Raw genomic sequence first — 57,671 nt, 5'->3', positions numbered from 1 at the left:
CGATATTATCATCATCGTCCATTACCGCACTTTCGTCTGGCATACTGTCTATTGAGTCATCTGATTCGTCGGCAGCATTCAGCATCTCAGTATCATCTTCAGCCACTATATCATCGGCATTCAAACTGATAAGCTGTAGGCTTGATGTCGGACTAGCATCACCGACTGAGGTCACTGCTGCTTGCGCGTCTATACTGACAACACACAATCCAAGCAAACCTATTGCTAGACTGGGCTTAAAGCCTATAAACTTGAAGTATACGGGTTTGGACATAATGGTCGCTAGCGACGACTTCATCATTCGTTGGTCTAATTGTTTAGACAAAGATGCGCACACAAAAGAGATAGGATGCATAAAAAACTCATTTAAATAATAGAATGTATAAAGTTATTGTTATGTATTACCGTATAAGTTAACACCAAAGGCCTCTCTCAAACTAGGGCAGTTTTGCAAATCGTCAAGCAAAATCCATCATAAAAAAAGGGAAAGGTAATAGCTACCCTTCCCTTTTCTGGTTTATATCATTCAGCTAACGAGCCATGTCTTTACAGATTATCCGATGTACGGATAATCTGAGACAACTGGCTTAAGATGCTGAAACCAATAAACTCTCACCAGTCATTTCGGTGGGTGCATCAACATTCATTAGTGCCAAAATAGTCGGTGCCACATCACTGAGCTTACCGCCACGACGTACCTGTAGTTTTTGTGTGCCTACGTAAATCAGCGGTACATGCTCTGTCGTATGCTGAGTATGTACTTGACCACTTTCGTAGTCTTGCATTTGCTCACAGTTACCGTGATCAGCTGTGATCAGCATATCGCCGCCAGCCGCTTTTACTGCCGACTCGATACGGCCCACACAGACATCCAACGCTTCGACCGCCTTTACCGCAGCATCAAAAACCCCTGTATGACCTACCATATCTCCATTGGCATAATTGACAACGAGCACATCATATTGGCCAGATTCAATCGCTTCTACTAATTTATCCGTCACTTCAGGCGCGCTCATCTCAGGCTTCAAGTCATAAGTGGCAACATCTGGAGAAGGTACTAGGATACGCGTTTCGCCATCATACTCTTCTTCACGGCCACCACTAAAGAAAAACGTCACATGCGCATACTTCTCAGTTTCTGCGATACGTAGTTGGGTTTTACCTTGATCCTGCAGATACTCTCCCAAGGTATTGGCCAAAGACGTTGGATAGTAAGCGATGCTGGTTTTTGGATTATCCGCCAATACATCAGAATACTTGGTCAACATCACAAAGGCGGCAAGTTTTGGCTGCTTTTGACGGGCAAAACCTGAAAACTCATGATCAGGTAAAACAAAGGCTTGGGCAAGCTCGCGAGCACGGTCGGCACGGAAGTTCATAAAGATCAGCGCATCATTGTCTTCGACGGTATAAGGCACCTCATCACGTCCGATGACAGTCGTCGGGCTGATAAATTCGTCAGTCTCACGTGCCTTATAAGCCGCTTGGACAGCACCGTCCGCACGTGTCGAAAAGCGATCTGCCTTACCTTCAGTGATCAGCTCATAAGCTTTTTGTACGCGATCCCAGCGGTTGTCTCGGTCCATTGCATAGTAGCGACCGATGATGCTGGCAATCTGTACGCGCCCGCCTTCATAATGAGCATTAAGCTTATCAATGTAATCGCGCAAACGATTGATATATTTATCCGCAGATTTGGGCGGGGTATCGCGGCCATCTAAGAAACAATGGATAAAGACGTTTTTGGCACCATGAACCAATGCTGAATGGCACATACCCTCGATATGGTCTTGATGTGAGTGAACACCGCCGTCTGAGAGCAGACCCATAATATGTACGTTACCGCCAAGCTCATTGGCCGCTTTTACTGCGTCAACCAATGCTTCGTTTTTGTAGAATTCGCGATTGGCAAGCTCATTTGAGATGCGAGTCGAGTCTTGATAAAGAACACGGCCAGCACCCAAATTCATGTGGCCAACTTCTGAGTTACCAAACTGACCATCTGGCAGACCTACATCTTCTCCTGAAGCAGAAATCAGTCCATGAGGGTATTTTTGGTAAATCCTATCTAGATTTGGCATATTTGCCGCAGCAATGGCGTTATCTTTATCTTCTTCACGATGACCGAAGCCGTCTAATATCATTAAGACATGCGGCGTTTTTTTATTCTGTGCGCCGTCTTCTTGCTTACTGCTGAGCTGCTGCGCCTGATTGTCGCCAATAGATTCTGATGCTTGCTGGGTACTGGTCATATATTACCGCTCCTCGAGTGAATGAACGCCTTCAATGCTATGTTAGGGTATGGAAAGCCCTATATATTAACACATATCTTAAAATAGCTGAAAAACTGACAATTTTTCACTAAAAAATGATGGGGTTTGTATCGTTATCAAAAGCTCAAAACCTACCACAGATACTAGGTAACAATACTGCGTATCAATCTGTAAATCCTACTTGCAATCATTCATCTCATTGGTTAAGATGAGTCTATTCTGAAGTGTTGGCTAGTAGATGTTTATTCCCTGAGCCGATAATGCTTTACCAGGATGTGGTACCTATCGTCTCATTGTGTATGCCTGCACCGCTTGCGGTGTATCAGGAAACCTGCAGAGAGGATGACGCATCCGCCCTGAACTTCACGGTTCATGGGTCACCATCTTACAGCGGCACTTCGGTTGTTTTATTCGGTTTGTAAATATGTTCTTTATAATTAATGTATTTACTGCCACCAAAAAGCCCCTTTCGTTATTAGCGAAAGGGGCTTTTTCTATGCCTAATGAATGACTAAATCATCGTTACTCGTCATTAGCAGATTTGGTAATTTTTTTCACATCTTTAGGGATGTTTTTGGCCGTACCATCAACAGTCGTATGCTGTTTAAATACGTCACCAAACGGGTTTTGCTGTTGCTGACCAAATGGATTTTGGTTATTCATACCGCCTACGCCACCGAATGGATTCTGACCACCCATTCCACCAAATGGATTTTGGCCGCCCATTTGACCACCCATCTGTTTTGCCATCATTTCCATCATTTTTTGCTGATTGTTCATGACATAGTTATTGGCAAAGTCCTTGAGTTTCTTTTGTACTGGTGGCAAGATCACGAGTAGCGCGAGCACATCACTCAGCACACCTGGAATAAGTAGCAAGATACCAGCGACTGCCATGGCAATGCTCTTAATCATGGTGGACTCTGGTGGACGCATTGCAGGATTCATCATACCACCTGCTTTCATCTGCTGAGCCATTGGATTCAAAGAAGCCATACCTTTGCGTATAAGAGAAATACCGATCACTGCTGCGACAATAAACCACATGAATACCCACCAGCCGCTCATAAACTGAGCAAGCAAATACCACAGTAGCATCTCGATAATAAACCAAACGATGGCTATACCAACTATCTGACCCATAAAGTGTCGTCCTATAAAATAAAAACCAATAAATTGAGCGCCATGCAAATTAAAATGGCTAACATATGATGTATATGGGGATTGGTTGCTATACTATCAAACTTACGGCTGATTTTTAAGCCATAAAACAAAATGTAAGCAAGACGGAATACTATGGCAATTATTATCGGGATCGACCCAGGGTCACGCATGACGGGTTATGGAATAGTCCAGCAGACGGGTGATAAGCTCACTTATATCGATGCAGGCACGATTCGCACAGATACCAAAGAGATGCCTGAACGCCTCAAGCGTATTTTTAATGGATTGACCCGCATTACGCAGCATCACTTAAAATACACTGACGAGCCTATCTATACGGCGATTGAACAAGTCTTTATGGCAGAAAACCCTGATTCTGCACTCAAGCTTGGGCAAGCACGAGGCGCGGCTATTGCAGCGATGGTCGCCTTGGATTTAGAAGTATCAGAGTATACTGCTCGGCAGATCAAACAAGCGGTGTGCGGCTATGGTGCTGCTGCTAAAGAGCAAGTGCAGGAGATGGTTTGCCGCATACTACAGTTAGAAGTCGTACCACAGCAGGATGCAGCCGATGGTCTTGCTTGTGCTATTTGTCATGCGCACTCAAGCCATTCTATGAATAAAATACTACTTAATAGCTCTATGCGAGGACGCGGTGGCTCTAAGAAAAAGGGTCGTTGGCGTTTGACCGAAGAAGATTTGGGTAACTTGCGTTAAAGATAGGCGTTAAAGCAGACAAGCTTTAAAACCAATAGGCATTAAAATAGTGAGACAATAAAAAACACGCGCCATTGGATGCGTGTTTTTTATGAGTACCAGCACTGTCACTTTATCATTTGCAAGACGAAATTATAGCGGACTACTCTACGACTGCACTTTCAATGACAGCATCGAGTACATATGCATACTTTTCATCATCATTATCATTTTCTGTTGTCTCATCTGACTCTATTAATTCGTTAGTCTCTAATCGGTAGCGCTGCAATCGTAATACTTCTTCGTGCATACCGTCATGCTGGTATCCATCTATTTCTCCCGCAAATACTCTCCACTTCCCTTCACTAACTTTGACACCTTGGTCGTTGTAAGTGACAGGCCTAACTTGGAGACACTGCTTTTCACCATTCATATCACAATTGACTTCTTTGGCATTCACTGCCCAAAATACCGTCTCGCCCTTACTATTGTATTTCGCTTGTGGTGTGAGTCTGCCATTCCATACCAAAGTGACATTATCGTTGGTAAACTGAGTCAATACTGGGCTGTCACCTTGCTCTATTTTTAACTCACTATTTCCTAGCATTAATGTATTTAATGTGTTTTCTGCCATATCAAGATCGCTACAAGACATTTTGGTGCTCATTCCTTCCTCGATACCCAATGTATGTCCTTGCAGCTGATAAGCAGCGCTTATTGTATTACAACCGACACTATAGATAAGTGTTTCTGGATTAAATACCAGAGTCCCCTGACCATCGATATCTGTAAGCTCACTTATAGGCTGCTCATTGGCATCCGTTGCCCTAACCAAGCTCCAACGATGACGAGACAAAGTATTCATCAGCTTTTCTTCGGGAGTAAATGTCGTCGAGCCAGATTCAGTAGTTGCTGAGTTGGTATCCGAGGCCCTATCCTCGATCGCTAGTGAGTCTATTTTTTCACCAGTATTGGAGATACCTGATCCTTCATTGTCGTGAGCCGTGTTTTCTTTTTGACAAGCGCTCAGCACCAAGCTCACCGCCACAATACTTGGCAATAAAAACGTTGTCAGTGCTGATTTTTTGGCTCTACCTACCATATTACGAACCTCTTAGTAAGCGTATATCAATTTTCTCGATTACTTATTTCTATATACTTGCTGGTCTTGCATGTTTTGAAAAAACATTTAATTAACTGTTCTGGAATATCGTTATTATAATCACGTTAAATTAACCACTATAGACCGAGCATTATTAGCTTATGTAATAAAATGTTGATTTTTATTATGTTTGAAATTCTTTTATTACTCTGCTATCTATAGTCAGATGACCACAAAAATGTTATACAATAAATCAACTAAACGATTACCAGTATAAATGACCATGACTTACTCCCTAGATTATCGCAAACAAGTTTTAAAAAGCTTAGATGAGGGCATGACCTTTGCCGAAGCTGCTGTTTTCTATGATATCAGTCCAACGACTATCCAGAAGTGGAAAAAGCGTCTTCATAGTAAAACCACCCGATATATTAAGCCCTACAAAATAGAGGATGAAGCCTTAGCTCAAGATGTCAAAGACCACCCTGACGATTATCACTATGAGCGAGCACAGCGTTTTAATTGTAGCCCAACAGGCATCAGCAAAGCCTTAAAGCGTATTGGTGTTAGCAAAAAAAAACACTTGAGCATCCCAAAGCTTGTCCACTAAAGAGGGCTCACTACCTAAAAAAACTTAACCACTACATCGCTCAAGGCTTTGCTATTGTCTACATGGATGAGAGTAGCTTTGAGAGTGAAACGATGCGCCCTTGTGGCTATGCACCCATTGGTAGCCCCTGCATTGGCAGTTACAACTGGCAAGCCAAAGAGCGAACCAACGTCATTGGTGCGCTCTTTGGCAAAATGCTGTTTGCACTCGACTATTTAAAGACCAACATCAATAAAGAGGTTTTCTATCACTGGTGCAAGTTCACGCTGATACCAAAGCTTAAGAAGAAATGTGTGATCGTTATTGATAATGCGACCTTTCATAAGCGCGTTCAAAAGCTGCTTAACAGGCATGGTCATAGGCTTCTATTCTTACCACCTTATAGTCCTGACTTAAATCCCATCGAGAAAAAATGGGCTCAAGTGAAGTTTTTACGCCAAGGTTGGATGGAAAATGACTTATCTAAATTGTTTTATGATATTCATCCAAATCATAACTCTTTTGTAGTGCAGTGACTATAATGTCGTTAATTTCATGGACAAAAAAAGGATAGCTAATACATATTAGCTACCCCCGATATTATCTTTAATGAGCAAGCATCTAAAAACAATAGAACTTGCGATGTATCTCTTTATCTAATCATTGATTTCCGCAGGCTTAGCTTTAGCCATGTTTTTGATGCTGAAGCGCTCATTCATTTTTTGATAAAAGCGCGCTAGGTTTTCACCTTGCTCGCTTGGGTCAACTTTAAGTATTTTGCCAAAATCCAACCCCAAATACAGCACAATATCGGCAAAGCTTAACTGCTCACCCACGAGATAGTCGCGACCTACTAAAGCGTTCTCAAAATAGCCCATGGCTTTGGTAGCACGGGCGATAGATGGCTGGACAAACTCAGGAACCTGCTCGACGCGCTGAGCCTTGGAAGGATGACTGTGCTGAAACGCCAGCATTAGGTTGTACAACACCTCAAACTCAGCGATCCGGCGCATGGCGCAAACTTGCGCGCGCTGTACCACATCATTTCCCATCACAGAGCGCTCGCCATAGACGCGGTCTAGATACTCACAGACCGCTTGTGAGTCGTTGAGCACCGTCCCATCGTCTAAGGTCAAGACCGGTACCGTCTGCATCGGATTGATCTTGGTAAATTCCGCCGATATCTGCTCGTTGGCTGCAAAGTCGATATCTATCACATCGACGTCATCCATGTCATCGACATCAATCCCTTTTGATGCCAAAAGTATCAAAGCTTTACGCGGGTTTGGGGCAGTACGAGTGACGTATAGTTTTTTCATGATAAACTCCTTGTAAAATAGATAGATAACGATTTAGCGCTGCCAGCCATTATTGTAATGAGTAACGAGCCTTGCTGAGCATTCGTATTGAGTGGCTACGACCCACTCAAATCTGGCTCACATCCTGACGCTCTATCATAGTTATAGCTTACTCAGCGCACCATAGCAAAGCTTTCTTGTCTTTTGCCACGGCAGAGGCCTAAAGCTAGATAAATACGACAGTTGAGATATAAAAAAAGCCTCACAACTTTACGTCGTGAGACTTTGTATCATGCGACTTGCCATTCACTGCCACTTATTTATTAGGGGCAGGTGTGGTACGTAGATAGGGCTTAATTTCTGTATGGCCTTTTGGATAGTTGGCAGGGATGTCTTCGTTTTTGACACTTGGCGGGATGATCACATCGTCGCCATCTTTCCAGTCGACTGGTGTGGCAACATTATATTCATCAGACAACTGTAGCGCATCGATGACCCGAACGATCTCATCAAAGTTACGACCACAACTGGCTGGATAGGTCAGGGTCAGACGTACTTTTTTATTTGGATCAATGATAAACACGCTGCGAACTGTCGCGGTGTTATCAGCATTTGGGTGAATCATGTCATACAAATCCGCAACCGTGCGATCAGAGTCTGCAATGATAGGGAATTTCACCGCAGCGCCTTGTGTCTCTTCGATGTCGCTGACCCAGCCTTTGTGATCTTCTAAGCCGTCCACTGACAAAGCAATCGGCTTGACATTGCGTTTTTGGAACTCACCGCCCAATGCAGCGGTGCGGCCAAGCTCAGTGGTACAAACTGGCGTATAGTCGGCAGGATGCGAAAACAATACCACCCAGCTATCACCCGCCCAATCATAAAAATTAATATCACCCTCTGTGGTGGTTGCATCAAAGTTTGGTGCGGTGTCGCCTAAACGTAAATGTGCCATACTAAATTCCTTATTTATATGAATGATGAGCGCCGATCTTACTGTCTTATGCGCTCTATTATTATAAACCGATTATTGCAATGTGCGAGACGGTTTGATCATTTGCTTATCCCGTCTAGCGCATCAATAAAAACTCACTTTATAGTACCAAACTGGTTATGAATGTCTTGTGAAGGATTGTAATGCGTTTATTCCATTTATCACTAAATAAACCAGTATATAGGTAGCATAGCGCATTAAACTACCATGCCTGTATCCCACAAGCAAAGTTCATAAAAAACCCACCCCTAGCGCACTAGAGATGGGTCAGTATAAAAGGACAATGATTTGACATAATAATTTGACGTTAAGCCCTAAGGGCAAGCTCAAAGGCTATGCATTAAGCTGGCTTATAACTGTCGCGTAAGCTGACGATTTGGTTAAATACCGGCTTGTCACTGGTGTGCTCTTCGCTATCGGCGATGAAGTAGCCTTCACGCTCAAACTGAAAGCGCGTGCCAGCATCTGCGTTGGCCAATGACGGCTCAACCACTGCTGCAAGCTCAGTCAATGAATTGGGATTGAGTACTTGATGCACATCACTGGCACTACCTGGGTCCTCGACACTAAATAACTGCTCATACATACGCACGGTCGCAGGCACGCCAAGGCTGGCTGATACCCAATGAATCACGCCTTTGACTTTGCGGCCTTCAGGGTTGTTGCCCAATGTCGCAGGATCAATCGTCGCTTTTAGCTCGGTCACATTACCAGCATCGTCAGTAATATGCTCAGTCACGGCCAGCACATAGGTGTTACGCAGGCGGATTTCTGGCTTTACTGGTGACAGGCGCTTATAACCGGCTGGCGGCTCAATCTCATAGTCGCCTTGGTCGATATAAAGGGTTTCGGTGAATGGAATCTCACGCTCACCCATATCGACGTTAGGATGTTTTGGCTGCTTGAGCCATAGAGTCTGAGCGTCTTCATCCCAGCGCGCATTGACGCTATCGGCCTTTTGTGACTCCCAGCTGCTAACCGCATCATAGAAGTTAGTAATCGTCACTTTTAACGGCTTAAGCACTGCCATGCCGCGCGCGGTCGTCGTCTCGAGTGATTGACGAATGCTAAATTCTAATAGACGAAAATCAACAACGCTGTCGACTTTGGTCACGCCAACGCGCTCACAGAAATCGCGCAGACCCTCTGGCGTATAACCACGGCGGCGCATGCCTGCGATGGTCGGCATACGCGGGTCATCCCAGCCGCTTACCACCCCTTCATCGACCAACTGTTTGAGTTTACGCTTACTGGTCATGGTGTGGTCGACATTTAAGCGGCTAAACTCATACTGATGCGGCGGCACCTCAAAGCCGATTTTTTCTACCGTCCAATCATAAAACGGACGATGGTCTTCAAACTCCAGTGTACACAACGAATGAGTAATACCTTCGAGCGCATCAGAGAGCGGATGGGCAAAGTCATACATCGGATAGATGCACCATTTATCGCCGGTTTGATGATGCGCTTGGTGCATGACGCGGTAGATGACAGGGTCACGCATGTTCATGTTTGGGCTGGCCATATCAATCTTGGCACGTAGCACCGCTTCGCCTTCGGCAAACTTGCCGTCTTTCATCTCATTAAAGCGCGCTAAGTTTTCTGCGACACTGGCATCACGTTGCGGTGATGGCGTACCTGCCTCATTAAATGAGCCGCGGTTGTCGCGGATTTGTTCAGGCGACTGCAAATCCACATAAGCGTCGCCCTGCTCGATAAGCTGCACCGCCCACGCATAGAGCTGATCAAAATAACCTGAGGCATGATGCGCCTCGCCTGCCCACTCAAACCCAAGCCATTTGACATCGTTTTCGATATTGTCGATGAAGTCTTGTTTTTCTGCCGTTGGGTTGGTGTCATCAAAACGCAGGTTACAGACCCCGCCAAACTCCTCAGCAATACCAAAGTTTAGACAGATTGATTTGACATGACCCAAGTGCAAATAGCCGTTTGGTTCAGGGGGAAATCGCGTTACGATTTGGGGGTATTTTTGCGCTTTAATATCATCACGAATGATATTACGAATAAAGTCGTTTTTTTGTGCATTATTGCTTGAGTGCTCACTCATTACTCATTGCTCCTAGCGCAAGTATTCAGCGCGTGTTACCACGCTCAAAAATGATAAATTAAAAAAGACTGATAAAAGATAACGTTGCGTTATTCTATCAGCTTTTGCAAAGCCATTAACAGCCTGATACATGACAGACGACAAAAAAGCCGTTAGACTAGCCATAACTTTTTTTAACCACCACTTGACAGCGTCATTTAAGGCGCTGCAATCAAAAAAGGAATATCACATGGTAGACATGCCGCCAGTAGTAGAACTAGACACCAATATGGGTGCGATCGTCATTGAACTCAACGAAGAAAAAGCACCAAAAACCGTAGAAAACTTCTTAAACTACGTAAAATCTGGCCATTATGACGGCACAATTTTTCATCGCATCATCGATGGCTTTATGATTCAAGGCGGCGGTATGGACGCTGAGATGAATGAAAAAGCAACCAATGCTCCTATCGAAAACGAAGCGGACAATGGCCTAAAGAATGACAAAGGCACTATCGCTATGGCGCGTACGCAAGATCCGCACTCAGCGACCAGCCAATTCTTTATCAATGTCAAAGACAATGACTTCCTCAACCACTCTGGCAAAAACATGCAAGGCTGGGGTTATACAGTATTTGGTAAAGTCACCAGCGGCATGGATGTCATCGACAAAATGCGCGGCGTACCAACCGGTCGCTTCGGCATGCATGCTGATGTGCCAAAAGAGCCTGTCGTTATCAACTCTGCGACCATCGTTTCTCAGTAGGTCGTGATAAGTAAGTGTTACTGATAGTCTGACAATAGACGACAAGGATTATGATAAATGCAAACGTTTAATCATCTGATAACGACCCGCCCACATGAGGTGCGGCAAGTATTCATCAGCGATTTGCATTTATCGCCAGAGGAGCCTGCCTTAGTGCAGGCTTTTTTGGCGCTACTTGATGACTGTCTGGCCCTGCCCGTCCTCAAACGCTTATTTATCTTAGGCGATTGGTTTGAAGTCTGGATCGGTGATGACGCTTATTTGACGCTGTCAGATGATGCGCGCCAAACCCACTGGCTCACCCCGCTTATCGCTAAATTAAAACAACTGCGCATCAAGGGCTGTGAGATATTGGTGATGCATGGCAATCGTGATTTTCTGCTGGGTCAGCCGTTTTGCAACCTGTTTGGCGGGGAGCTGATTGATGAGCCGTATAACTTAGCTGTGGGACAGCAACACTACCGTCTCGAGCATGGCGACGCGCTCTGTATTGATGATAAAAAATATCAGTTTTTTCGTAAAATCATGCGCAACCGTCTAACCCAGTGGTATCTGCTCAATAAATCCCTAGAAAAACGCTTGGCCATCGCGGAAAAAATGCGCCAAAAAAGCCAACAAAACAATGCCAATAAAGCCGCTCACATTATGGATGTCAACGATGAGGCGGTGATACAAGCCGTGGCTAGTAGCAATGCGCTGCTACATGGTCATACCCATCGTCCAGATATCCATCAAGCAACGACAGATAAAAAACGCTACGTGCTGGGTGATTGGCGGCTGCTAAATAAAGATACCCGTAAACCAACCGTCAGCGCAGTGATTGGTGTGATGATCACTAATGCACACTCAGATAGCAATAAAGCTAACTTTGAACTGGTTGAATTTAGCTCACTGGTCTAGCTTATTTTTTACAAACCAAACGATGTAATAAAATGATGTAATAAGATAAAGGGTCCGCTAACTATTTAGCAGACCCTTTATAATTGGCTATTCACTTATTAAGTGCAGGCTCATTACTTATCGAGTTTAACTTATCAATCTTATTAAGGCATCAGTTTAAAAAAGTGCTGACGATAATGCTTTAGCTCACGAATAGAGTCACGGATATCATCTAGCGCGAGATGGCTGCCGCCCTTTTCAAAGTTTTTTAAGATATCAGGGCGCCAGCGAAAGCACAGCTCTTTAATCGATGACACGTCAAGGTTGCGATAATGAAAGAAGCGCTCCAGCTCTGGCATTTGCCGCGCCAAAAAGCGACGATCTTGACAGATCGAGTTACCGCACATCGGCGACTTACCGCTATCGACCCATTTATTCAAAAACTTAATGGTTTCCGCTTCAGCCTCTGCCAGCGTCACCTTACTACGGCGCACCCGATCGATCAGACCTGACTGACCATGTTGCTTGGTGTTCCAGTCATCCATTTTGTTTAATACCTGATCGGATACTTTAATCGCAAACACCGGCCCTTCTGCAAGGACGTTTAAATCTTCGTCAGTGACGACAGTGGCAATCTCGATAATCTCATCGTTTAAGGTGTCAAGTCCGGTCATCTCTAAGTCAATCCATACCAGCCCTTTTTTGCCTTGATTTTTGATCTTAATTTTATTGGGATGGTCGCCGGTAGTCATAAAATATCCTATGGTCAATAATGTTTGGAGCAAGTTGTTATATAAAAAGTGCCGTTTTATCTACGGTGACAAGATGAGGGCTTGGGATTTAACACTGCCAAATCAGCCCTGATATTACAAAACCACTATCTGCCACGGACGGTTTAGGCTGTATGTTAAGGGCTTGGGATTTAACACTGCCAAATCAGCCCTGATATTACAAAACCACTATCTGCCACGGACGGTTTAGGCTGTATGTTAGCAAATTTTCACGCTACACTTAGCAATATTTTTATAATAGGTCAAAACCATGGCATTAATCCGGCAACGCAAACTGACTAAACAACAGATTCGTCGCATTGACAAACAGCAGCTCGACAGTCAAGACAGCCTCGATGACAGTTTGATGGATGGCGTGGTCATGGCGCATTATGGCAAGCAGCTAGAGGTACAAATCACCAGCTTGCCTGCGGTGCTACCGGTGCAGCCAGAGATTGCGCCTGATGATCCTGAGCCATTTTGGCAAGCGCTGGAGTTGGGCGATATATGGCGCTGTCATGTGCGTACCAACCTGCCTATGCTGGCGGCAGGCGACCACGTACGCTGGACAGCTGACCCCAATACCGGCTTTGGCCGTATCGAGTCGGTCAAACCGCGTACCTCTCTTGTCTCACGCCCAGATCGGTATCATAAGCTCAAACCTGTCGCTGCCAATATCGATATCTTGGCGATCGTGTTTGCGCCACTACCAGCGGCGGCGGCGTCCCTGATCGATCGCTATTTGGTGGTCTGTCATCACGCGGGCGTCAAGCCGCTATTGGTATTGAACAAAGCCGACCTACTCGCGCAAGAAGACGGCGTCGATACCAGAGAGCTTTTGACTCAATACGCGGCTCTTGGTTACGAGAGCGTACTGACGTCGGTTGACTGTCCTGAAAACATCGCCGCTAGCGACGCCCAAACAGGTCTTGATGAGCTCAAGCGTCATATAGATAAAAAGCTGGTGATTTTTGCTGGACAATCTGGCGTCGGTAAAAGCAGTCTTATCAATGCACTGTTGCCTGAGTCAGGGCAAATGGTTAACGTCATCTCCGAAAACTCGAAACTTGGCCAGCATACCACCACCACCAGTCGCTTATTGCCGTTTAATCCAGACGATCTTACCCAAGGCGGCATCGTCGATACGCCTGGTATTCGTGAGTACGGGATTTGGCATTTAGATCCTGACGATATCATTTCAGGTTTTATTGAGCTTGCGCCACTTGCCGGTGACTGTCAGTTTCGTGACTGTCGTCACACTCATAACAGCAAAGGCTGTGCGTTATGGCAAGCGGTAGCTGATGGTGATGTGCTACAGCGCCGAGTCGAAAACCTGGTGACCTTGAGCGAAGAGGCTGATACCAAGCCCTATTAACAACGCTATGTATCAAATCAGCATTATTAAAACGTAGGTTGCTCATCATACATTTACTATAGATGACCTAATCGGTATAATAGCGCCTTGTTCAAAATCATTGAGCTATCTTCTCGGCTTAATAGAACACTTATTTTTTGGAGGTATGGTTTGGATCGTGCGCTAGAATTTGTGGGCAACCACCCGTTTTTGTTTGGTATATTAGCCGTACTTGCTGTACTGTTTTTTACCATCGAAAACAAACGTAGTGGTAGAAAAATATCGCCCAACACGCTTGGTATGATGGTGAACTCGCAAAACGCGCAGCTGATCGATATTCGCGCCAAAAAGAAATTTTTGACCGGCTATATTCAAGGCAGCCGCAACATACCTTTTACTGAGCTAAAAGATCGCCTAGAAGAAATCCGCGCCATCCAGCAGCCAGTGGTCATCATCTGCGACATGGGCGTACAGGCAGGCGCAGCCATTCAAATGATTGGCAAAGATGACGTTTATCGCTTAGAAGGTGGCATTGGCGGCTGGCAGGCAGCTGGTATGCCACTCGTTGGCCTAAAAGATGCTAAGTCAAAAACCAAAGGCAAGGCCAAGCCGTCATTGCACAAGTAGCTAGTGCTGCATTATTTAGTATCAGTAACCATCAAAAAGACACCGCATTTAGGTGTCTTTTTTTATGTGGTATATAGTCGATGCACTCTAAAAAGAATATAGCGCTACTGGGATGCTATTTTTAGACGTAGGTTACGCAGCCTCTGGGAACGCAGCACGCAAGTAAAATTTTAGCGGCCTTGCTGGTCAATAAACACATGACTTTTTTATTTAGAATCGATTATAGTTATATCGCTGCAGCGCCTTTTTGACCCATTCCGCTTGAATTTGCCTGACACATCCCCACTGTACTAATAAGCCCGACCCAATACCTCGCACATTTACTTGTGAGTAACTGATAATCATCATTTTTATCACATAATTTTTTATCGTATTTTTTATAATCACTAGGGTCTGTTAAGCATTCCACTTTTTATTCATATTTTTTATGCGTCGTTTTTTATAATAAAGTCATTACTAACGACCATACTGACCAATAAGGATTTATCATGACTGTATCTGTCAAAGTTTATACCACGCCTATCTGCCCGTACTGCTCTAACGCCAAACAACTACTAAAAACTAAAGGCGTCGATTATGAAGAAATCGGTATGCACGATATGACGAGCGAAGAGCGCCGCGCATTGATGCAAAAGACCAATAACTATCGCACCGTGCCACAGATTTTTGTGGGTGATACCTTTGTCGGCGGTTTTGATGAGCTCAATCAACTGAACCAACAAGGCAAGCTTGACGAGCTATTGGCTGGTTAATTTACAAGTTTTTTGCAACCTTGTTTTGCGGTTTGTCATCAGCTGTGTAATGATAAGCAGCGGCAAAATAAAACACGGTGTTATGCAATGCGTGTGATAAAACGGCGAGATTGGTCTTTTTGATTCAATCTTGGCTACTATTACCATAAGGCTTTTATGACGAAGTTTTTGTTGTAGTATTTTTAATCATAGTATTTTTAATCATAACTTGCCCAATCATTTGATCTAATTTTAGAGGAATTATCATGGCTGAAGAACAAGCACAACCACAATTGGCACTAGAGCGCATTTATGTAAAAGACATGTCACTTGAGGTGCCAGGCGCGAGCGTATTTACCAAAGAGTGGAACCCAGAGCTTGACATCAATCTCTCTAGCAATGCAGAAAAGCTAGACGACGATCATTATCAAATCGTCTTGACCGTCAGCGTGACTGCAAAAAATGCAGGCGAAGCTGCATTTATCGCTGAGGTGCATCAAGCGGGTATTTTCTTATTAAAAGACATTCCAGAAGACCAAATCGGTCAAATTCTAGGCGCTTATTGCCCAAATGTGCTATTCCCCTATGCACGCGAAGTCATCAGCGACATCGTCACACGTGGTAGCTTCCCGCAGTTACTGCTCGCTCCTGTGAACTTTGACCAAGCCTACGCACAAAGCCAGCAGCAAGCACAAGTTGATGCGCAAGGTAATGCATAAGCAGTAAGCTGCTAAAGCAGAAAGCTGTTGTGCAAAATGCGTATTAAAAGCCGCTTACTTGTCATAGGTAAGCGGTTTTTTTATGAGTATGGTTGTGTGTGGGCAGGGTTGTGCGGGCATGGCTATATGAATGCGTATCAGCCATAAAAAAACCCTGCTAAGAAACAGGGCTTTCAATCACGGCGTCGGTTATCTTATAACAAGATTAACCCTTTAGCGCCGTTAAGATTTGTTGTTTGACATTATCAATCGCTTGCGTGCCGTCAAACTTATCGTATTTCGGCGCATCACCACCTTCAGCCGCTTTGTTTTGATAAAAATCTACCAGCGCTGAGGTTTGCTGATGATACGTCGCTAGGCGATCACGAATGGTTGATTCTTGATCGTCCTCACGCTGGATCAGCGCTTCACCCGTTACATCATCGATACCTTCGACCTTTGGCGGATTGTGATCGACGTGGTAAACACGGCCTGAGCCTGGGTGCTGGCGACGGCCAGACAAACGCTTGACGATTTCGTCATCAGGTACGCTGATTTCGATGACATGGTCGATTGCAACATCCGCATCAGCCAGCGCTTGCGCTTGTGGAATCGTACGTGGAAAACCATCTAAGATACAACCATTGGCACAGTCAGGCTTAGCGATACGTTCTTTCACTAGGTTAATGATCAGGTCGTCAGATACCAAACCACCAGCATTCATGATGTCTTTGGCTTGTTTGCCAAGCTCACTGCCTTCTTTGATTGCTGCTCGCAACATATCGCCAGTTGAGATCTGCGGAATATCATACTCTTTAGAAATAAACTGGGCTTGGGTACCTTTACCGGCGCCTGGTGGACCTAGCAAAATAATACGCATCATTACACGACTCTCCTGAATTCAATGGGATTTTGGGATTACTACAACTTAGGGATTAATTGATTGCCAAGACACCTTACCTTGTGACCTGACAAACCTCAAGTTTTTTTCTAATTAGGGTCATAAGTTGCCATGACTTATCTTTCCATATAACACTGCTAAGCCTTTTGTGGTCAACAGCATTTATATGAAAAATACTCACAATAACTAACCCTAATACTAGGGGATTTGTTGATTGATTTCTACATTGACCTGATTTTGGTCGGCACGAATCACAACAGGATTACCTGATAAATCTCCTGACTCTGCGATAGCTGTACCGCTGTGACTAATGTGCGCAATGACAGCCAACTCAACCTTATCAGAACGGGCTGATCTTAGGGTACGCTCTGGCATCATCGCATCAATATCGCTTAGGCTAATAGTAGCCTCGCCCTGCTTAATCGCACTAATTGGCAAACGCTTGGCAGCAAATGGCGGGCCACCATTCACATCACGAATCGCCACAAACAGCACGTCATCCGCTTTGACCAATGGCAGTAGGCTTGAGTTGATCTTAACGGTCACCTCAATGCCCTCAGACGCTTGTTGCTGCTGCATAGTCACATTGGCACTGAGCTCATCTAGACTGGATAGCGCCTGCGTATGGTCGCCTGGTTTGGCAGAAATACTGTCACGCAAGCGTTTGATCCAGCCTTGTGCTTGATCAAAGTTATTTGCTCGCGCCTCACCCATTGCCATGAGCATTTGCGCGCCTTCATGCTGTGGGTTTTTGGCCAATACAGTTTCTAGCACTCGGCGACTATTTTCGTCTAGCTGACCCTTATTAGCAAAGAAATTAATCTGCGCGTAAGTAATCGCAATCTCTTCATTATCAGGTGACAAACGATAAGCACGTGATAAGGCCTCTAGTGCTGAATCGGTCGCCTCTAATGATAAGAACAACTCTGATAGGCGCATCCAACGATTGTAATCGTACGCATGGCGATAGACGTTGGTCTGCATGGCACTAATCAGCTGATTGCCATCTTCAATCGCCCAAGCAGGTGGCTGGTCAATCTTGCCAGTTAATAAGTCATCCGCCACTTGACCTACTTTGTCTTCGCTTGCCCAAAGCTCAAAAACAGGCGTGCGATCTCCGACCATCAAGTACGCCATGGCAGACAGCACAGGTACCCAAAAGACAATGATCAATCGGCTTTTGATACCAGGCGTGACCATAGGTGCGACTTCACGCTGAGCATCCAAAAGCTGGCGTTCAAGCTCAAGTTTTTGGTTTTGATAGTGATGCTCATCAATGATGCCACTGTCTTTATCTGTTTTCAGCTCTGCTAAGCGCTCACGAAATACAGCAACGTTGATACCTAATAGCTGATTGTCCAAAGGCTTACTATGCGTACGCGGTGCTCTCAACCATGGTTTGATAGCTATAACAGCAAGCAATAAGGCGGTCAGTAAGCTCAGCGCAATAAATAAGCCAACCGTAGAAAATATGGTCATTTTTTGCCCCCAAGGCTTGTAATATCGTGAACGTCTTTATTATCAGCACGTGACAATAAGCGCTCAAGCTCCGCTTTTTCGGCAACAGATAGCGCCTCAGCGGTATTATCTGCTGTCATGCCGCTTGCACCACTGGCAACAAGCTGACGTCGTTTACTTTGCCAAAACCAACCTACTAACAAGATGATGAGCAATAATGGTGGGAAAAACCATAAGATCCATGTTGAAGGACGCACTGGTGGCTTATAGCTGATAAAGTCGCCATAACGTTCCTGCATATAGGCACGAATCTCACCATCGCTACGACCATCTTTGACCAAATCGTAGGTTTTTTGCTTTAAGTCTTGGGCAATTGGGGCATCAGAGCCTGCTAGGTTTTGGTTCTGGCATTTTGGACAGCGCAGCTCTTCGATAAGACCACGATACTGTGCCTCTTGCTGTACAGAGTCAAAATCATAGACATCAATAGCAGCAAAACTGGCCATACTGAATAGACAAGCGATAAGCAAGCTTGCTAACTTTATCGTAACGGATTTTATTTGATATGCTATCATTGACACGCCTCCTCAACCTGACTTGGCTCTAAACTGACGCCATTATTATTGGCATCATTAAGCACCATCAAGCAAGGCGCAATACGGCTTTGCCAGTTGCTCTCATTGACCTCACCGATAATATGCTGACGAATAATCCCTTCACCATCGACGACAAAAGTCTCAGGCGCGCCAGTCAGTCCCAAATCTAAAGCAAACTGCCCCGATAGATCCTGAATAGACATCGAAAACGGGTCGCCGCCTTTATTCAAATATCCTAAGGCATCCCCAATATCATCTTTATAGTTGACACCGACCAAATTGACACCGCGCTCCTCCAATTTCATTAAGAAAGGATGCTCGATGATGCAAGTAGGACACCATGATCCCCAGATATTCATCAAGAACGGCTCATCAGGCAGGTTATCATTGGTCATGATACGACTGGTATCTGACAATAGCGGCAACTCAAAAGCCGGTACTGGGCGCTCAAGTGCTGTGTTCGTCACGATATCCGTCGGTTTGCCCAAGCGCATATACAGCATGGCAACCAGACCAATAAAAATCACCAGCGGAATCAAAAAACCTAATTTAAGCGACTTTTTGCGTTTGGTATTCTTATTGCTTTGCTGAGCCTGTTTATCAGGTGCATTGTTTGAGGTCGTCATATTACTGATCCCCTGTCTTGATAGCTTGCGATTCCAAATCTGCCACCGTAGCAAAGCCTGATTTTTTGGCAGCGATTTGCGCAGGTGTTCTGGTTTTCTTAATACGGTAACGATTGTCTAGCATACTGAGCAATGCACCAAACGCCATAATAAGCGCACCTAGCCATATCCAGCGAATGAGCGGTTTGACATAGATACGAAATGCCCATTCGTTGCTGTTTTCGGCGATCGGCTCACCAAGAGCGACATACACATCACGCATAAGACTGGCATCGATTGCCGCCTCAGTCATCGGCATCATACTGATAATATAGTTACGTTTTTCAGGATGTAGCGTCGTCACCGTTTGACCGTCTTTACTGACCGTAACCTCAGCTTGTGTGGCGTCAAAGTTACTGCCTTTTACTTCACTGAAACCTTTTACAGTAAAGTCATACCCTTGGACATTGACACTATCATTTGGTCCCAGCGCCACATCACGCTCAATACTGAGCGTACTGGTAAATGCCACCCCAATAACTGCAACGATGACCCCAATATGGGCGATTTGTTGACCCCAATAGCTCAAACGCAGCTGACGTAATCCGTTTAATCGACTCGGTGCATTTTTGATTTTATCTTTAAAATCGATCACCATCCATAAAAGCACCCAAAAGCTCACTGCCAACGTGACGCCAATATTTAGCATCTCTGATGGACTCGTAAAATAGGCAATAATCGCCGCCAACACCAGACTGCTCACAGCGATAACCATGCCAGCACCTAATAATGGGCGGCTGTCTTGTTTCCAGCGAATATTAGAGCCCATACCCATTGCCACGAGCAAAAGCCACGTTAAGGGTACAAATAGCGCGTTGAAATAGGGAGGGCCAACTGATACCTGACCTAAATTGAAAGAATCGGCAATAATAGGATATAGCGTGCCAAGCAACACCACCAAAGTCGAAATCAAAATAATAACGTTATTAATCACCAAGAATGACTCGCGTGAGATCAGTCGATATTGACTCTCAACCGTCAAGCGCCAACCACGTACCGCAAACATCAGCAGACCACCGCCGATAATGACGCCTAGAATGGCTAGAATTACTAGACCACGCGTCGGGTCAGCAGCAAATGAATGGACGGAAGTGATCACCCCTGAACGTACAAGGAATGTGCCTAGCAAACTAAGTGCAAAGGCAAAGATTGCCAGCATGATGGTCCACGCTTTGAACACACCGCGCTTTTCAGTGACCGCAAGTGAGTGTAGCAATGCCGTACCTGCCAGCCATGGCATCAGTGAGGCGTTCTCTACTGGATCCCAAAACCACCAGCCGCCCCAGCCAAGCTCATAATATGCCCACCATGAGCCAAGTGCGATACCAACCGTCAAGAAACCCCAAGCAGCTAGCGCCCACGGACGCGACCAGCGTGTCCACACCGCATCCAAGCGCCCTTCCCACAACGCTGCCATGCAAAAAGCAAATGGCACGACCATGCCTACGTAGCCCATGTAGAGCATCGGCGGATGAATAATCAAACCAAAATCTTGCAAGACAGGGTTTAGATCCGCGCCATCAACTGGCAAATTGGGCAAGGTACGATCAAATGGCGATGAGGTAAAGATCAACATCGCTAGCATCATCATCTGCACGCCTGCCAATATCACAAGAACACGCGCACGCATGGACAGCGGTAATCCACGGCTAAAATAAGACACCAGCGCACACCAAGTGGCCATAATGGTCATCCAAAGCAGCAATGACCCTTCATGACCGCCCCACGTTGCAGATAGCTTATAATACCAAGGCAGTAACGTATTGGAGTGCTGAGTGACATAGACGAGGCTAAAGTCATTATAATAAAAGCCTGCCATCAGCGCAGCAAATGATGTGACCATGGCCGCAAATTGCGCCCATGCAAGACTTGGTGCTAGACGCTGCCAAGCGACGTGGTCGCGCATGACACCAATGGTTGGTAGTACCACCTGCAAAATCGCCAGTATAAAAGCGGCCAGCAAGGCAAAATAACCCAATTCTGTGATTAACATACGGTCTAACCTTGTTTACCTTGGATACCATTAAGGGTTCACCGATGGCATCGCTAGCCACTGGCAAACGCTAAATAGTCCCTTTATGCGGTCATAGTTTACGGTTAAAAACTGAGGTTTCGATAGCTGTAGAAGCACCTAAAACCCGCTACTATCATTGTGACGTATCAATCTGAATGATTGATACAAAATGCTGACCTATCATTGGCCTTGCATTGTTTTATTGACTCAAACTGTATGAGATATTGCTATTTTTGACTATTTGAAAATACTGTTTATCGTGTTATTGCTTATGGCATCGAGGGGAAAAATACCAATACCAGATGTAACCACCCTGCCAAAAACCCAGTCAGACCACCCAAGATAATCAGCGTCATCTCATCCTCACGAAAAGCAGGACGCAGCAAATTCTGAAACTCGCTGGGCGTCAGCGCCCTTATTCTATCGCGAAACAGACCAAAAATCTTACTGGCGCGACTTTCATTGAGCTCAGGATCTCGCAGTGGCACCATAGTCGCCACAATCGACTTATCAATAATAGTGTTTTTGAGCTGTCCATAATCACGGCGGCCCAATCCCACACGTAATGTCGTACTAATAACTGGTGACTCAAGCACCGTATATAGATGCGACTTCATCAGCTCACGAGTTTGCGCTGAGCGATCACCATACATCATCTCGTTCATGATGTTCTCAAGGGTAACCAAATCTTTTACCACAATCTCAGCAAAAACTTCAGACACTTCCTCTTGGCGCTTCATAAAGCCGCCCTGCAGACGATACCTTGCGATATGAGGCATGACTGGCTTGATAAAGGGGAAGCGGCTCTGCACCGAAAAAAGCTTTAAATACGGGATAAAATGCGGCTCTATTGGATTAAATACCATCCAAATCGCAATCCAATTGGTCAAAAATCCCCAAATCGCAGCAAAAAATGGCACCGTCCAATGCTGCGGCACCACTAAAAATATAAACATTTGGATAATACCAAACACCAAGCCAATCAAAGCACTGATGTGCCAGATAAAATTGATCTCTTTTTGCCCAACCTTCAAGAACATATTGACCATCAGACGACGATCGTTCTCCATCGTATTGACGATCATCTTGCGCATATCGACCAGATCTTCGACATGATACGTCAAATCTGTCACCAGCGACTGCATGATACTAGGCAGTTCTTTGTGGGCTTGAGCATAGACGCGGCGTTTTACCGCATAAGGCAAGTTGCCCCACAGTGCGGGCGAATGATCCAGCATAATCTCATCAATCAATGGCTCAAGGTTTTTGTCCACCGTATCAGTGACAAATAGCGCCATTTGCTCAGGTTCCATCGCTTGGAAAAATTCATCTAATGAGCCGAGCTTTGACAATGTCTGATCAACGATAACCCCTGATATTTTGCCTGCCTTGCGTGGGACGATACCTTGCCAGCCGATACCTGGTAACCCAAAAAATGGAAAATTTGGAATACGAATACCCCAAAACTTAATGGGATAAAACAGCATCTTGAGCGCCATCCATACATGCACCCACGTAACAAATGCCGTCACTGGTGGAATAGTTAGCATGGCAAAAAACTCTGGGTGCTCAGCGATCGTCTGCCACAATGAATTTATGTCCATGACTTTTCTAGTTCCTGACAGGTTGATTGTCGTTGCTAATATGGTCGCGACTGATAACAAGCCGCTAGCAAAATTGAAACGTCTCAAAAAGACGCTCTGTCTCTAACCACTACTATAAAATAAATCGCCTGATTTTAGCATACTTGCCATTTTTTAGCACATGGACACCCTTGGCAAGTTGTGACTAAAGATAACATCTTTTAAATCCTATATTGAGCCATAAATATACTGAGATAGCGCATCGCTTATGCAATATATGACCACAACAAAATAAGCATCTGAGTACTGCGCCTACTCATTTGTTCTGTTATAATTTGTAGTCAAACGATAGACACCATCTACGTACAAATCAATGCGCGTTGATTTTAGATCATATAGCGCTATGTGATTGAAATCCTTTGTATTATCCTTTAGACTCACCGCGTTTTGGTTAACCAACCTGCCCTTTTACCTCTTTATTATTGACTCACTGACCGATTGGGCTCTGATTTTCTATGAATAAACCACTAACTCCCAATACCGAACAGGTCAACAGTACCTTTACCAACCGTATTATTATCTTTGGAATTTTAATATTGCTGGGTTTGGGCGGCCTGATAACGCGTTATGGTTATTTGCAAGTCTATGCCCATGATAAGTACACCACCCAGTCAGACAATAACCGCATTAAACTGATATCTGCACCGCCTAGCCGCGGTTATATTTATGATCGTAACGGGATAATTTTGGCGGATAACCAGCCAGTTTTTACCGCCATGCTAAGCCCTGATGAGGTTGACAACCCTGAGCGCACGCTCAGCTTGCTGGCGCCTATTTTTGATTTGACAGCAGAAGACATCACAGATATTTTGGCGCGCTTGAACAAAAACAAAAACGACCCTGTGACCATCAAAATCGACTTAACAGAGGCACAGCTGGCTCAGTTCAGTGAGCGTAAGCCATTCTTTCGTGGTGTTTCTATCCAAAGTAAGCTGACGCGTGATTATCCTTATGATGAGCTATTTGCTCATGTGATCGGTTACGTTGGTCGTATTAACGATAAAGAGTCTAAGCGTATTGATAAGGACCGCTATGCAGGTACTGATCTGATCGGTAAGATTGGTATTGAAGACTATTACGAAGATATTTTGCTTGGGCAACCAGGCTATCAGTCGGTAGAAACAGATGCTCACGGCAATATCCTACGTCAATTGGACACGAAACCGCCTACCTCTGGTAACGATATCACGTTGAGCTTGGATTATGGGCTGCAAAAGGTCGCCCAGCAGCAGCTAGATGGCCGCCGCGGTGCAATCGTCGCAATAGATCCCAAAAATGGCGATGTGCTGGCCTTTGTCAGTAACCCAAGCTATGATCCCAATCCTTTTATCTCAGGGATTTCGTTCAAAGACTATGATGCCCTGCGAGAAGATCTCGATCAGCCCTTGTACAATCGCGCCCTCCAAGGGACATACCCACCTGGCTCGACCATCAAACCATTCGAGGGTCTAGGTGGCATTCACTATGGCTTGCGAGATTGGAACAGCACTATTTATGATCCTGGCTATTTTAGTTTACCAGGAGACAGCCATCGTTTCCGTGACTGGAAGCGCGGGGGTCATGGTACGGTTGATTTAAAGAAATCTATCCAAATGTCGGTTGATACTTACTATTATAAACTGGCCTATGAGATGGGTATTCAGCGTCTACACGACTGGATGGTGCGCTTTGGTTTTGGGGACAAGACTGGTATTGATCTTCCTAACGAAAAATCAGGCATCATGCCATCACCGAAATGGAAAAAAGACACGTATGATAAAGACTGGCTACCGGGTGAAACCATCTCTGTCAGTATTGGACAAGGCTATTTCTTAGCCACGCCACTACAGATTGCTAATGCCACTGCCATGACCGCCAGTAAAGGTAAACATATTACCCCGCATTTGCTCAAGAGCAGTGACGGTGCAGCAGAAGTCAAAATCATCGACAAACCTGATGGTAAAATCGACTATAACGGTCAGCCTTCTGACTGGTTACGTATGCATGATGCAATGGAAAGCGTGGTAGAAAACGGTACTGGACGCGGTATCTATACCCCGCGCTATCGTATCGCTGGCAAGACAGGAACAGCACAGGTAAAGTCTATCGCTCAAGGCAAACGCTATGATAAATCAGCGATTGACAAACGTCACTGGGATCATGCGTGGTTCAATGGTTTTGCCCCTGTCGAAGACCCTCAAATCGCGCTGGCGGTCTTGGTCGAAAACGGTGGCGGTGGTAGTACGACTGCCGCGCCTATCGGCCGTGCCCTATTTGACTACTGGATGCTACAACGCAAAACTGATCCGGTACTGCCGCCGTCCGCTGATGAGCTCAAAGTCATCAAGCGCCAAAAGGCCTTTGAGAAAGCCTTGAAGGATGCCTTGCGTGAAAAAGAAGCAAAAGCGTTAGCAGAACAAGAAGCGGCAGAGGCACAAGCAGCAGCAGCCACCTCTGAATAACGACATTTTGATAGACATCTCTAACCATTACCCGTCATGTCTAATAAGTAGAGATGCCTCAAAAAAAAGATAATAAAAGAGACACGAGCATGAAAAAACCCTCACGCGGACGCACAGCGAAAAAGAACCCTAAAGCAAAAAGTGCCGCAGCCGGTGATGTTCGTATCATCGGTGGGCAGTTCAAGCGCCGTATTGTCAGCTTCATCGAGGCAGATGGCCTGCGCCCAACACCCGACCGCCTGCGAGAGACATTATTTAACTGGTTATTGGCCGATATTCACGGTGCACGCGTACTCGATAGCTGTGCAGGCAGTGGCGTATTAGGGTTTGAGGCGTTGTCCCGCGGCGCAGCTCACACCACTTTTATTGAAGTTAATACGGCACAAAGCAACATGCTACGTCAAAGTGCTGAGCAATTACGCCTTGATACCGCAGCTTACACGGTTATCACTGGCACGGCTGAGGAAGTACTGAGTCAACACCAGCCGATTGAGCACCCGTTTGACATCGTCTTCATCGATCCCCCTTATGCTCAGGATCTATGGCAGCCTATTTTGAGTACGCTGATTACCAATGCATTGATTGACCAATCAACGCTAATTTATTTAGAAGCGGATAAAGATTTAACACCTCAGCTTGAGCAGCTAGAAGAGCAGCTTAATGAAAATCGCGACGCCCAACTAGAGACAACTCAGCAAATGATATGCTTTGAATGCGTAAAGCAAACCAAAGTTGGACAAGTTGTCGCTGGACTTTATCGGCTGTCACCGTCATAATTACACCCTAATTGCTAAGCGCATCATTAGCAGTTATTTGTTAAGCAATATTTAGTAAACCCTTCAATACCTGTAAAAATGTTTAAAACCGCTTAAAAACTGGCCAAACGCTGCAGTTTAATGTATAAAGGCGAAAATAAACCCCAATGCAGCTTGCAAGCGTAGGCGCTACTGCTTATAATGTGCAGTCTGTTTTTTGAGAGCCCCGTTCCCAGCTAAACTCTCAACGAATTCTAATTTTAAGGTTTTATCATGAAAACACTTAGTGCAAAACCAGCTGAAGTGACCCATGACTGGTATGTCGTAGATGCTGACGGCAAAACCCTTGGTCGCTTAGCCACTCAAATCGCAACTCGCTTACGTGGCAAGCACAAGCCTTCTTATACCCCGCACGTAGATACTGGTGACTTCATTGTTGTCATCAACGCAGAAAAAATCGCGGTAACGGGTAAGAAAGCGCAAGACAAAAAGTACTATCGTCACAGTGGCTACCCAGGTGGTATTAAAGAAACCAACTTCACAAAGCTGATTGCACATAAGCCTGAAGATGTTCTACACAAAGCAGTTAAGGGTATGCTTCCAAAGGGCCCTCTTGGCTATGCGATGATCAAGAAGCTGAAACTATATGCGGGTACTGAACATCCACATACTGCACAGCAACCTAAAGAACTAGACATCTAAGGATATACTTATGGAACGCAATTACGGAACTGGTCGCCGCAAGACGTCTACTGCTCGTGTCTTTTTATCAAAAGGTACTGGTAGTATTGTTGTTAACGGTAAGCCACTAGACGAATACTTCAGCCGTGAAACTTCACGTATGGTTGTTCGTCAGCCATTAGAACTACTAGACTCTGCTAACCAGTATGACTTATATGTCACTGTTGCAGGTGGTGGTATCAGTGGTCAAGCGGGCGCAATCCGCCACGGCATCACACGTGCATTGATCGAAGCTGACGAAACTTTGAAGCCTGCCCTAAAAGCAGCTGGTTTTGTTACTCGTGATTCACGTCAAGTTGAACGTAAGAAACTGGGTCTACGTAAAGCACGTAAACGTCCACAGTTCTCAAAACGTTAATCAAAGCCCGCTCTTATCTTTTTGTTTGCTACTGTTGTCTTTTTCTCGGAGCGATGGTAGCAAACTCAAATAAGAGAAGCGTTTTGCAAAGCCTTATAAGCTGGTCACAGCTTATAAGGCTTTTTTATGCCTGCTGATTGGCCTATAGGTAGTGTGGCTATAGTAGAACCTCAATAACATTGATACAGCATAGGAAACGCGCTCGAACGCTACTTTTCTTGCTTGCTGTGACTGCGTCTTTAGAGGCTGCGAAAAATAGCGTTTAATCTTGCTATACCATTTTTATAATGGTTTCACTATATCTCTCATTGCAATAGCTATCGATATACGTACTTTATATTAGCACTGCAAATTAAGAACCTTATAAACATTCTCACTTGCAAAGCATTTGAGCCTACCCCATCATATCAATAACTTTTCATCATTAGCTGCAATGTGATACACGGTGCGGCAGAAGGATATTATGAAAGCGCCAGAACAATACGATCCTAGCAAACCCTCCAACACTAACGGCATACCATTATCCAGTAGGCAGCAATCCAATAAGTCGCCTGCTATACCTGCTGGCACCCCAACGATTACGCAAAATCAAAAGCGTACCGCGCAAGCAGAAAACAAGCCCTTTCAATGGCAGTTTTTATTGCCAAAGTATTGGGGTATTTGGTTGTTGTTTTTGGTGATGTTACCCATGATATATTTGCCACTGCGTTGGCAGTTTTGGCTAGGTCGTAAGCTCGGCATATTGATTTATAACGCTGCAGGCTCCCGTAGGCGTGACACTCTGATTAATCTAAAGCTGGCGTTTCCAGAAAAGCCAGAAGCTGAGCGTGAATTGATGGCAAAGCAAGTCTTTGTCAATCAAGGTATTGGGGTGTTTGAAACCCTATGTGCTTGGTTCCGTCCAAATATATTTACTAGAACGGTATCTATTTCGGGATTACAGCATCTTGTTAATGCGCAAAACGAGCAGCGTCCGGTTATTCTATTGGGTGCGCATTATACGATGCTGGATTTGGGCGGCTTACTGTGTTCTCAATTCTTCCCTGTCGATTGTATGTACCGTACGCAAAACAACCCTTTACTGGACTGGTTTATCTATAATGGTCGTACCAATATATTCGGTAAGCAAATCTCCAGCCGCGATATGCGAAGCCTAGTCACCTCTATCAAAGCGGGCCATGTGATTTGGTATTCCCCCGATCAGGACTACGGTCTTAAGCAAGGGGTTATGGCGCCATTCTTTGGCGTGCCAGCAGCGACCATCACCGCGTCACGCCGTATGGCAAAATTAGGCAGCAAAACGCATCCACCCGCCGTGATGGCGCTACACACCTATCGGCAGACACCAGATAATCTACCACGTGGTAAGCGACCTCATTATCACTTGACCATCACCCCAGAGCTTGAGAACTACCCAAGTCAAGATGAGGTTGCGGATGCTACTCGGGTTAATGAAGTTTTAGAGGGACTCATACGTATTGATCCGACTCAGTGGATGTGGTTTCATCGGCGCTTTAAACATGGGCCAAATGGTCGTACGGATATCTATAAGTAGGCCTTTATTTTCAAAAGGGCTGATAAAATTTGCTATACTTTGCAACTGCTATTTTGTACTTTTAATCACGCATTATAATAACTTGACAAACAAAACAACGGATTTTTCATGAGCGACAATCACAGTTCTGGACAAGCAGCCCCACATAAACGCATTTTGACAGGGATCAAACCCACAGGTATTCCGCATCTTGGTAACTATGTTGGCGCGATTCGTCCGGCCATCCAGTCTATTCAAAACAGCGATAGCGACGCTTTTTTCTTTTTAGCGGATTATCACAGTATTATTGGTTGCCATGATCCTGCGATCATTCACGAGTCAACCAAAGCCATTGCCGCGACATGGCTCGCCTGTGGTCTCGATCCTGAGCGCGTGACTTTTTATCGTCAGTCAGATGTGCCTGAGATTTTGGAGTTGTCATGGATTTTGAGCTCCTCATGTGCCAAAGGCCTCATGAACCGCGCTCATGCCTACAAAGCAGCGGTCGATGCTAATATGGAAAAAGAAGACGTTGATCCTGACCAAGGGATTAACATGGGGTTGTTTGGCTACCCTGTGTTGATGGCTGCTGATATTTTGATGTTTAATGCCACGCATGTACCTGTTGGCCGTGACCAAATTCAGCACATTGAAATGGCGCGTGATATAGCAGGTACATTTAATCATCGTTACAAGCCATTGTTCACTGAGCCTGAGGCCCTGGTCGACGACAACACGCCGCTACTCACAGGTCTCGATGGTCGCAAAATGAGCAAAAGCTATAACAACGTGATTCCGTTGTTTGGCGAGTTTAATAGCCAAGCCGATCCTGAAAAAATGATGCGTAAGGCCATCATGCGTATTGTGACCAACTCACAATTGCCAGAAGAGCCAAAAGATCCTGACGCGTCAGCAATTTTTGAGATTTATAAAGCGTTTGCTACGCCTGAAGAAATTGCTAATTTGCGTGCGCAGTATGAATCAGGTATTGGCTGGGGAGACGCCAAAGAGCAGTTGTTCCAACAAATCAATAACGAGATTGCCCCTTTCCGCGCGCGCTATCAAGAATTGATGGCAAATCCAAAAGAGCTGGAAGAAATCTTGCAAATGGGCGCAGATAAAGCCCGTCGTCATAGCCGTAAGCAGCTGGATAAAGCCCGCCGTGCCATTGGTATTCGCCCACTAGCGAAGCTTAAATAAATGACTTCTGATCGTTTATAATGCCGACATTTAATCCAAGCCATTTTTTATCTTACTGTCAGTCTTTATACGAGGCTGACAGTACGTATGACTCTGAACAATCCAATCGGCTGGCTCGTCATCGCCATGTCGAACCAGATGCGGCGCAGTTTTTGGCCAATATTGCCACGATCAGACAGCCCAAAAAGGTACTAGAGGTTGGTACCTCGACGGGCTTTTCGACATTGTGGCTGGCGTATGGTCTGCGGCATCAGGCTCAATATGACTTTATATCGTTAGACATCGATAAAAGCCGCAGTGAAGCTGCTCGCCAGCATCTGCAAAATACGCGGCTGTCTGACTCTGTTCGACTCATCGTACAAGACGCCTTTATTTTTTTCAATAGCAATGAAGACGTCTTTGACTTGGTATTTTTGGATGCAGAGCGGCAATTCTATATCGATTATATCCGAGGTCTGCATAACGCATTGGACGTCGGTAGTGTACTTATTGTCGATAATGTCATCTCTCATCGTGATGAGGTGAGCGAGTTCTTGGCAGAATTCACCAACGACTCTCGTTATCTTTGTCACACGTTAGATGTTGGTGCTGGACTATTTATGGCAGTGCGCCAGGAACATTAAGTATTATGGATACATCCAACACGACTGCGCTGCGCATCTATCAGACGCCAGTACAGCATCTACCAGACGATCTTTATGTTCCGCCACAAGCGTTTGCGATTTGGCTAGAGCAGTTTGCTGGGCCACTAGATTTTTTATTATATTTGGTCAAAAAGAACAACGTTGATTTGACCCAAATGCCGATTCTACCCATCACTGAGCAGTATCTTGCCTATATCAGTGAGTTAGATACTGAGCATTTTGAATTGGCAGGTGATTATCTGCTGATGGCGTCGACGCTGATTGCTATTAAAACCGAATTACTATTGCCTACCCCTGACACGCCTACCGATGAGCGCGATCCAAAAGCCGAGCTGATTGAACGCCTAGAAGAGTACGCACAAATCAAAGCCGCCAGTCAGCGCTTAGACAATCTGATACGTTTAGAGCGTGATGTGTTCTTAGCCATGGTAAGTATGCCCAGTCAAGACGTTATGAATGCTGAGCTGCCCAACTACTCGCCTACTCTGCTGATCGATAGCTTGTTTAAAATGCAGCTACAGCCAGACTATCAAATGCATACCATCAAAACTGATATCGTGCCGCTTTCTGATCGTATCGCTAGCATTAGTCGGCAACTGAGTACTGATGGTGCCCGCTCCTTTTATGAGCTACTAGACAAAGCACAGGGGAAAATAGGCGTGGTCGTGAGCTTTGTCGCCGTACTTGAACTGATTAAGCGGCAATTAGTTGGTGTGGTCTATACAGAACCCAATAATGATGCAAGCACGTTAATGAAATATGATACCGATCCATCCGATATAAACAATCAATCCCAAGAACTAACACTACAGTGGTTGGCCTAACCAGCATCAGGTTAGCCGCCAAACCTGCTATTGATCCCATGATATTAAAACAAGAGCACATTTTAGATGGTAGATATTGACGACTCAAAACAGCCTATTGAAGCAAAGCCTACACGTGCCGCTGCTACTGCCTCTATTGAGGAAGATCATACCTCTCTTGAAGATGTGAGCAAGCACATCGAGGTGCTGCTGCATGCATCAGAGGCGCCGCTGACAGCTCACGCGTTAAGAAAACATTTATCATTATCTACTAAGGAATTAAAGCAAGCCTTAGAGGTGCTAGAGCGACGGTTAGAGACCGGTGTGCTGAACCTACATGAGACAGCCAGCGGCTATCGATTGCAAATTTCCGATGATTATAGCGGCTTGATTCAGCAGGTTTTTCCGCAGCGTCAAGAGCGTCTGAGCCAAGCCTTACTTGAAACTTTGAGCGTTATTGCGTATAAGCAACCTGTGACACGTAGTGACATCGAGCAAGTGCGCGGTGTGACGTTATCAAGCAATATACTACGCCAGCTATTTGATAAGGGGTGGATCATTGAAAAAGGCTTTAAGGAGACCTTAGGCCGCCCAGCGCTCCTTCACACCACCGCACAATTTTTGGATGCATTTGGGCTGAGTCATTTAGATGAGCTACCACCAATGCCCGATCTTGAAACCATCAGAACCTTATCTTAGAGAATCAAACCCGTCCGCTTTTATTGATAACCCACATATCCACTCTCAGATTATTTTTATTCAAATTACTTTTATGCGTACATAGTCACATACATAAAAAAGGACAGAGCGCATAGGCTCTGTCTTTTTTAGGTGACTCATATTTTTTAGGCTAATAGTTTTTAGATCAATAATTTTTGGGTCAATGATTAACCATGATGCTCCATTATTGATTGATAACATCAACACCTTTTGGTGGAGTAAACTTAAACTGACTGCTACCGATGCTTGGATTCATTTTGATACTACTAAACTTAATAGATGTCGTTTGACCTAGCGTATCGTTTAGTACCATCATCACAGGTTTACCGCCGCTAAAGCTCATGGATAGGCTCTTAAAGCTGGCATTATCAGATTTTGGGTACAACACATAGTAGTTCTTATTGCTATATGGCTGAGTGATTTTAAAGTTTTGATCAATCTTACTTGGATCACCTGATAATAACAGTGCTGGCGTATTGCCTACTTGGCTATCCACATTTTGTTTAGTCGCTTGCTCTAGATCTTTGTCATAGATCCACATAGAGTTGCCATTGGCAACGATCAATTGCTCTGAGGGCGATTTGGTTTCCCAGCGGAAGTTATTGGGACGTTGGACACTCATAGAGCCTTTAAACGTACCACTGCTCGCGCCTTTGGTTGTCTGGCTAAAGTTGGCAGTCATACTCTTGGTATTGGTCAGCAATTTGTTCAAACGTTTAGCAGCTGTTAGGTTATCAGCAGGAGCTGCTGTGGCTGTTTGAGTCAATGCTATCATTGGCGCTGCGATACCTAACGATGTCATTAATACACCTGCTAAAGCACCACTCATCATCTTCTGTTTGGTTGATTTTTTCGTAGATAAGTTCATCATAAATCCTCTCTAAAAAAGCATAATCGCTTTAAAAATAGTCGCTTAAAAATAGTCGCTTAAAAATAGAATAGCTTATTAAAATTTTTTCTGTTGATACCAATCTCAACACTGCAAAACAGGTATCGATCAGCAATGGCAACAGTGTGCCAGTTTTTTTATTACGCGCCTAGTCATGATTTGCAATCATTACTACGGCTGCCATACACGCTTGTAACCAATGCAGTTACACGGTAAAAGTTTGCATTTATCATGATAAATTATTAACACTGTGCTCATAAAGAGCCAGTGAGCTAAGTGTGACGAGTATTTATGCTATATAAAATTGCTGACCAAACTGCTAACAAAAACCAATCTCTAACAAAAGCCAATATTAATTGATAAGGTCTTATAAACGTAAAAAGCCCCTACTACCATAAGGCAGTAAGGGCTTTTTTAATTATCCAATCGTTTTATTCAAAGAATAAAATGACCTAAATAGATAATTATGCGTTTTCAACCGTTACATAACGACGGTTAAATTTACCTTTAGTCTCAAACTTTACAACACCATCATTTAGTGCAAATAAAGTATGGTCACGACCCATGCCAACGCCTTCGCCTGCGTGGAATTCTGTACCACGTTGACGAACGATGATGTTACCAGCTGTGATAGCTTGGCCACCAAAGATCTTTACGCCTAGCATTTTTGGGTTTGAATCACGACCGTTACGGCTCGAACCGGCAGCTTTTTTATGTGCCATGAGAAAATCTCCTTGTTAATGTGACTTATCGCTTATGCGACAACTCTTAAGCATTTAGTGCGCTATTTAGCAAACGTTGCTAAACGGATAATTAGGCATTAATGGCTTTGATTTTTAACAAGGTGTACCATTGGCGGTGACCTTGCTCTTTGTGATAATGCTTACGACGGTTGTGCTTGATAATACGGATTTTTTCGCCGCGACCATGCTCAACAACTTCAACTTCTACGCTAGCGCCATCAACAACAGGCTGACCGATTTTGACGTCATCGCCGTCAACAACCATCAACACGTCTTCAAATTTGATTGTTTCGCCTTTTTCTGCTTTTAGCAATTCAACTTTAAGCAATTCATCGACGACTACACGGTGCTGCTTACCACCAGTTTTAATTACTGCGTACATTGTATGACTCCGTTTAACCCGTGTGCCGTGGTAGATATTATACCTACGCTTCAATAACGAACACGACAGGGAAAAATTAAAGGCAAGATTTTACGGCTTTTTGCTTATAAAAGCAAGCCGCGCGTCTTGTTTTTATAAGGTGGTTACACGAAATCACCATCATCTGCATTGTTATATACGTTACAGATTATTAGACCGTCGTAGACGACGATACTGATAAAAGCAGCATAACAATGGTTATAAATGATGGTTTGAGCCTAACGGGGGCTATTATAACTTATACAATCAGTTACTTACAGCCTTTTATCTATCATTTATGTGACGACAAAACCTCGTGATAAGTTAACATTCTTACCATCAAATTATTGAACGCTTTCATCAGTTTGCCCTGCCTTCTATGCATGATAATAGGCGCACAAGCGACCTCTGAGCTACCCTTATAGTGTACTTTAACCAACAATTTTCAAAGGCAGCTATGTTATGATAAGCGAAACCATACCTTACCTATAGATAGATAAAGTCAAGGTTATACCAACTCTCTTTATTCTTATTAATATGACTATTTATTATGACTAGTACCTCTTTAAATAATACCGTGCCTGCCTCTCAATCGACGCCTAGCTATGCAGATATTCAAAGTATTGTAGCCAATGATTTTGATATTATGGACAAGCAAGTATTTGGTAGTCTCAACTCAAAAGTACAGCTCGTCATGAGCGTCTCTCAGCATGTAATCAATGCCGGTGGTAAGCGTATGCGCCCGCTGATTACGCTATTGTGTGCCCGTATGTTTGACGACAATCCATCAGAAAAAGCGATGCACCTAGCCGCCATTACGGAGATGCTGCATACTGCCACCTTAGTGCATGACGATGTGATCGATGAATCAGGACAGCGCCGCGGTAAACCGACGGCAAACGCCACATGGGACAATGCCACTGCCGTATTGGTCGGTGACTATCTCATAGCCCGTGCTTTTAATCTTTTGGTTGGTTTTCAGAGCTTGCCATTGTTGCAAGTATTCTCAGACGGGACTTGTGATATTGCTGAAGGCGAAGTATTGCAGCTACAACATCAGCATAACCCTGCCGCAACAGAAGACGACTACTTGCGCATCATCGATGGCAAAACCTCTCGCCTGTTTATGATGGCAACTCAAGGCGCGGCTATTTTGCAAGACAAAACTGAGTATATGGCGGCATTAGGCGACTTTGGACAGCACTTTGGTAATGCATTTCAAATTATCGATGATGTCCTTGATTATAGTGGCGATAGCGACGTAATGGGCAAAAACCTAGGCGACGATCTTGCAGAAGGTAAACCTACCCTGCCAACTATCAAAGCACTCGAACTACTCAAAGATAGTGACAACGAAGGTTATGAGCAGCTGCGTATCGCCGTACAAACGGGAAAAACACCGAATGCTGAGCAGCTTATCGAGCTCGTCCGCAGCTCCGGCGCATTAGATTACTGTAAACAGCGTGCACTAGAAGAGACCAGATTGGCCCAGCAAGCACTAGGCACACTGCCTGACAACCGTTATCGTCAAGGTCTGTACCAGCTGACTGAGCTCGCTAGCGCACGATTGGTATAATGACATATGAATCGTCTGTGTTATTAGCTAATTGAGACGGCTCATTTTTTAGCAGCGTTTTTGAGCAACCGAGCCATAAATATTCATTGATCAAAAGCAACAGTCTCTAAAAAGACACCCTCTTAAAACGGGTGTGTCAGCAAATAGTTACCTTTCTTTAAGTTTCATAAATCCTGACGGCACTATAATTGTGCCAGGATTTTTTAATGGTTAAATGCTGATTGACCACGCTCATTAGAGGTTACTGACTGGTCTAAGTCGCTATATTTTAAAGGTCATAATTAGGGGTTGATAAATTAGTCAATTTGTTGACAAAGCAGATTTTTGGCGATTTTAAACCTCAATAACACTATGGCTTTACAATTATAACAAAAAATTACAATAAATTTGCATAGCGGGTTGTATGTCTTCTTATTAGCTGCTGGTTGGTGTAGCGGTTACTATGGCGGGATTTTATTTACTCAGCGAGCACAGTGCGGTCAGTTTTTGTCAGCTTTTCTATCGTGAATCACTTGACTGCGGGGTAAACCCTATAGTTTATAATAACGCCTTAAATTTACTTGACGTCCTATAATTAGCTAGCGGTACTGCCCTATTTATCAATTTTATCAATAGCTTCTTATTTTTTGGCTATAAACTTCTATAAAGTTTCTTATTGCTCTTCGAAAAATAAGCTATTTTTTGATTATGATACGCTCTACCTCTATACCATTTATTCTATATTTTACTACTCTACCGAGGACCTTGATGAAGCATTCTTATCTTGCGCTTGTAATAGCATCTGTACTATCGGCTACAGTACTGGTCGGCTGTGACAATAAAGAAGACGCCGCTGCGGGTGAAAACGCTCAGCAGCAGATGCCGCCCGCTGTCGTCAACGTCCAAACTGTCAGCTTCGATACTGTGCCTCAAGTTCAGACTTTCTCTGGTCGTACTGCCGCTTATCAGACGGCTGATGTACGCCCTCAAGTCAGCGGCGTAATTGACGAAGTACTGTTCCGTGAAGGCAGTAACGTCAAAAAAGGCCAGCCGCTTTATCGTATCAATACTGACAACTACACGACCTCGGTCGCTAGTGGTCAAGCGGCGGTCGCGCAAGCACAGGCTAATCGCCAAACCGCTATCGCCAATAATGCCAATGCTAAAGCAGAGTTAGCCAGTCGCCAAGCCTCATTAGCACAAGCGATAAATGACTTTCAGCGTCTAAAAGGCTTGGTTGAGATTGACGCTATCTCCAAGCAGCAATATGACCAAGCGCAAACTCAGGTACGTACAGCGCAAGCGGCTCTAGAGAGTGCTCGCGCTGCAGTCGGACAAACTGAAGCGAGCATTAGAAGCGCTGAGGCTGGGATTAAAACCGCGCAATCAAACTTAGATGCTAGCGCTTTGGATCTCAATCGTACTATCGTCCGTGCACCGTTGACTGGTCGTAGTGACCGCTCAAGCGTTACTGCAGGAACCTTAGTTAACGCCAGTCAATCTGAGCCTTTAGTGACGATTTCGCGCTTAGACCCTATCTATGTCGATATCAGTCAGTCGTCATCTGAGCTATTGCAGCTTCGTCAGCAAATAGCAGACGGTTCAGCTCAGCCAGGCATGAACTCAGTTGAGTTGGTGCTAGAAGATGGCTCAGTGTATCCAGTGCGTGGCAAGCTTGCGCTGTCTGAAGCTAAAGTCGATCAATCTACTGGCGCGGTGACTCTACGAGCTATTTTCCCAAATCCTAATAACGTGCTACTGCCAGGTATGTATGTCTCAGCGCGTCTGACTCAAAGCGTCATTCCTAATGCAGCCTTAGTGCCGCAAAGCGCTGTAATGCGTACGCCTAAAGGCGATTCACAAGTCTACATCGTTGATGAAAATAATAAAATCCAAGTCCGTCCTGTTACCATTAATGGTACTTATGATGGTCAATGGGTGGTCACCGATGGCTTAAGTAGTGGCGATAAGCTAGTGGTTATAGGCGGCTCTAAAGTTAAGCCTGAGCAGGAGGTCGTGGTCAAGCCGTTAGAAAACGCTAATGGTGCACCTGCAACGCCTACCGCCAAAACACCACAGCAAGCTGCGAAAACGGTAGCTGATGACACTTCTGAGCAGGACACTGCTACCACCGCTAATTAATTCCATTCAAAGATAGGAAGACCTAGGGATATACTATGTCACGTTTTTTTATTGATCGCCCTATTTTTGCATGGGTGTTGGCCATTTTGGTCATGCTTATCGGGGTAATCTCGGTTGTTAATTTGCCGATTGAGCAGTATCCGCGTATCGCACCGCCCACCGTTTCTGTTAGTGCCACTTATCCTGGTGCCAACGCCCAAACCGTTGAAAACTCTGTGGTGCAGATTATTGAACAACGTATGAAAGGGCTAGATGGCTTGATGTACATCTCCTCATCGAGCTCCTCAAACGGTAGCGCTTCAGTGACGCTTACCTTTGAGAACGGTACCGACCCTGATACGGCGCAAGTACAAGTACAAAATAAACTGCAAGCGGCGATGAGCGCGTTGCCTGAGGCTGTTCAGCGTCAAGGTGTCAACGTTAATAAGTCCTCCAGCAGCTTTTTGATGGTGCAGGCATTTATTTCTGAAGATGGCAGTATGGATCGTGCCGATATTGCCGATTATATCAACTCCAATGTGCTTGACTCGATCAGTCGTGTGGAAGGGGTTGGTGAAGTTCAGGTGTTTGGTTCTACTTACGCCATGCGTATCTGGCTAGATCCTGCACGCCTACGTAGCTATAACATGGTGCCCTCTGATGTTGTCAATGCCGTACGAGCACAGAACGCTCAGGTATCTGCAGGTCAGCTAGGACAAGCACCTGCTGACACAGATCAACAGGTGATTAACGCCACCGTCAGTGTACAAAGCTACCTGCAGACTCCAGAAGAGTTTAGAAACATTCTACTAAAGACAGACAGCTCAGGCGCGCAGGTACGTCTCGGTGATGTCGCAGACGTAGAGATTGGTAGTGAAAACTATAGCGTCAACTCCTTGTATAACGGTCAAGAAGCGGCAGGTCTAGGTATCTCATTGGCTGCAGGCGCAAACGCGCTAGAGACCCGTGAGGCGGTCGGCGCACGTATGGCCGAGCTAGAAACCAACTTTCCAGCAGGCCTAAGCTCTGTTGTGCCTTATGACACAACGCCTTTCGTGAAGCTTTCTATCGAGCAAGTCGTGAATACGCTTATTGAGGCTATTGTCTTGGTGTTTATCGTCATGTTCATTTTCTTGCAGAACTGGCGCGCCACCATCATTCCTACTCTTGCCGTTCCAGTGGTCTTGCTAGGTACTTTTGCTGTGCTTTATATCGCAGGCTTTAGTATCAACGTCTTGACGATGTTTGCAATGGTACTCTCCATCGGTCTACTGGTTGATGATGCGATCGTTGTTGTCGAAAACGTCGAGCGAATATTAGAAGAAAACCCTGATATTTCGGTCAAAGATGCAACCGTTCAGTCGATGGGCGAGATCAGTAAGATCGTTATTGGTATTGCGCTGATTTTGTCTGCCGTATTTGTACCGATGGCCTTCTTTGGCGGCTCAACAGGTGTTATTTATCGTCAGTTCTCTATCACCTTGATCACGAGCATGGCGCTGTCAGCCATGGTGGCTCTAATCTTCACCCCTGCCCTATGTGTGACCTTGCTAAAACGTGGTAAGAGCCATGAAAAAGGCAGTACTGAACAACAAAAAGGCTTCTTTGGCTGGTTCAACCGCGGGTTCTTTAAGCTAAGCCGCTCTTATGAAAACTTCGTCGGCAAAAGTATTCGTTTTAAGTGGTTGTACCTGATCGGCTATGCCGCCATCATCGGTATTATGGCAGTGGTGTTCTTGCGTATTCCAGGTTCGTTTTTGCCAGAAGAAGACCAAGGTATTATGTTCACCTTAGTCCAGCTTCCTGCAGGCTCTACGCTAGATGAGACGCAGGATGTACTGGATAAAGTCAGAAATTATTACGACACACAAGAGACGGACAATATTGCCTCTGTCTTTACCATTGCTGGTTTTAGTTTTGCAGGTCAAGGCCAAAACATGGGTCTGGCATTCGTTCGACTGTCAGATTGGGAAGAGCGCTCAGGCGATGAAAACACCGCGCAAGCCGTTGCTGGTCGTGCCATGGGTTATTTCTTTACCCAGTTAAATGAAGCGCAAGTTTTTGCTATCGTACCGCCTGCGATTACTGAGCTTGGTAATGCCAGTGGTTTTGATTTGATGCTACAAGATGTGGGTAACCTTGGACACGAAGGGTTACTTGAAGCCCGTAATATGCTGCTAGGTATGGCTGCACAAAACGAAAATGTGGCAGGCGTACGTCCTAATGGTCAAGAAGATGCACCGCAGCTCAAAGTCAATATCAATCAAGAACAAGCCGCCGCTTATGGTCTATCTTTAGGCAGTATCAATAGCGTTATCTCGACCGCCTGGGGCTCAAGCTACATCAATGACTTTATCGATCGTGGCCGTATCAAGCGTGTCTATGTTCAAGGTGAAGCCAGTAGCCGTACCAATCCTGATGACATCGGTAAGTGGTATGTGCGCGGCGAAACCGGTAACATGGTCTCTTTCGATGCTTTCTCAAGTAGCGAATGGCAGTCAGGCTCACCGCGTTTGACTCGTTATAACAGCTTACCTTCGATGAATATTCAAGGTAATGCGGCACCTGGTCTTAGTACTGGTGAAGCCATGTCAGCTATGGAGAACATGATCAGTCAGCTCCCTGAAGGTATCGGTTACGAATGGACTGGGTTATCACTTGAAGAACAAAAATCAGGCTCGCAAGCTCCTATGCTTTATGCGCTATCGATTCTAGTTGTCTTCTTATGTCTAGCTGCGCTTTATGAGAGCTGGTCTATCCCCTTCTCTGTCCTATTGGTTATTCCACTTGGGGTATTGGGTGCGGTGATATTTACGTGGTTACGCGGTTTTGCTAACGACATCTACTTGCAAGTGGGTCTACTCACCGTCGTTGGTTTGTCCGCCAAAAACGCCATCTTGATTATTGAATTTGCCAAAGAGCACCAAGAAGAAGGCTATAGTCTCAGAGAGGCCGTCATGACCGCAGCGCGACAACGTCTACGTCCAATTATTATGACCTCGCTTGCCTTTGGTATCGGTGTTGTGCCATTAGCCATAGCTACTGGCGCAGGGTCAGGCAGCCAAACTGCTATTGGTACCAGTGTCGTAGGTGGTGTGGTTAGTGCCACTTTACTAGGTATCTTCTTTATTCCGATGTTCTATATTTGGGTGCGTGGTATGTTCCCGTATAAATATAAGAACAACAAGCCAGATGATAAAGATGATGACCCACAGAATCCAACTCCCTCTGAGAGTTATCAGCCTGTAAGCTTTGGAGATAATACACAATGAGTTCTTTATTCTTAACCTCTAACTCAGCCGTAAGAGCGATAAGCTCTAAAGCTTTACTAGCTACTGGTAAATCATCGCGCCTACTTGGCCTGAGCTTTTTGGCTCTGAGTATGGCCGCTTGTAATACTATCCCTAAAGCAGATACAAGCCCCGTTCTCGCTGAGCCTAACCTGCCGATTGAGCAAGCTTATGGCGCTTTTGGTGATGAGACTGTCAGCACCTCTGAGCAGCCAAGTATCGCAGGACAGCGCTGGCAGGATTTTTATAGCGATGAGCGTCTTAAAAGGTTAATCGCTTTAGGTCTTAGCAATAATAAAGACTTTGAGAGTGCCCGTTTGGCTATCGAAAAAGCGCGCGCGCAGTATCGTATTACCGATATCAACGACTTGCCAACTATCAATGGTCAAGCAGAATACTCACGCCAAAGCCAATCCTCTCCGCGCGTTGAGACGCCTTTTGGCAGTACTGGCGGTAGACAGACGACAGATAGCTACAGTGTCAATCTCGGTTTGGCAAGCTATGAGCTGGACTTTTGGGGCCGAATCGATAGCCTAAAAGATCAAGCGTTGCAGAGATTTTTGTCAACGACGGCAGCCAAAGACTCTATTCAAATTAGTCTGATTAGTAATATCGCGCAGAGCTACGCGAATCTTAGCTATAGCTTAGCGCAGCTCAAACTCGCCGAGGCAACTGTTGAGAGCCGTGAGCGCTCGTTGTTTATTGCGCAAGAGCGCTTTAAAGCCGGTATTGATCCTAAGCTGCCTTCCTTGCAATCTGCAGCAGCTTTAGAGAGTGCAAGACTTGCGGTACTACGTGCGCAAAGCAGTATTTTGACCTCCAGAAATGCTCTGCAGTTCTTATTAGGAGCGCCGGTACCTACTGAGCTTATCCCAGCACCCGCTGTCAGCAATATCACCAATCACGAGGTGTTTAGTGCCGGCTTGCCAAGCGAGCTGCTACGCTATCGCCCTGATGTATTACAAGCGGAATACGATCTAAAAGCCGCGGGCGCAAATATCGCTGTCGCCCGTGCCGCTTATTTCCCAACGATAAGCTTAGCCAGTAGCGTTGGTGTCCGTAGCGATGGCTTGAGCGACTTGTTCGATAATGATGCAGTCGGCTGGTCATTTGGCCCTAATATCAGCGTACCCATCTTTGATGCTGGACGTTTGGATGCAAACTACGATGTCGCACAAATCGAGCGCGAACAAACGCTTGCCAGCTATGAGCGCTCAATTCAAACGGCGTTCCGTGAGGTCTCCGATGTGCTCGCTACTCGCGCAACTCTAGGCGAGCAGCTCGCAGCTCAGTACCGCCTGCAAGATAACTTTGATCAGACTTATGAGATTGCTGATGCGCGCTTTAAAGCTGGTATCTCAAACTATCTCGATGTCCTTGATGCTCAGCGCTCATTGTTTGACACTCAACAAGGCATTCTAGACTTAGAGCTACAAAAAATCATCAGTCAAATCGAGCTATATCAAGCGCTTGGCGGCGGTGCCAATCTCGATACACCTGTCGCGATTCCGGTTCCGCAATATACTAACTTGGCCCAAGTTGGTACTTTATTAACCAAAGATGCCGAGTCGCAAGCGGCCTATGCTATCGACGCTGCTAGCTCAGCGCGAGTAGCTGCAGCACCAGAAGCCGCCGCTATCAAACAAGCACAGACGCCTGTGAAGGTTGACTTTAAGCCGACTGCGATTGTCGATATCGATAATGACAACGACGCTGATGCAGCGGTTGGGGTATTGACTGAAGAGACACCTACTGAGCAAGTACCAGTGCCACAGATTGTCACTCCATAAAGATGGTTATATAACATTTGATAACTAGCTAGCGTATTATTTTTATAACAATTAGCTCTACCTTCTTGGTGGGGCTTTTTGTTGTTATGTGCTACCTTTAGTAGTTATATATAAATAGTAGCTATATATAAAAGCTAAAAATTTTAGCTGCATCTGATGCTTTACTTATTTAATGATTACCCCTCAAACTTACTAAAACTAATAATAAGGAAAAAACAATGTCTTATACGTTTAATCGTCAATTCCCCGAGACTCGCCTGCGCCGCTTGCGCTACAACGATAATATCCGTGCTATGATTCGTGAAGTCGAGCTTCACCCCAAACATTTCATAGCCCCAGTATTTGTATTAGAAGGTAGTAATCAGCGCGAGGCCATCGCCAGTATGCCGGGCGTTGAGCGCTTATCGATAGACCTATTGATTAATTATGCCAAAGAGCTTTTAAGCGAGGGCGTGACGACTATCGATATTTTCCCTGTTATCGACAACTCGCTAAAAACTCCTGATGGCAAAGCGGCCTATGATGAGAATGGACTAAGCGCGCGTGCCGTAGCAGCACTAAAAGACGCAGTGCCTGAGATGGTGGTGATGACCGATGTGGCGCTCGACCCTTATACGTCACACGGTCAAGACGGCTTGCTTGATGACAGTGGTTATGTGGTCAATGATGACACCGTTGAGGTGCTGGTCAAGCAAGCACTCGTCCATGCTAGAGCTGGCGCTGATATCATCTCTCCAAGTGATATGATGGATGGCCGTATCAAAGCCATGCGTGATGCCTTTGAAAGCGAAGGTCTTGTCAATACCGCTATCATGGCTTACTCTGCCAAATACGCTTCTGCTTATTATGGGCCGTTCCGTGATGCAGTCGGTAGCGCCGGCAACCTAAAAGGCGGTCATAAAAAACAATATCAGATGGACTTTGGTAACCGCGCTGAAGCTTTGCACGAAGTGGCGATGGACATCAATGAGGGCGCAGATATGGTGATGATTAAGCCTGGTCAGCCCTATCTCGATCTGATCCGTGAAGTCAAAGACACCTTTGGCGTACCGACTTTTGCCTATCAAGTCTCCGGCGAATACGCGATGCACATGGCAGCTATTCAAAACGGCTGGCTGACTGATGCGGTGATCCTAGAATCGCTTATTGGTTTTCGCCGCGCCGGTGCCGATGGTATCTTGACTTACTTTGCACTTGAGGCAGCTCGGCAGTTAAATAATGGTTAATATCAATTAAAATGCCTTTTACATTGTAAAACACCCCAGCTGCTTCCCAGCTGCTTCATAGTCGCTGGGGTGTTTTTTATTGAAATTCTATTTATGCTTAGCCTTTTTTGTTCACATGTATAAAGCAAACATGTCTATAGCTGATCACGATGATGGGCTGTCGTAAAATCAATAGCAGGGCCAATAGGGATGATACGAGTGGGGTTGATATTGGCGTGGCTGGTGTAATAGTGCTGCTTGATGTGCTCCATATTTACTGTCTCAGCGATACCAGGCACTTGGTATAGATCACGCAGATAGCCCCACAGGTTTGGATAGTCGATAATGCGGCGTAGGTTGCATTTAAAATGCCCAACATAGACCGCGTCAAAACGAACTAAGGTGGTAAACAGTCGCCAATCCGCTTCGGTGATAGTGCTCCCTGTGAGGTAACGCTTATCTGCTAGGCGCGCTTCCAGTGTATCTAGCGCGGCAAACAGCTCAATCACCGCCTCTTCATAAGCCTCTTGTGTGGTCGAAAATCCAGCCTTGTACACCCCATTATTAATCGTCGTATAGACAAACGCATTGATATCATCGATTTCTGGCAATAACGATGCTGGCGAGAAATCGCCTGCTAGTGCGCCAACGTCGTCAAAAGCTGAATTGAACATCCGAATGATCTCTGATGATTCATTACTCACAATCGTATTGGTCTTTTTGTCCCATAAAATCGGAACAGTAACCCGTCCCGTATAATTGGGTTTTGCTTTAATATAAAGCTCATAAGCATAATCTGCATGGATAAGCGGATCAGGGATTACTCCCTCGCCCTCTGCAAACGTCCAACCATTCTCTCCCATGTAAGGGTTGACCACAGAGATCGGAATGATCTGCTCCAAACCTTTGAGCTTACGATAAATTAAAGTACGGTGTGCCCAAGGACAGGCTAGCGACACGTACAGGTGATAGCGATCAGGCTCAGCCTTAAACCCGCCTACGCCCGTAGGACCTGCACTACCATCTGCGGTGATCCAGTTCCTAAACCCGGCATCTTCACGCTCAAATCGCCCGCCGTTTTCTTCCGTGTCGTACCATTTGTCTTGCCACTTACCATCTACCAATAAGCCCATGTCATCCTCCGACTAGTTCTAATTTTCGTTGAATACCTAGTTGACACAAATGACTTTACATCATTGCTCTTATGACAACCACATTCGTTAGAGGAATATGATATCAGTTATAAGAGCTTACTCATTAATTTTTACGCTGTTATTAACAATAAAAACTAAACTGGTTAAAATAAATATTTAGAAAATATACATAAAAAGCATACTGTAGTATTTGATAATAACGCGTGACGTCAAATATTATGATAATAAAATAAGATAATTATAAAAAAGGCTTGCAAAGTCTGAAAAACTTGCTAAAATGCATGGCCTAAATAGGCGTATAGCTCAGTTGGTTAGAGCGCTACCTTGACATGGTAGAGGTCGTTGGTTCGAATCCGATTACGCCTACCAGATTCGAAAAGCCCCAATCTTAAGATTGGGGCTTTTTTTATGCCTGAGATATAAGGGCTGTGGCGGAATAGATAGATTAATATTAATTAGACTTTAGACCTTTCTACATTTAAACAATTAGCACTGAAAAATCTGTGTGCCCAAAATGTGCCCAAGTTGCGCCTTCCCTTAATTTTTCCTATTTATCAATATAGTCTTTTTGACCTCTACTCTAGTTGTTCTAAAACCACCCTAAAACTAATTTACTTTTCTTCATCTAGCGACTCGTTAGGTACATAAGTAAATAAATCACCTACCTCAATATTTAATGCCTCACAAATTTTATCCATAGTCTCGAAATCGATTCTTGATGTTTGCTCATTATAGATCTTGTGCATAGTCGACTTGCTAATTCCTGTCATTCTTATCAAATCTGCCACTTTCATACGCCGTTCAGCTAGTAGTACCGGTAAATTACATAAAATCATCAATAATTCCTCAATAGACTAAAAAAGTACTTGCATCGACTTACGATAGCTAGTAAAGTACTTCTATCGAACAACAAAATACTTTCATAAAATTATTTGTTATCTCGATAAAACAATCTAGTTATTTAATTGGCTTATAAGGAATTTATTATGTCACATACCTACCTAACTACCCAAGAGCTTTCTGAGCTCATTAAGTATAACCCTCGTACGATACGTAATGAGCTCAAAGATACTGTGCTTATCGAAGGTATTCATTACATCCGGCCGTTTGGTGGACGCAAAATTTTATATGTTTGGGAAGAGATCGAAAAAGATATGCGTACTGGTATTACCGGTAGCATCAACGCTATGGCACTACAATAAGGAGAACTATCATGGCTAGTATTAGGACACGTAAGGGTAGCAATATGCTATTTGTCGACTTTCGCTATATGAACAAACGCTGTAGGGAGACGACAAACCTCATTGACACGCCAGCGAATCGTAAAAAGCTTGAAAAAGTGATTGAAAAAATGGAAGCAGAGATTACCTTGGGCATATTTAGTTATGCTAAGTATTTCCCCAAAAGCGATAAATGCGATGAGATGATGGCGTTAAGTGATCGCAAGGACTGTCTTCAAAGTGACGTCCTTTCATTTAAGGAATTTGCGCTGCTATGGTTTTCTGAAAAAGAGATCGAATGGCGTGATACTTACAAACGTAAGATTAAAGAAATTATTGATATGTATTTATTGCCTAAGTTTGGCACTAAGCCTATTCATATCATAAAAAAGACAGATGTATTAGCCTTCCGTTCATCGCTCGCCAAAGTAACGTACGGAAAAGCTAACAAACATCTGTCAGCGGCACGCATCAATTCGATAATGGTACCTTTAGGTATGATACTAAAAGAAGCCTCTAAACGCTACCATTTTGAAAACCCTTACTACGATATTAAATCCCTTAAGGAGCCTAAGACTGATATTCAACCTTTCACGCTTGAGGAGGTTTGGACGTTCATTAACGGCGTTAGGGAAGACTATCGTAACTATTACTTAGTAAGATTCTTTACAGGTATGCGTACGAGTGAGATCGATGGCTTAACTTGGGAAAATATCGACTTTAATCGTCGCGAGATTGTCATTAAGCAAGCTTTGGTCAAAGGTAAGATCGTACCGCCTAAGACGCAGGAGTCTTATAGAGCTATTCAGATGTCTCCTTGGGTATATGAGGCCCTAGTGGAGCAGCAAGACATTACATACAAGCGTTCTGACTATGTGTTCTGCGCGCATACGGGTGAACCACTTGATTACAACAACGTGAATAAGCGTGTTTGGCATCCAACTCTTAAAATTTTAGGTCTGAAAAAGCGCAATGCTTATCAGACTCGTCATACTGCAGCGACGCTATGGTTGGCTGCTGGCGAAAGTCCTGAATGGATTGCCAGTCAAATGGGACACTCTACGACCAAGATGCTATTCAACACGTATAGCCGTTACGTACCGAATATGACTCGGCAGGATGGTAGTGCATTTGAGGCTTTAGTCAATCGTAGTCAATTGGTTCAATCCTCTGCTGACTAGGAGACGTCACAATGAAAATCATTAATTATGAAAAGCTGTTTAGCGAGTTTAAGCCTGATGGTGCTATCAGTGAAGATGCTAATGAGATTGCTAATACGCTCATTCGTGAACTTTTTATTCAATCTGGCACTGGTTTAGTACGCCTCTTAGGAATGAAACCTTGTTTTGATAATCATATGGCGATACGCGTATGGGTACAGAAACGTTTAGATGCTAATAGTGGCTATATAGTTGACGAGATGTTCAGCCAGTTAGAAAGCGAGCTTTATGTCCTTTTACCGCAAACCATCTATGGCTACTAAGGAGAATACTATGAGTATAAGTTTCGTGTTCGACCCAACGCTTAATGAGGCAGTTAAAGACTTTTGCCGTGAGTACTGGTCTTATAATTCGCCCGATAATTATCTCGCTCATGTAGAGATCCTATGTCAGTCTTACGGTATAAGCTACTCTTTACTGTTTAGGACACTCTCGAAGTGTCAGGCATATCTAGACGATGTGCATTGTGAGTACTGCGGTCGTCCATACGAGCTTGATGTACCAGCAGATATACCTTATGCAAGAAGTTTGCGCTCTTGGTTTTGCGAAGGGTGTATTAGCTTCTCAGGGGGACAGATTACTGTAAGTAGATAGACTACTAAGTGTAATTAATTACCAGATAACTTAGGTTATCTGGTTTTTTATTGCCTTTTAAATCTTTAACGACATTTGTTGTCGCGAATGCTTCAATTATATGTTGTTACCCTTACTAAATTAAGATATTGTTATCCTAAATATTTTAAACAACTTATGTTTGGATAATAGCGCACCAATGAAAAATCTAAATATTCAAAATAAGCAAGCAGACTCTCTTGAGCAGAAGTTTATTGCGCATGTACGGCAAAGTGATGGCGCTGAGCAGCTACTCTATGATCATTTAACAGGAACGGCAGAAATAAGTAGGGCGCTAGCCCTGAAAATCGGGCTGCCATTATCAGGTGAATTGATTGGACTGGTACATGACCTTGGCAAATACAGCACGGCGTTTCAAGAATATATAAAAGAGTGTGTCATCCATGATAACTATAAAGAATTGGGTTTAGATGAAGATGAAGAGGCTGAAATATTACGTAGAGGGAAACCAACGAAAGGCTCAGTGGACCACTCTACAGCGGGCGCTATTTATCTTAAAGAGCAGTTTGAAAAATTAGGCTCAAGTTATCTAAAAGCACATACACAACAAAAAATCCGCCGCTATGAGGGGCAACTACTGGCGGATATGATGTTCATTTGCGTGGCATCACATCATAGCGGTCTTGTTAATGTCGTCGGACAAAATGCCCAACCATATTTACTCAACCGCAAAAACAAACCTGAAGAAAAAACCCACTATACCCAAGCCCTAGAGCGTGCCAAGCAAGAGCAGCTGTTTGCGCAATTGGATGACAGCTTTAAAAAAGACACGCTAAAAGAGTTTCAAGGCATTGTCAAAAAAATCATGGTGGATAGTCGCGCTACGGACAAGCAAAAAGACTTTTATTTGGGATTTTTGACCCGCTTACTGTTTAGCTGTCTGATTGATGCTGACCGTAGTAACAGTATCGCCTTCGAACACCCAAATCAAGCCCATTTTTTAGACTATAAGCGACCAGACTGGCAAATCGCGATAGATAAAATCGAAACCCTTTATCAAGGCTTCGCTGATAAAGCAGAGCACAGCCCGCCAAACCCAATCAACGAACAACGTAACCACATCGCCCAAACCTGCCTACACGCGGCGCAGTCTGACCAAGGTATTTTTACTTTGACTGTACCAACAGGTGGCGGCAAAACGCTTGCCAGCCTGCGCTTTGCTGTGCAGCATGCTAAACGCCACAACCTCGACCGCATTATCTATATCATCCCTTTTACCAGCATCATTGAACAAAACGCTGCTGAGGTGCGCAAAATTTTAGAAGAAGAAGGCCCCAACGGTGTCTTTGATGGTCAATGGGTTTTAGAACAACATTCAAACCTAGAGCCTGACGTACAGACGTGGCAGAGCAAACTGATTATGGATAATTGGAACGCTCCCATTGTATTTACCACCATGGTACAGTTTTTAGAAAGCTGCTTTGGCGGCGGCACCAAAGGCGTCAGACGCTTGCATCAGCTAAGCCGTGCGGTGCTCATTTTTGATGAGATACAGACTTTACCAATGAATTGCTACTACCTATTTTGTAGCGCGCTCAATTTTTTAACCACCCATGCCAGCGCTACTGCTGTGCTGTGCACCGCCACCCAGCCCGTACTGGACAATTTACCGATAGCACACAATGGCAGCTTGAACTCTGCTACCGAAATCATTGGCGAGCGCACTCAGCTACATACCCTATTCGATACTTTGCAGCGCGTCGATATTCATGACCATACTAAAAACCCTCAAGATTTAGATGGCTTGACAAATTATGTTAATCATAATTTTGCTCAATTTAGCAGCACCTTGGTCATCGTTAATACTAAGACATGGGCCAGTCAGCTTTATCAGAAACTATCAGACACCGTGTCTGAAAACGAGCTATATCATTTAAGTACGTCCCAATGCGCTCGCCACCGTAAAGACTTATTAGACCAAATTAGAAACCGTTTAAAACAAGGTTTACCGACTTTGGTTATATCAACCCAACTGATTGAAGCTGGCGTGGATGTGTCGTTTCGTTCCATCGTGCGCTTTTTAGTAGGGCTTGATAGTATTGCGCAGGCGGCGGGACGCTGTAACCGTCATGGTGAGATGCGTGACGACCAAGACAAGCCTGTCAAAGGGCAAGTATTTATCGTACGTCCAGAGAGCGAAAACCTAAGTAAACTGCCTACCATCGCTCAAGGCAAGGCCATCATGAGCAATATTCTGTCCCAATGGGCGCATGACGCGTATGGCGATGTACATTTGCTGCACCCCGACATCATGCAGCAGTTTTTCCATCACTACTATCAGACCGAGCACGGTATAAAAGAAATGGCATATCCCATTAAAGACAGTAAAGGTAAATCTGCAGGTACCGAAACCTTATATAACTGGCTGAGCAGTAATAGCACCAATCCATTGACTAATAATAACAATGCGCAGCGGCATCAAGCCGAGCAATTTCCGCAGCTTTGGCAGTCCTTTATGGACGCAGGGCGCACCTTTAAAGCCATCGACGCACCAACCAAAGCCATTATTGTGCCGTACCTTGAGGAAGGACGGCATTTGATTAGCGCGCTTTGCAATACAAGCGTGAGTGACAGCCATTTTTATCAGCTGGTGCGAGACGCGCAACAATACAGTATCAATGTCTTTGCGCATACTTTTGATGCTCTATTTACCGCAGGCGCGTTACATACCGTCAGAGACACAGGTATTTTTATCTTATCTGAGGCCTTTTATGACGCTCAGATGGGACTTAATATTGAAGGAACGAGTGAATTGGATTTATTAGCGTTTTAGGACAGTTATGCAAACGCGCATCGCACTATATCAAAATACAAAATAAAAGGAGAAACTGTGAAAAACCAAATTGAATTTTTACTTAGAGGGCGTCATGCCCTGTTTACCGACCCCATCACTCGTATTGGTGGCGAAAAAACCAGCTATCATCTGCCGACTTATGAGGCGTTAAAAGGGGTTTGTAAATCTATTTACTGGAAACCCTCCATCATCTGGTATATCGACAGAGTGCGCGTCATCAATCCTATCCGCACACAAACCAAAGGTGTCAAGCCGATTAAGTTTAATGAAAGCGGTAACGACTTGGCGTATTACACCTATTTGCATGATGTCGCCTATCAAGTGCAAGCGCACTTTGAATGGAACATGCACCGCCCCGAGTTGGCCGCTGACCGCATTGATGGCAAACATTACAGTATTGCCCAGCGCATGCTGAATAAAGGCGGACGCCAAGATATATTTTTAGGTACACGCGAGTGCCAAGGCTATGTTGAGCCTTGCGAATTTGGTAGCGGTAAAGGTGCTTATGATGACGTTGATGAACTGGGTTATGGCTTGATGTTTCATAGTTTTGCCTACCCTGACGAGACTGGCTTGGACGCACTGCACAGCCGATTTTGGCAAGCCGTTATGCACTTTGGCGTTATTGATTTTCCAAAGCCTACTGACAACTTAACGCTAGATGCCCAAAACGGGATGCCAAACCGGTTTGTCCGCAATATGAGCGCCAAAGACTTTGCCCTTGATAATAACATGCAGTCAGTAAGTCAGACGGAGGCCTCGTTATGAGCTGGTTACAACGACTTTACCAAACCTATGAAGCCGCCAGTCAAAACGCCGACATCCAAGCGCAAGACCAGAAGCTGATGCCTTATTATCATGTCAATCAAAACGTGCAAATTGTCATCACGATTAATGACAAAGGTGACTTTGTCCGTGCTGAGGTGTGCCGCGATGATAATGGCAAAGTTAAATCAAAATACCTTGCCATTCCTGCGACCAATGACTCTGCCAATCGCACATCCGGTGCAGTAGCACATCCACTATCCGATAAGTTGCAATATGTTGCTAAAGATTTTTTTGATTACAGTCAGAATAAAAAAGATTTGTATCCATTATATGAAGACATATTATCTACATGGTGCAGCTCCGAACATTCACACCCCAAAGCACAAGCCGTCTTAACTTACGTTAAAAAAGGCACACTGGTCAAAGATTTAATCGACGCTCATGTTTTAATTACTGACCCTGATGACAGAAGTAAGCTTGCCTACCCTGAACAAGCCAGCGATTATCCCGATAGCATTTTAGCGGCGCTCAATAAAAACAAAGGCGTCTTCGATCAAGGGGCGGCATTTATTGCGTGGAATGTCATTGCCAGTAGTTTAGACACCCCCACTCAGCACGTCACCGAGACATGGCGTGATGACAGCTTGTTTGCCGCATGGCAGCAGTTTTACGCCACTTTAGACAGTACCGATGGCTTTTGTTATATCACTGGCAACACCAGTCCACTCGCCAGCAAGCACCCCAACCGCATCTTACGCAGCGCGACCAATGCCAAACTCATCTCTGCTAATGATGCGACAGGCTACACGTTTCGTGGTCGCTTTACCGATACAACAGGTATGCAGGCAGCAGGTATTAGCGCCGTGGTCACCGAAAAGGCGCACGCCGCGCTATCATGGCTGCTGTCGCGACAAGGACGCGAAGAAGCGGGACAAGCCATCGTCGCATGGTCAATATCAGGTATCGAAGTGCCGCAACCAACCAGCGTCGCCGCACCGCTGGACGTACTAGACGCATCTAAGACATCTGACAACGACAGTAATGACTTTGAAGAATATGACGATGACGAAGCATCAGACACAGAACCTACGTTTCAGCACCGTAACGACTTGGGTTATCGCTTTGCCACACATTTACGCAATACCTTACAAGGCTACCGCCAACAACTGCCCGAGCATCAGCAAATCTCTATTATTACCTTAGAAGCCGCCACCCCTGGACGTATGGCGGTGACGTACTACCATGAAAGTATGCCCAGTGAATATATAGACGCCTTACAAGCGTGGTATACGCAGTTTGCGTGGTATCACACTTATAGAGATGATGACAGCAACCAACAACGACTGGGTATTCAATCGCCTACCCCAAAGCAGATTGCACAGGTCGCCTATGGCGCACGCCTGTCCGATGCGCTAAAAAAACAAGTGGTCGCTCAAGTATTGCCCTGTATTGCTGAAGGAGAAGCACGCCGCTTTCCTAGACAGCTGGTCGAGCTGTGCATCAAACGCGCTTGTAATCCACTGGCACTTGAGCATTGGGAGTGGGAACAAGCGCTAAGTACGGCATGTGCCTTATACCGTGGCTATTATTTAAGACAATCAGACAATAAAAAAAGGAGCTATACCGTGGCACTACAACCTGAGCTTACCAGCCGAGACTATTTGTATGGACGTTTATTGGCAGTTGCTGAAGATATCGAAAGCCTCGCGCTATATGTCGCTGGAGAAAAGCGCAACACCACCGCCCAGCGCTATATGCAACAATTCGCCAACCGACCTTTTACCACATGGCGCAACATTGAGCTGGCACTAAAGCCTTATGAAAACCGCCTAAAATCCAATCGTGGCGGCTACTTGGCTAAAAAACAGCAGCTGATTGATGAAATTATGAGTGCATTTACCAGCGACCGTTTTACCGATGATTCAGCATTATCGGGAGAATTTTTATTAGGGTATCACAGCCAAAAAATGCAATTTAAATTAGACAAAGAGTACGCGAAAGCCGAAGTAGAAAATGATAGCGATGCTGCATAATCCAATCAGTGTCCAACAACACCCTATTTTTTAATGATAAATAAGAGGAAACCTCATGAGCACCAACGAAAATACCTTAAACCATAAAATTGATTTTGCCATCATTATTGAAGTGAATAATGCCAATCCAAACGGCGACCCCCTAAACGGCAACCGTCCTCGTACTGACTTTGCAGGAAATGGCGAGATTACTGATGTTTGTCTAAAACGCAAAATTCGTGACCGACTACAAGAGGCAGGCGAAACGATTTTTGTACAGTCTGATGAAAAAAAGACCGATGGCATGACCAGCTTAAAAAATCGTGCTTATGACGAAGACGTTGGTTTAGGCAAAAACGCCTTTGAAGCCAACAAAAAAGAAAACATTGAAGCCAAACGTGATGAAACAGCGCAAAAGGCTTGTGAGAAATGGTTCGATGTACGCGCCTTTGGTCAAGTGTTTGCCTTTAAAGCAGATAATAAGAATGCCGATGGTGTCTCTATTCCTATCCGTGGTCCCGTCAGCATTCAATCTGCCTTTAGCCTACAGCCTGTTGATATCACCAGCACCCAAATCACCAAAAGCGTCAGTGGTGAAGGCGATGGTACGAAAAAAGGCAGCGATACGATGGGTATGAAGCACCGCGTGGATAAAGGCATCTATGTGACTTATGGTGCGATTACGCCGCAACTGGCGGAACGTACAGGTTTTAGTGATGCTGATGCCGACAAGATCAAAGAGATACTCCCTAAGCTGTTCGAAGGTGACGCTTCCTCTGCTCGTCCTGAAGGCAGCATGCAGGTCAAAAAGGTCATTTGGTGGGAGCATAGCAGCAAATCAGGGCAACACTCATCTGCTAAGGTGCATCGTAGTTTAAAAGAATTGCTTGACGATAATGGGGCATTTGATGAAGACGCATTAAAATCAGCTTTAACAGGATTGGAGCCTAATATTATTGAAGGGTTTTAACCTTTAATTTTTCGTATCGTCATAGATATTGAGCAGGCGTAAACTATAAACGCTTGCTCACCTTTTTAATTAAAAAGGCGGACACAGATGCAAACCCTCTACCTATCCCGCTTGCAGCATTATTTGTTCTGTCCGCGTCAGTTTGCGCTGATTGAGCTTGAGTGCGCGTGGGCGGAGAATGTCTTTACTGCCGAAGGGCAAGTCATGCACGAAAAGGTCAACAGTGGCGGACACGATACGCGTGGCAATATAAAGACCGTGCGCACGCTACCGCTTGGCCATCGCGCACTTGGATTAGAGGGGGTTGCTGATGTGGTCGAATATCACACCGATGATACAGGCGCACAAATTCCGTTTCCTATCGAATACAAACGCGGTAAGCCCAAATCACATCGTGCGGATGAAGTGCAATTGTGCGCTCAAGCGTTATGTTTAGAAGACATGCATGGCTGCACGGTGCCACGCGGCGCCCTGTTTTATGGCAAGACACGTCGCCGTCATGCTGTTGAGTTTGATGAGGAGCTGCGGAAAATTACCCTAGATGCTATTAATGACTGTCGGCATATTATAGAAAGTGGGCAGACGCCAAAACCCACTTACAGCACCAGTAAATGCCGCAATTGCTCGCTCAAAGATATCTGTCACCCAAAGATTTTTAATAAAAATGCTAAGACTTGGCTTAGCAAACAAATCAATATGAGCTTAGAAGATTAAGGATCAGCGCTTCTGTGTACTTTACTGCTAACTTAGCTATTTTTTAGCCTTTCTACTTTTTGGTCTTTATAAGGAAAATCATGCGTCCACTCAAAAATACTTTATTCGTGCAAACCCAAGGCGCATGGCTCAATAAACAGGGCGAAAACGTCGTTATGAATATCGACTATGAGGTCAAAGGTCGCGTCCCTATTCATAAGCTCGATGCGATTGTCTGCTTTGGGCAAGTGTCAATATCACCAGCACTAATGGCACACTGTACCGATAACGCCATTACCATCACTCATCTCAATCAATATGGTAAGTTCCAAGCGCGTATCGAAGGTGCTGTCAGTGGCAATGTACTCCTTCGCCGTGAGCAATATCGCATCAGTGACGACCCTGAGCGCGTACAGCCAATCTGTCATAGTATTATCTTAGGTAAAGTCCATAATCAACGCCAAGTCATTCGCCGCTATCTGCGCGATTATAAAAGCCAGCTAGATGAGCCTACAATTAAAAGCTTGGATGGCGCACAGCAGCGTTTGGAGCGCGGTCTCAATAAGATATTGACTACGCAAAACTTACCTGACCTGTTAGGCCGTGAGGGTGAGATGGCGAGCGTTTACTTTAGTGTGTTTCCATATTTTATTCGCAACCCTGACTTTATCTTTCCTAAACGTACTCGCAATCCGGCCACTGATGCGGTCAATGCCTTACTCTCTTTTACTTATACTCTAATGACTCATGATTGTCGTAGTGCACTTGAGACCGTAGGACTTGACCCTGCATGCGGAGTATTTCATCAACTGCGTCCTGGACGCCCGTCACTAGCTCTTGATTTGGTAGAAGAATTTCGCCCTATCGTGGATCGCTTTGTATTATCACTTATTAATAAAAAGCAGCTGGGTAAATCAGACTTTAAGACTGAAGCGAATGGCGCAGTTTGGCTCAAGGATGAAGCAAGACAAACATTTTTTAAGGCATGGCATGATCGTAAGCAGCAAACCATTTATCATGAATGGTTTGAGGAAAGCGTGCCCTTTGGTTTACTACCGCATTTGCAGGCGACAATTATGGCGCGTCATATTAGGGGCGATATTGATGCTTATATTCCTTTTTTGTGGAAATAAATTGCTGCATAAAGAATAAATAAACAAGGAAGGTCATTATGATGATATTGGTCACTTACGATATCAGCTCAGAGGGTGCATCGAGTGCCAAACGTCTGCGCCACATTGCTAAGCATTGTTTGAACTATGGACAGCGGGTGCAATATTCGGTATTTGAGATTGAGGTTAATCCTGCTGAATGGACAATGCTTCGAGCCACGCTTGAGGATATCATTGATCATAGCGTTGATAGTTTGCGCTATTATTATCTTGGTAAAAACTGGCAAAATAAAGTAGAACACATTGGGGCAAAACCTGTGCTAGACTTAAACGATGTCTTGCTATTTTAGCCGTTATCATCATAAATAATCACTTTTAAACCTACTACTTGACTGTTATAAGGTCAATGCGAACCTATAGCTTACATAAAATCTCTAGGAGACTCGCAAAGGGACCGCAATGCTATTTAACAACTTGATTTTACTACCTTTATTTTCTCACATTAAAAACTTGGTAAGCAAGATGTTTGCCAAATTCGCCTACAGTTTAGATATTCGCATATTCCGAGGTTTTTTCTTAACTTTATTAGCGACTTAAACTAGGGGCTTTCGCACCCATCACGGGTGCGTGGATTGAAACTG

General features: G+C 44.8%; 53 protein-coding genes, 1 tRNA gene and 1 other RNA gene (1 of these 55 cut by a window edge). 36 read left to right on the top strand and 19 right to left on the bottom strand.

Features of this window, described 5'->3' with window-relative positions; translation table 11 throughout:
- Positions 1 to 22, bottom strand: the 5' end (the start) of a protein-coding gene (locus tag BLR43_RS03135) for a S41 family peptidase (RefSeq protein WP_406947892.1). Its footprint begins 1,121 nt before the window's first position; only the first 22 of its 1,143 coding nucleotides appear in the window; the start codon lies at positions 20 to 22; its stop codon lies off the left edge, out of view.
- A gap of 565 nt (positions 23 to 587) precedes the next feature.
- On the bottom strand, positions 588 to 2,252 hold the full coding sequence (gpmI, locus tag BLR43_RS03130; protein ID WP_093068742.1) for a 2,3-bisphosphoglycerate-independent phosphoglycerate mutase: 1,665 nt from the start codon (positions 2,250 to 2,252) through the stop codon (positions 588 to 590).
- 234 nt (positions 2,253 to 2,486) lie between these two features.
- On the opposite strand from gpmI, the gene ssrS reads away from it, so the two are divergent.
- Positions 2,487 to 2,682, top strand: a non-coding RNA gene (gene ssrS / locus BLR43_RS03125) — 6S RNA.
- A gap of 113 nt (positions 2,683 to 2,795) precedes the next feature.
- Here ssrS and BLR43_RS03120 read toward each other — a convergent pair.
- A complete protein-coding gene (locus tag BLR43_RS03120) occupies positions 2,796 to 3,416 on the bottom strand; it encodes an FxsA family protein (RefSeq protein WP_093068739.1) in 621 nt (206 codons plus the stop codon).
- Between the two features lie 153 nt (positions 3,417 to 3,569).
- Here BLR43_RS03120 and ruvC point away from each other — a divergent pair, with 153 nt between their 5' ends.
- Positions 3,570 to 4,154, top strand: coding sequence for a crossover junction endodeoxyribonuclease RuvC (ruvC, locus tag BLR43_RS03115; protein ID WP_093068736.1), 585 nt, complete (start codon positions 3,570 to 3,572; stop codon positions 4,152 to 4,154).
- Between the two features lie 142 nt (positions 4,155 to 4,296).
- On the opposite strand, the gene BLR43_RS03110 is transcribed toward ruvC, so the two are convergent.
- A complete protein-coding gene (locus BLR43_RS03110) occupies positions 4,297 to 5,235 on the bottom strand; it encodes an META domain-containing protein (RefSeq protein WP_093068734.1) in 939 nt (312 codons plus the stop codon).
- Between the two features lie 283 nt (positions 5,236 to 5,518).
- On the opposite strand from BLR43_RS03110, the gene BLR43_RS03105 reads away from it, so the two are divergent.
- Together BLR43_RS03105 and BLR43_RS03100 are read left to right on the top strand one after the other, a co-directional pair.
- A complete protein-coding gene (locus BLR43_RS03105) occupies positions 5,519 to 5,845 on the top strand; it encodes an IS630 transposase-related protein (RefSeq protein ID WP_093068815.1) in 327 nt (108 codons plus the stop codon).
- A gap of 62 nt (positions 5,846 to 5,907) precedes the next feature.
- On the top strand, positions 5,908 to 6,360 hold the full coding sequence (locus tag BLR43_RS03100) for a transposase (RefSeq protein ID WP_201587695.1): 453 nt from the start codon (positions 5,908 to 5,910) through the stop codon (positions 6,358 to 6,360).
- 120 nt (positions 6,361 to 6,480) lie between these two features.
- Here BLR43_RS03100 and BLR43_RS03095 read toward each other — a convergent pair whose 3' ends face one another.
- The 3 genes from BLR43_RS03095 to BLR43_RS03085 all read right to left on the bottom strand — a co-directional run bounded on the left by BLR43_RS03095 (position 6,481) and on the right by BLR43_RS03085 (position 10,184).
- A complete protein-coding gene (locus BLR43_RS03095) occupies positions 6,481 to 7,143 on the bottom strand; it encodes a glutathione S-transferase family protein (protein WP_093068731.1) in 663 nt (220 codons plus the stop codon).
- Between the two features lie 295 nt (positions 7,144 to 7,438).
- A complete protein-coding gene (locus tag BLR43_RS03090; RefSeq protein ID WP_093068729.1) occupies positions 7,439 to 8,077 on the bottom strand; it encodes a peroxiredoxin in 639 nt (212 codons plus the stop codon).
- Positions 8,078 to 8,456: 379 nt separating this feature from the next.
- Positions 8,457 to 10,184, bottom strand: coding sequence for a glutamine--tRNA ligase/YqeY domain fusion protein (locus tag BLR43_RS03085; protein WP_093068726.1), 1,728 nt, complete (start codon positions 10,182 to 10,184; stop codon positions 8,457 to 8,459).
- Positions 10,185 to 10,413: 229 nt separating this feature from the next.
- Between BLR43_RS03085 and BLR43_RS03080 the strand changes: the two genes are divergently transcribed.
- Together BLR43_RS03080 and BLR43_RS03075 are read left to right on the top strand one after the other, a co-directional pair.
- The gene (locus BLR43_RS03080) at positions 10,414 to 10,929 is read left to right on the top strand and encodes a peptidylprolyl isomerase (RefSeq protein ID WP_075103604.1); all 516 of its coding nucleotides are present in this window, start codon (positions 10,414 to 10,416) and stop codon (positions 10,927 to 10,929) included.
- Between the two features lie 57 nt (positions 10,930 to 10,986).
- A complete protein-coding gene (locus BLR43_RS03075) occupies positions 10,987 to 11,829 on the top strand; it encodes a UDP-2,3-diacylglucosamine diphosphatase (protein WP_093068723.1) in 843 nt (280 codons plus the stop codon).
- Positions 11,830 to 11,972: 143 nt separating this feature from the next.
- Here the strand turns inward: BLR43_RS03075 and orn are convergent, their stop codons facing one another.
- A complete protein-coding gene (gene orn / locus BLR43_RS03070) occupies positions 11,973 to 12,560 on the bottom strand; it encodes an oligoribonuclease (RefSeq protein WP_075100646.1) in 588 nt (195 codons plus the stop codon).
- Between the two features lie 289 nt (positions 12,561 to 12,849).
- On the opposite strand from orn, the gene rsgA reads away from it, so the two are divergent.
- From rsgA to secB, 4 genes are all read left to right on the top strand, one after another.
- Positions 12,850 to 13,953: a ribosome small subunit-dependent GTPase A gene (gene rsgA / locus BLR43_RS03065; protein ID WP_093068720.1), complete on the top strand. Its 1,104-nt coding sequence runs from the start codon at positions 12,850 to 12,852 to the stop codon at positions 13,951 to 13,953.
- A gap of 150 nt (positions 13,954 to 14,103) precedes the next feature.
- Positions 14,104 to 14,559, top strand: a complete 456-nt coding sequence (locus BLR43_RS03060) for a rhodanese-like domain-containing protein (RefSeq protein ID WP_093068718.1) — start codon at positions 14,104 to 14,106, stop codon at positions 14,557 to 14,559.
- A 488-nt stretch (positions 14,560 to 15,047) separates the two neighbouring features.
- Positions 15,048 to 15,311: a glutaredoxin 3 gene (gene grxC / locus BLR43_RS03055; RefSeq protein ID WP_075100643.1), complete on the top strand. Its 264-nt coding sequence runs from the start codon at positions 15,048 to 15,050 to the stop codon at positions 15,309 to 15,311.
- A gap of 245 nt (positions 15,312 to 15,556) precedes the next feature.
- Complete coding sequence (gene secB, locus BLR43_RS03050) at positions 15,557 to 16,009, top strand: protein-export chaperone SecB (protein WP_075100642.1); 453 nt, start codon at positions 15,557 to 15,559, stop codon at positions 16,007 to 16,009.
- A 205-nt stretch (positions 16,010 to 16,214) separates the two neighbouring features.
- Here secB and adk read toward each other — a convergent pair whose 3' ends face one another.
- The 6 genes from adk to BLR43_RS03020 all read right to left on the bottom strand — a co-directional run bounded on the left by adk (position 16,215) and on the right by BLR43_RS03020 (position 23,226).
- Positions 16,215 to 16,871, bottom strand: coding sequence for an adenylate kinase (gene adk, locus BLR43_RS03045; protein WP_093068716.1), 657 nt, complete (start codon positions 16,869 to 16,871; stop codon positions 16,215 to 16,217).
- Between the two features lie 216 nt (positions 16,872 to 17,087).
- On the bottom strand, positions 17,088 to 18,368 hold the full coding sequence (gene ccmI / locus BLR43_RS03040; RefSeq protein ID WP_093068713.1) for a c-type cytochrome biogenesis protein CcmI: 1,281 nt from the start codon (positions 18,366 to 18,368) through the stop codon (positions 17,088 to 17,090).
- The gene (locus BLR43_RS03035) at positions 18,365 to 18,853 is read right to left on the bottom strand and encodes a cytochrome c-type biogenesis protein (protein ID WP_379542903.1); all 489 of its coding nucleotides are present in this window, start codon (positions 18,851 to 18,853) and stop codon (positions 18,365 to 18,367) included. The genes ccmI and BLR43_RS03035 overlap by 4 nt, the downstream gene beginning before the upstream one ends.
- Before the next feature lie 65 nt (positions 18,854 to 18,918).
- A complete protein-coding gene (locus BLR43_RS03030) occupies positions 18,919 to 19,569 on the bottom strand; it encodes a DsbE family thiol:disulfide interchange protein (RefSeq protein WP_083328848.1) in 651 nt (216 codons plus the stop codon).
- 1 nt (position 19,570) lies between these two features.
- A complete protein-coding gene (locus tag BLR43_RS03025; protein WP_093068711.1) occupies positions 19,571 to 21,601 on the bottom strand; it encodes a heme lyase CcmF/NrfE family subunit in 2,031 nt (676 codons plus the stop codon).
- A 290-nt stretch (positions 21,602 to 21,891) separates the two neighbouring features.
- Positions 21,892 to 23,226 carry a DUF445 domain-containing protein gene (locus BLR43_RS03020; protein ID WP_071001980.1) on the bottom strand — a complete coding sequence of 445 codons (1,335 nt, stop codon included), beginning with the start codon at positions 23,224 to 23,226 and terminating at the stop codon, positions 21,892 to 21,894.
- A gap of 494 nt (positions 23,227 to 23,720) precedes the next feature.
- On the opposite strand from BLR43_RS03020, the gene mrdA reads away from it, so the two are divergent.
- The 9 genes from mrdA to scpB all read left to right on the top strand — a co-directional run bounded on the left by mrdA (position 23,721) and on the right by scpB (position 32,440).
- The gene (gene mrdA / locus BLR43_RS03015; RefSeq protein WP_071001981.1) at positions 23,721 to 25,706 is read left to right on the top strand and encodes a penicillin-binding protein 2; all 1,986 of its coding nucleotides are present in this window, start codon (positions 23,721 to 23,723) and stop codon (positions 25,704 to 25,706) included.
- An 89-nt stretch (positions 25,707 to 25,795) separates the two neighbouring features.
- Positions 25,796 to 26,482 (top strand): 16S rRNA (guanine(966)-N(2))-methyltransferase RsmD, encoded by a 687-nt coding sequence (rsmD, locus tag BLR43_RS03010; RefSeq protein ID WP_071001982.1) that lies wholly within the window; start codon positions 25,796 to 25,798, stop codon positions 26,480 to 26,482.
- Positions 26,483 to 26,734: 252 nt separating this feature from the next.
- Positions 26,735 to 27,163 carry a 50S ribosomal protein L13 gene (gene rplM / locus BLR43_RS03005; protein ID WP_058025928.1) on the top strand — a complete coding sequence of 143 codons (429 nt, stop codon included), beginning with the start codon at positions 26,735 to 26,737 and terminating at the stop codon, positions 27,161 to 27,163.
- 10 nt (positions 27,164 to 27,173) lie between these two features.
- Positions 27,174 to 27,560 carry a 30S ribosomal protein S9 gene (gene rpsI / locus BLR43_RS03000; protein WP_058025929.1) on the top strand — a complete coding sequence of 129 codons (387 nt, stop codon included), beginning with the start codon at positions 27,174 to 27,176 and terminating at the stop codon, positions 27,558 to 27,560.
- 463 nt (positions 27,561 to 28,023) lie between these two features.
- A complete protein-coding gene (locus BLR43_RS02995; RefSeq protein ID WP_093068709.1) occupies positions 28,024 to 29,115 on the top strand; it encodes an LpxL/LpxP family acyltransferase in 1,092 nt (363 codons plus the stop codon).
- Between the two features lie 108 nt (positions 29,116 to 29,223).
- Entirely contained in the window at positions 29,224 to 30,294 is a 1,071-nt protein-coding gene (locus BLR43_RS02990) for a tryptophan--tRNA ligase (protein ID WP_093068706.1), read from the top strand.
- Between the two features lie 20 nt (positions 30,295 to 30,314).
- Positions 30,315 to 30,917 carry an O-methyltransferase gene (locus BLR43_RS02985; RefSeq protein ID WP_093068703.1) on the top strand — a complete coding sequence of 201 codons (603 nt, stop codon included), beginning with the start codon at positions 30,315 to 30,317 and terminating at the stop codon, positions 30,915 to 30,917.
- 5 nt (positions 30,918 to 30,922) lie between these two features.
- Positions 30,923 to 31,762 carry a segregation and condensation protein A gene (locus BLR43_RS02980; RefSeq protein ID WP_093068700.1) on the top strand — a complete coding sequence of 280 codons (840 nt, stop codon included), beginning with the start codon at positions 30,923 to 30,925 and terminating at the stop codon, positions 31,760 to 31,762.
- Positions 31,763 to 31,828: 66 nt separating this feature from the next.
- Entirely contained in the window at positions 31,829 to 32,440 is a 612-nt protein-coding gene (scpB, locus tag BLR43_RS02975) for an SMC-Scp complex subunit ScpB (protein ID WP_093068697.1), read from the top strand.
- Positions 32,441 to 32,645: 205 nt separating this feature from the next.
- Here the strand turns inward: scpB and lolA are convergent, their stop codons facing one another.
- From lolA to rplU, 3 genes are all read right to left on the bottom strand, one after another.
- The gene (gene lolA, locus BLR43_RS02970; protein WP_167669377.1) at positions 32,646 to 33,329 is read right to left on the bottom strand and encodes an outer membrane lipoprotein periplasmic chaperone LolA; all 684 of its coding nucleotides are present in this window, start codon (positions 33,327 to 33,329) and stop codon (positions 32,646 to 32,648) included.
- A gap of 485 nt (positions 33,330 to 33,814) precedes the next feature.
- Positions 33,815 to 34,072 (bottom strand): 50S ribosomal protein L27, encoded by a 258-nt coding sequence (gene rpmA, locus BLR43_RS02965; protein WP_058025936.1) that lies wholly within the window; start codon positions 34,070 to 34,072, stop codon positions 33,815 to 33,817.
- Between the two features lie 91 nt (positions 34,073 to 34,163).
- Positions 34,164 to 34,475 carry a 50S ribosomal protein L21 gene (rplU, locus tag BLR43_RS02960; protein WP_058025937.1) on the bottom strand — a complete coding sequence of 104 codons (312 nt, stop codon included), beginning with the start codon at positions 34,473 to 34,475 and terminating at the stop codon, positions 34,164 to 34,166.
- Positions 34,476 to 35,043: 568 nt separating this feature from the next.
- Here rplU and BLR43_RS02955 point away from each other — a divergent pair.
- From BLR43_RS02955 to hemB, 5 genes are all read left to right on the top strand, one after another.
- Complete coding sequence (locus BLR43_RS02955) at positions 35,044 to 36,069, top strand: polyprenyl synthetase family protein (RefSeq protein ID WP_093068692.1); 1,026 nt, start codon at positions 35,044 to 35,046, stop codon at positions 36,067 to 36,069.
- A gap of 747 nt (positions 36,070 to 36,816) precedes the next feature.
- On the top strand, positions 36,817 to 38,190 hold the full coding sequence (locus tag BLR43_RS02950; protein WP_093068689.1) for an efflux RND transporter periplasmic adaptor subunit: 1,374 nt from the start codon (positions 36,817 to 36,819) through the stop codon (positions 38,188 to 38,190).
- Positions 38,191 to 38,225: 35 nt separating this feature from the next.
- The gene (locus tag BLR43_RS02945; protein ID WP_093068687.1) at positions 38,226 to 41,441 is read left to right on the top strand and encodes an efflux RND transporter permease subunit; all 3,216 of its coding nucleotides are present in this window, start codon (positions 38,226 to 38,228) and stop codon (positions 41,439 to 41,441) included.
- On the top strand, positions 41,438 to 43,249 hold the full coding sequence (locus tag BLR43_RS02940) for an efflux transporter outer membrane subunit (protein WP_093068684.1): 1,812 nt from the start codon (positions 41,438 to 41,440) through the stop codon (positions 43,247 to 43,249). Before BLR43_RS02945 ends, BLR43_RS02940 begins: the two co-directional genes overlap by 4 nt.
- 218 nt (positions 43,250 to 43,467) lie before the next feature.
- A complete protein-coding gene (gene hemB, locus BLR43_RS02935; RefSeq protein WP_071001995.1) occupies positions 43,468 to 44,475 on the top strand; it encodes a porphobilinogen synthase in 1,008 nt (335 codons plus the stop codon).
- Between the two features lie 134 nt (positions 44,476 to 44,609).
- On the opposite strand, the gene BLR43_RS02930 is transcribed toward hemB, so the two are convergent.
- Positions 44,610 to 45,587 (bottom strand): glutathione S-transferase family protein, encoded by a 978-nt coding sequence (locus tag BLR43_RS02930; protein ID WP_093068682.1) that lies wholly within the window; start codon positions 45,585 to 45,587, stop codon positions 44,610 to 44,612.
- A gap of 313 nt (positions 45,588 to 45,900) precedes the next feature.
- Here BLR43_RS02930 and BLR43_RS02925 point away from each other — a divergent pair.
- Positions 45,901 to 45,977 (top strand) — tRNA-Val (locus BLR43_RS02925).
- A gap of 242 nt (positions 45,978 to 46,219) precedes the next feature.
- Here BLR43_RS02925 and BLR43_RS02920 read toward each other — a convergent pair.
- Positions 46,220 to 46,444, bottom strand: a complete 225-nt coding sequence (locus tag BLR43_RS02920) for a helix-turn-helix domain-containing protein (protein ID WP_093068679.1) — start codon at positions 46,442 to 46,444, stop codon at positions 46,220 to 46,222.
- A gap of 150 nt (positions 46,445 to 46,594) precedes the next feature.
- On the opposite strand from BLR43_RS02920, the gene BLR43_RS02915 reads away from it, so the two are divergent.
- From BLR43_RS02915 to cas2, 11 genes are all read left to right on the top strand, one after another.
- Positions 46,595 to 46,810 carry a hypothetical protein gene (locus tag BLR43_RS02915; protein WP_093068677.1) on the top strand — a complete coding sequence of 72 codons (216 nt, stop codon included), beginning with the start codon at positions 46,595 to 46,597 and terminating at the stop codon, positions 46,808 to 46,810.
- Positions 46,811 to 46,821: 11 nt separating this feature from the next.
- Complete coding sequence (locus BLR43_RS02910) at positions 46,822 to 48,009, top strand: Arm DNA-binding domain-containing protein (protein WP_093068675.1); 1,188 nt, start codon at positions 46,822 to 46,824, stop codon at positions 48,007 to 48,009.
- Between the two features lie 11 nt (positions 48,010 to 48,020).
- A complete protein-coding gene (locus BLR43_RS02905; RefSeq protein ID WP_093068673.1) occupies positions 48,021 to 48,311 on the top strand; it encodes a hypothetical protein in 291 nt (96 codons plus the stop codon).
- Between the two features lie 10 nt (positions 48,312 to 48,321).
- On the top strand, positions 48,322 to 48,642 hold the full coding sequence (locus tag BLR43_RS02900; RefSeq protein ID WP_093068671.1) for a hypothetical protein: 321 nt from the start codon (positions 48,322 to 48,324) through the stop codon (positions 48,640 to 48,642).
- Between the two features lie 178 nt (positions 48,643 to 48,820).
- Positions 48,821 to 51,454 (top strand): CRISPR-associated helicase/endonuclease Cas3, encoded by a 2,634-nt coding sequence (locus BLR43_RS02895; protein ID WP_093068669.1) that lies wholly within the window; start codon positions 48,821 to 48,823, stop codon positions 51,452 to 51,454.
- Between the two features lie 57 nt (positions 51,455 to 51,511).
- Entirely contained in the window at positions 51,512 to 52,243 is a 732-nt protein-coding gene (gene cas5c / locus BLR43_RS02890; RefSeq protein ID WP_093068667.1) for a type I-C CRISPR-associated protein Cas5c, read from the top strand.
- Positions 52,240 to 54,276 carry a type I-C CRISPR-associated protein Cas8c/Csd1 gene (gene cas8c, locus BLR43_RS02885; RefSeq protein WP_093068664.1) on the top strand — a complete coding sequence of 679 codons (2,037 nt, stop codon included), beginning with the start codon at positions 52,240 to 52,242 and terminating at the stop codon, positions 54,274 to 54,276. The genes cas5c and cas8c overlap by 4 nt, the downstream gene beginning before the upstream one ends.
- A gap of 55 nt (positions 54,277 to 54,331) precedes the next feature.
- Entirely contained in the window at positions 54,332 to 55,225 is an 894-nt protein-coding gene (gene cas7c, locus BLR43_RS02880; protein ID WP_093068663.1) for a type I-C CRISPR-associated protein Cas7/Csd2, read from the top strand.
- Positions 55,226 to 55,312: 87 nt separating this feature from the next.
- Positions 55,313 to 55,939 carry a CRISPR-associated protein Cas4 gene (cas4, locus tag BLR43_RS02875; RefSeq protein ID WP_093068661.1) on the top strand — a complete coding sequence of 209 codons (627 nt, stop codon included), beginning with the start codon at positions 55,313 to 55,315 and terminating at the stop codon, positions 55,937 to 55,939.
- A gap of 80 nt (positions 55,940 to 56,019) precedes the next feature.
- Positions 56,020 to 57,051: a type I-C CRISPR-associated endonuclease Cas1c gene (gene cas1c, locus BLR43_RS02870; RefSeq protein WP_093068659.1), complete on the top strand. Its 1,032-nt coding sequence runs from the start codon at positions 56,020 to 56,022 to the stop codon at positions 57,049 to 57,051.
- Positions 57,052 to 57,089: 38 nt separating this feature from the next.
- On the top strand, positions 57,090 to 57,380 hold the full coding sequence (gene cas2 / locus BLR43_RS02865) for a CRISPR-associated endonuclease Cas2 (RefSeq protein WP_093068657.1): 291 nt from the start codon (positions 57,090 to 57,092) through the stop codon (positions 57,378 to 57,380).
- Positions 57,381 to 57,671 lie beyond the last annotated feature (291 nt).

It is taken from the genome of Psychrobacter pacificensis, assembly GCF_900101915.1.
Lineage (GTDB): Bacteria > Pseudomonadota > Gammaproteobacteria > Pseudomonadales > Moraxellaceae > Psychrobacter > Psychrobacter pacificensis.
This window is presented reverse-complemented; position numbering and strand designations above follow the sequence as displayed.

What these genes read in the sequence shown, in the direction of transcription:
- gpmI (WP_093068742.1), bottom strand. Translation starts at nt 2,252, where the DNA reads ATGACCAGTACCCAGCAAGCATCAGAATCTATTGGCGACAATCAGGCG.
- BLR43_RS03120 (WP_093068739.1), bottom strand. Translation starts at nt 3,416, where the DNA reads ATGGGTCAGATAGTTGGTATAGCCATCGTTTGGTTTATTATCGAGATG.
- ruvC (WP_093068736.1), top strand. Translation starts at nt 3,570, where the DNA reads ATGGCAATTATTATCGGGATCGACCCAGGGTCACGCATGACGGGTTAT.
- BLR43_RS03110 (WP_093068734.1), bottom strand. Translation starts at nt 5,235, where the DNA reads ATGGTAGGTAGAGCCAAAAAATCAGCACTGACAACGTTTTTATTGCCA.
- BLR43_RS03105 (WP_093068815.1), top strand. Translation starts at nt 5,519, where the DNA reads ATGACTTACTCCCTAGATTATCGCAAACAAGTTTTAAAAAGCTTAGAT.
- BLR43_RS03100 (WP_201587695.1), top strand. Translation starts at nt 5,908, where the DNA reads ATGGATGAGAGTAGCTTTGAGAGTGAAACGATGCGCCCTTGTGGCTAT.
- BLR43_RS03095 (WP_093068731.1), bottom strand. Translation starts at nt 7,143, where the DNA reads ATGAAAAAACTATACGTCACTCGTACTGCCCCAAACCCGCGTAAAGCT.
- BLR43_RS03090 (WP_093068729.1), bottom strand. Translation starts at nt 8,077, where the DNA reads ATGGCACATTTACGTTTAGGCGACACCGCACCAAACTTTGATGCAACC.
- BLR43_RS03085 (WP_093068726.1), bottom strand. Translation starts at nt 10,184, where the DNA reads ATGAGTGAGCACTCAAGCAATAATGCACAAAAAAACGACTTTATTCGT.
- BLR43_RS03080 (WP_075103604.1), top strand. Translation starts at nt 10,414, where the DNA reads ATGGTAGACATGCCGCCAGTAGTAGAACTAGACACCAATATGGGTGCG.
- BLR43_RS03075 (WP_093068723.1), top strand. Translation starts at nt 10,987, where the DNA reads ATGCAAACGTTTAATCATCTGATAACGACCCGCCCACATGAGGTGCGG.
- orn (WP_075100646.1), bottom strand. Translation starts at nt 12,560, where the DNA reads ATGACTACCGGCGACCATCCCAATAAAATTAAGATCAAAAATCAAGGC.
- rsgA (WP_093068720.1), top strand. Translation starts at nt 12,850, where the DNA reads ATGGCATTAATCCGGCAACGCAAACTGACTAAACAACAGATTCGTCGC.
- grxC (WP_075100643.1), top strand. Translation starts at nt 15,048, where the DNA reads ATGACTGTATCTGTCAAAGTTTATACCACGCCTATCTGCCCGTACTGC.
- secB (WP_075100642.1), top strand. Translation starts at nt 15,557, where the DNA reads ATGGCTGAAGAACAAGCACAACCACAATTGGCACTAGAGCGCATTTAT.
- adk (WP_093068716.1), bottom strand. Translation starts at nt 16,871, where the DNA reads ATGATGCGTATTATTTTGCTAGGTCCACCAGGCGCCGGTAAAGGTACC.
- ccmI (WP_093068713.1), bottom strand. Translation starts at nt 18,368, where the DNA reads ATGACCATATTTTCTACGGTTGGCTTATTTATTGCGCTGAGCTTACTG.
- BLR43_RS03035 (WP_379542903.1), bottom strand. Translation starts at nt 18,853, where the DNA reads ATGGCCAGTTTTGCTGCTATTGATGTCTATGATTTTGACTCTGTACAG.
- BLR43_RS03030 (WP_083328848.1), bottom strand. Translation starts at nt 19,569, where the DNA reads ATGACGACCTCAAACAATGCACCTGATAAACAGGCTCAGCAAAGCAAT.
- BLR43_RS03025 (WP_093068711.1), bottom strand. Translation starts at nt 21,601, where the DNA reads ATGTTAATCACAGAATTGGGTTATTTTGCCTTGCTGGCCGCTTTTATA.
- BLR43_RS03020 (WP_071001980.1), bottom strand. Translation starts at nt 23,226, where the DNA reads ATGGACATAAATTCATTGTGGCAGACGATCGCTGAGCACCCAGAGTTT.
- mrdA (WP_071001981.1), top strand. Translation starts at nt 23,721, where the DNA reads ATGAATAAACCACTAACTCCCAATACCGAACAGGTCAACAGTACCTTT.
- rsmD (WP_071001982.1), top strand. Translation starts at nt 25,796, where the DNA reads ATGAAAAAACCCTCACGCGGACGCACAGCGAAAAAGAACCCTAAAGCA.
- rplM (WP_058025928.1), top strand. Translation starts at nt 26,735, where the DNA reads ATGAAAACACTTAGTGCAAAACCAGCTGAAGTGACCCATGACTGGTAT.
- rpsI (WP_058025929.1), top strand. Translation starts at nt 27,174, where the DNA reads ATGGAACGCAATTACGGAACTGGTCGCCGCAAGACGTCTACTGCTCGT.
- BLR43_RS02995 (WP_093068709.1), top strand. Translation starts at nt 28,024, where the DNA reads ATGAAAGCGCCAGAACAATACGATCCTAGCAAACCCTCCAACACTAAC.
- BLR43_RS02990 (WP_093068706.1), top strand. Translation starts at nt 29,224, where the DNA reads ATGAGCGACAATCACAGTTCTGGACAAGCAGCCCCACATAAACGCATT.
- BLR43_RS02985 (WP_093068703.1), top strand. Translation starts at nt 30,315, where the DNA reads ATGCCGACATTTAATCCAAGCCATTTTTTATCTTACTGTCAGTCTTTA.
- BLR43_RS02980 (WP_093068700.1), top strand. Translation starts at nt 30,923, where the DNA reads ATGGATACATCCAACACGACTGCGCTGCGCATCTATCAGACGCCAGTA.
- scpB (WP_093068697.1), top strand. Translation starts at nt 31,829, where the DNA reads ATGGTAGATATTGACGACTCAAAACAGCCTATTGAAGCAAAGCCTACA.
- lolA (WP_167669377.1), bottom strand. Translation starts at nt 33,329, where the DNA reads ATGAACTTATCTACGAAAAAATCAACCAAACAGAAGATGATGAGTGGT.
- rpmA (WP_058025936.1), bottom strand. Translation starts at nt 34,072, where the DNA reads ATGGCACATAAAAAAGCTGCCGGTTCGAGCCGTAACGGTCGTGATTCA.
- rplU (WP_058025937.1), bottom strand. Translation starts at nt 34,475, where the DNA reads ATGTACGCAGTAATTAAAACTGGTGGTAAGCAGCACCGTGTAGTCGTC.
- BLR43_RS02955 (WP_093068692.1), top strand. Translation starts at nt 35,044, where the DNA reads ATGACTAGTACCTCTTTAAATAATACCGTGCCTGCCTCTCAATCGACG.
- BLR43_RS02950 (WP_093068689.1), top strand. Translation starts at nt 36,817, where the DNA reads ATGAAGCATTCTTATCTTGCGCTTGTAATAGCATCTGTACTATCGGCT.
- BLR43_RS02945 (WP_093068687.1), top strand. Translation starts at nt 38,226, where the DNA reads ATGTCACGTTTTTTTATTGATCGCCCTATTTTTGCATGGGTGTTGGCC.
- BLR43_RS02940 (WP_093068684.1), top strand. Translation starts at nt 41,438, where the DNA reads ATGAGTTCTTTATTCTTAACCTCTAACTCAGCCGTAAGAGCGATAAGC.
- hemB (WP_071001995.1), top strand. Translation starts at nt 43,468, where the DNA reads ATGTCTTATACGTTTAATCGTCAATTCCCCGAGACTCGCCTGCGCCGC.
- BLR43_RS02930 (WP_093068682.1), bottom strand. Translation starts at nt 45,587, where the DNA reads ATGGGCTTATTGGTAGATGGTAAGTGGCAAGACAAATGGTACGACACG.
- BLR43_RS02920 (WP_093068679.1), bottom strand. Translation starts at nt 46,444, where the DNA reads ATGATTTTATGTAATTTACCGGTACTACTAGCTGAACGGCGTATGAAA.
- BLR43_RS02915 (WP_093068677.1), top strand. Translation starts at nt 46,595, where the DNA reads ATGTCACATACCTACCTAACTACCCAAGAGCTTTCTGAGCTCATTAAG.
- BLR43_RS02910 (WP_093068675.1), top strand. Translation starts at nt 46,822, where the DNA reads ATGGCTAGTATTAGGACACGTAAGGGTAGCAATATGCTATTTGTCGAC.
- BLR43_RS02905 (WP_093068673.1), top strand. Translation starts at nt 48,021, where the DNA reads ATGAAAATCATTAATTATGAAAAGCTGTTTAGCGAGTTTAAGCCTGAT.
- BLR43_RS02900 (WP_093068671.1), top strand. Translation starts at nt 48,322, where the DNA reads ATGAGTATAAGTTTCGTGTTCGACCCAACGCTTAATGAGGCAGTTAAA.
- BLR43_RS02895 (WP_093068669.1), top strand. Translation starts at nt 48,821, where the DNA reads ATGAAAAATCTAAATATTCAAAATAAGCAAGCAGACTCTCTTGAGCAG.
- cas8c (WP_093068664.1), top strand. Translation starts at nt 52,240, where the DNA reads ATGAGCTGGTTACAACGACTTTACCAAACCTATGAAGCCGCCAGTCAA.
- cas7c (WP_093068663.1), top strand. Translation starts at nt 54,332, where the DNA reads ATGAGCACCAACGAAAATACCTTAAACCATAAAATTGATTTTGCCATC.
- cas4 (WP_093068661.1), top strand. Translation starts at nt 55,313, where the DNA reads ATGCAAACCCTCTACCTATCCCGCTTGCAGCATTATTTGTTCTGTCCG.
- cas1c (WP_093068659.1), top strand. Translation starts at nt 56,020, where the DNA reads ATGCGTCCACTCAAAAATACTTTATTCGTGCAAACCCAAGGCGCATGG.
- cas2 (WP_093068657.1), top strand. Translation starts at nt 57,090, where the DNA reads ATGATGATATTGGTCACTTACGATATCAGCTCAGAGGGTGCATCGAGT.